General features: G+C 53.8%; 59 protein-coding genes (1 of these 59 running past the window's edge). 22 read left to right on the plus strand and 37 right to left on the minus strand.

Annotated features, from left to right (window positions below; genetic code table 11):
- The first annotated feature begins 323 nt into the window (after positions 1-323).
- From AN476_RS17445 to AN476_RS17510, 14 genes are all read left to right on the plus strand, one after another.
- Positions 324-656 carry a hypothetical protein gene (locus AN476_RS17445; RefSeq protein ID WP_216598390.1) on the plus strand — a complete coding sequence of 111 codons (333 nt, stop codon included), beginning with the start codon at positions 324-326 and terminating at the stop codon, positions 654-656.
- A 43-nt stretch (positions 657-699) separates the two neighbouring features.
- The gene (locus tag AN476_RS17450; protein ID WP_054463012.1) at positions 700-885 is read left to right on the plus strand and encodes a hypothetical protein; all 186 of its coding nucleotides are present in this window, start codon (positions 700-702) and stop codon (positions 883-885) included.
- Between the two features lie 447 nt (positions 886-1,332).
- A complete protein-coding gene (locus AN476_RS17455; protein WP_054463014.1) occupies positions 1,333-1,647 on the plus strand; it encodes a DUF736 domain-containing protein in 315 nt (104 codons plus the stop codon).
- A 263-nt stretch (positions 1,648-1,910) separates the two neighbouring features.
- A complete protein-coding gene (locus AN476_RS17460; protein ID WP_054463016.1) occupies positions 1,911-3,440 on the plus strand; it encodes a hypothetical protein in 1,530 nt (509 codons plus the stop codon).
- Between the two features lie 578 nt (positions 3,441-4,018).
- Complete coding sequence (locus AN476_RS17465; RefSeq protein ID WP_054463019.1) at positions 4,019-4,402, plus strand: DUF3768 domain-containing protein; 384 nt, start codon at positions 4,019-4,021, stop codon at positions 4,400-4,402.
- Positions 4,338-6,323 (plus strand): ParB N-terminal domain-containing protein, encoded by a 1,986-nt coding sequence (locus tag AN476_RS17470; protein WP_253279924.1) that lies wholly within the window; start codon positions 4,338-4,340, stop codon positions 6,321-6,323. The genes AN476_RS17465 and AN476_RS17470 overlap by 65 nt, the downstream gene beginning before the upstream one ends.
- Positions 6,324-6,839: 516 nt before the next feature.
- Positions 6,840-8,042 (plus strand): plasmid partitioning protein RepA, encoded by a 1,203-nt coding sequence (gene repA / locus AN476_RS17475; RefSeq protein ID WP_054463023.1) that lies wholly within the window; start codon positions 6,840-6,842, stop codon positions 8,040-8,042.
- The gene (gene repB, locus AN476_RS17480) at positions 8,042-9,019 is read left to right on the plus strand and encodes a plasmid partitioning protein RepB (RefSeq protein WP_054463025.1); all 978 of its coding nucleotides are present in this window, start codon (positions 8,042-8,044) and stop codon (positions 9,017-9,019) included. Before repA ends, repB begins: the two co-directional genes overlap by 1 nt.
- A 228-nt stretch (positions 9,020-9,247) precedes the next feature.
- Complete coding sequence (repC, locus tag AN476_RS17485) at positions 9,248-10,342, plus strand: plasmid replication protein RepC (protein WP_054463028.1); 1,095 nt, start codon at positions 9,248-9,250, stop codon at positions 10,340-10,342.
- A gap of 650 nt (positions 10,343-10,992) precedes the next feature.
- Positions 10,993-12,084 (plus strand): type IV toxin-antitoxin system AbiEi family antitoxin, encoded by a 1,092-nt coding sequence (locus AN476_RS17490; RefSeq protein WP_054463029.1) that lies wholly within the window; start codon positions 10,993-10,995, stop codon positions 12,082-12,084.
- Positions 12,081-12,968 carry a hypothetical protein gene (locus AN476_RS17495; protein ID WP_054463030.1) on the plus strand — a complete coding sequence of 296 codons (888 nt, stop codon included), beginning with the start codon at positions 12,081-12,083 and terminating at the stop codon, positions 12,966-12,968. The genes AN476_RS17490 and AN476_RS17495 overlap by 4 nt, the downstream gene beginning before the upstream one ends.
- Positions 12,969-13,300: 332 nt before the next feature.
- On the plus strand, positions 13,301-13,894 hold the full coding sequence (locus tag AN476_RS17500; RefSeq protein WP_054463033.1) for a helix-turn-helix domain-containing protein: 594 nt from the start codon (positions 13,301-13,303) through the stop codon (positions 13,892-13,894).
- Positions 13,881-16,112 carry a relaxase/mobilization nuclease domain-containing protein gene (locus AN476_RS17505; protein WP_054463035.1) on the plus strand — a complete coding sequence of 744 codons (2,232 nt, stop codon included), beginning with the start codon at positions 13,881-13,883 and terminating at the stop codon, positions 16,110-16,112. The genes AN476_RS17500 and AN476_RS17505 overlap by 14 nt, the downstream gene beginning before the upstream one ends.
- An 8-nt stretch (positions 16,113-16,120) precedes the next feature.
- Entirely contained in the window at positions 16,121-18,112 is a 1,992-nt protein-coding gene (locus tag AN476_RS17510; RefSeq protein ID WP_054463038.1) for a type IV secretory system conjugative DNA transfer family protein, read from the plus strand.
- A gap of 1,171 nt (positions 18,113-19,283) precedes the next feature.
- Here AN476_RS17510 and AN476_RS22915 read toward each other — a convergent pair.
- The 3 genes from AN476_RS22915 to AN476_RS17525 form a co-directional block, all read right to left on the minus strand.
- Positions 19,284-19,451 (minus strand): hypothetical protein, encoded by a 168-nt coding sequence (locus AN476_RS22915; protein WP_157063795.1) that lies wholly within the window; start codon positions 19,449-19,451, stop codon positions 19,284-19,286.
- Positions 19,452-19,685: 234 nt separating this feature from the next.
- Positions 19,686-19,937, minus strand: a complete 252-nt coding sequence (locus AN476_RS17520) for a ParB N-terminal domain-containing protein (protein ID WP_054463042.1) — start codon at positions 19,935-19,937, stop codon at positions 19,686-19,688.
- Between the two features lie 253 nt (positions 19,938-20,190).
- Complete coding sequence (locus tag AN476_RS17525; RefSeq protein WP_054463044.1) at positions 20,191-20,397, minus strand: cold-shock protein; 207 nt, start codon at positions 20,395-20,397, stop codon at positions 20,191-20,193.
- Between the two features lie 625 nt (positions 20,398-21,022).
- Between AN476_RS17525 and AN476_RS17530 the strand changes: the two genes are divergently transcribed.
- The 5 genes from AN476_RS17530 to AN476_RS22920 all read left to right on the plus strand — a co-directional run bounded on the left by AN476_RS17530 (position 21,023) and on the right by AN476_RS22920 (position 24,923).
- On the plus strand, positions 21,023-21,376 hold the full coding sequence (locus AN476_RS17530) for a hypothetical protein (RefSeq protein WP_054463046.1): 354 nt from the start codon (positions 21,023-21,025) through the stop codon (positions 21,374-21,376).
- Positions 21,366-22,205 carry a hypothetical protein gene (locus AN476_RS17535; protein ID WP_157063796.1) on the plus strand — a complete coding sequence of 280 codons (840 nt, stop codon included), beginning with the start codon at positions 21,366-21,368 and terminating at the stop codon, positions 22,203-22,205. Before AN476_RS17530 ends, AN476_RS17535 begins: the two co-directional genes overlap by 11 nt.
- Positions 22,206-22,296: 91 nt before the next feature.
- The gene (locus tag AN476_RS17540) at positions 22,297-23,484 is read left to right on the plus strand and encodes a DUF1611 domain-containing protein (RefSeq protein WP_083464379.1); all 1,188 of its coding nucleotides are present in this window, start codon (positions 22,297-22,299) and stop codon (positions 23,482-23,484) included.
- The gene (locus tag AN476_RS17545) at positions 23,481-24,602 is read left to right on the plus strand and encodes an alanine racemase (RefSeq protein WP_054463050.1); all 1,122 of its coding nucleotides are present in this window, start codon (positions 23,481-23,483) and stop codon (positions 24,600-24,602) included. The genes AN476_RS17540 and AN476_RS17545 overlap by 4 nt, the downstream gene beginning before the upstream one ends.
- Before the next feature lie 111 nt (positions 24,603-24,713).
- Positions 24,714-24,923, plus strand: coding sequence for a hypothetical protein (locus AN476_RS22920; protein ID WP_157063797.1), 210 nt, complete (start codon positions 24,714-24,716; stop codon positions 24,921-24,923).
- Positions 24,924-25,231: 308 nt separating this feature from the next.
- Here the strand turns inward: AN476_RS22920 and AN476_RS17550 are convergent, their stop codons facing one another.
- The 15 genes from AN476_RS17550 to AN476_RS17615 all read right to left on the minus strand — a co-directional run bounded on the left by AN476_RS17550 (position 25,232) and on the right by AN476_RS17615 (position 36,822).
- A complete protein-coding gene (locus tag AN476_RS17550) occupies positions 25,232-26,308 on the minus strand; it encodes a type IV secretion system protein (RefSeq protein ID WP_054463052.1) in 1,077 nt (358 codons plus the stop codon).
- A gap of 12 nt (positions 26,309-26,320) precedes the next feature.
- A complete protein-coding gene (locus tag AN476_RS17555) occupies positions 26,321-26,734 on the minus strand; it encodes a hypothetical protein (RefSeq protein ID WP_054463055.1) in 414 nt (137 codons plus the stop codon).
- Positions 26,731-26,934: a hypothetical protein gene (locus AN476_RS17560; protein ID WP_054463057.1), complete on the minus strand. Its 204-nt coding sequence runs from the start codon at positions 26,932-26,934 to the stop codon at positions 26,731-26,733. The genes AN476_RS17555 and AN476_RS17560 overlap by 4 nt, the downstream gene beginning before the upstream one ends.
- Positions 26,931-27,917 carry an ATPase, T2SS/T4P/T4SS family gene (locus AN476_RS17565; protein ID WP_054463059.1) on the minus strand — a complete coding sequence of 329 codons (987 nt, stop codon included), beginning with the start codon at positions 27,915-27,917 and terminating at the stop codon, positions 26,931-26,933. Before AN476_RS17565 ends, AN476_RS17560 begins: the two co-directional genes overlap by 4 nt.
- A gap of 4 nt (positions 27,918-27,921) precedes the next feature.
- Positions 27,922-29,316, minus strand: a complete 1,395-nt coding sequence (locus AN476_RS17570; RefSeq protein ID WP_054463061.1) for a TrbI/VirB10 family protein — start codon at positions 29,314-29,316, stop codon at positions 27,922-27,924.
- On the minus strand, positions 29,313-30,008 hold the full coding sequence (locus tag AN476_RS17575; RefSeq protein WP_054463128.1) for a TrbG/VirB9 family P-type conjugative transfer protein: 696 nt from the start codon (positions 30,006-30,008) through the stop codon (positions 29,313-29,315). The genes AN476_RS17570 and AN476_RS17575 overlap by 4 nt, the downstream gene beginning before the upstream one ends.
- A 101-nt stretch (positions 30,009-30,109) precedes the next feature.
- Positions 30,110-30,763 carry a virB8 family protein gene (locus AN476_RS17580; protein WP_054463062.1) on the minus strand — a complete coding sequence of 218 codons (654 nt, stop codon included), beginning with the start codon at positions 30,761-30,763 and terminating at the stop codon, positions 30,110-30,112.
- A gap of 10 nt (positions 30,764-30,773) precedes the next feature.
- Positions 30,774-31,589 (minus strand): type IV secretion system protein, encoded by an 816-nt coding sequence (locus AN476_RS17585; RefSeq protein WP_054463064.1) that lies wholly within the window; start codon positions 31,587-31,589, stop codon positions 30,774-30,776.
- Positions 31,589-32,713: a lytic transglycosylase domain-containing protein gene (locus AN476_RS17590; protein WP_172684848.1), complete on the minus strand. Its 1,125-nt coding sequence runs from the start codon at positions 32,711-32,713 to the stop codon at positions 31,589-31,591. The genes AN476_RS17585 and AN476_RS17590 overlap by 1 nt, the downstream gene beginning before the upstream one ends.
- 19 nt (positions 32,714-32,732) lie before the next feature.
- Complete coding sequence (locus AN476_RS23115; RefSeq protein WP_172684846.1) at positions 32,733-32,900, minus strand: hypothetical protein; 168 nt, start codon at positions 32,898-32,900, stop codon at positions 32,733-32,735.
- A complete protein-coding gene (locus tag AN476_RS17595; protein WP_054463066.1) occupies positions 32,897-35,260 on the minus strand; it encodes a type IV secretion system protein B4 in 2,364 nt (787 codons plus the stop codon). The genes AN476_RS23115 and AN476_RS17595 overlap by 4 nt, the downstream gene beginning before the upstream one ends.
- Complete coding sequence (locus tag AN476_RS17600; protein ID WP_054463130.1) at positions 35,250-35,528, minus strand: type IV secretion system protein VirB3; 279 nt, start codon at positions 35,526-35,528, stop codon at positions 35,250-35,252. The genes AN476_RS17595 and AN476_RS17600 overlap by 11 nt, the downstream gene beginning before the upstream one ends.
- Positions 35,521-35,814: a TrbC/VirB2 family protein gene (locus AN476_RS17605; RefSeq protein WP_054463068.1), complete on the minus strand. Its 294-nt coding sequence runs from the start codon at positions 35,812-35,814 to the stop codon at positions 35,521-35,523. The genes AN476_RS17600 and AN476_RS17605 overlap by 8 nt, the downstream gene beginning before the upstream one ends.
- Positions 35,811-36,431: a lytic transglycosylase domain-containing protein gene (locus tag AN476_RS17610; protein WP_054463071.1), complete on the minus strand. Its 621-nt coding sequence runs from the start codon at positions 36,429-36,431 to the stop codon at positions 35,811-35,813. Before AN476_RS17610 ends, AN476_RS17605 begins: the two co-directional genes overlap by 4 nt.
- 43 nt (positions 36,432-36,474) lie before the next feature.
- Positions 36,475-36,822: a hypothetical protein gene (locus AN476_RS17615; RefSeq protein ID WP_054463073.1), complete on the minus strand. Its 348-nt coding sequence runs from the start codon at positions 36,820-36,822 to the stop codon at positions 36,475-36,477.
- A 210-nt stretch (positions 36,823-37,032) separates the two neighbouring features.
- On the opposite strand from AN476_RS17615, the gene AN476_RS23415 reads away from it, so the two are divergent.
- Positions 37,033-37,284, plus strand: coding sequence for a hypothetical protein (locus tag AN476_RS23415; RefSeq protein WP_054463131.1), 252 nt, complete (start codon positions 37,033-37,035; stop codon positions 37,282-37,284).
- Positions 37,285-37,396: 112 nt separating this feature from the next.
- Complete coding sequence (locus tag AN476_RS17625; protein ID WP_054463075.1) at positions 37,397-37,654, plus strand: helix-turn-helix domain-containing protein; 258 nt, start codon at positions 37,397-37,399, stop codon at positions 37,652-37,654.
- Here the strand turns inward: AN476_RS17625 and AN476_RS17630 are convergent.
- The 19 genes from AN476_RS17630 to AN476_RS17720 form a co-directional block, all read right to left on the minus strand.
- On the minus strand, positions 37,651-37,854 hold the full coding sequence (locus AN476_RS17630; protein WP_054463077.1) for a hypothetical protein: 204 nt from the start codon (positions 37,852-37,854) through the stop codon (positions 37,651-37,653). The genes AN476_RS17625 and AN476_RS17630 overlap by 4 nt on opposite strands.
- A gap of 172 nt (positions 37,855-38,026) precedes the next feature.
- Entirely contained in the window at positions 38,027-38,254 is a 228-nt protein-coding gene (locus AN476_RS22510) for a VOC family protein (RefSeq protein WP_083464381.1), read from the minus strand.
- Between the two features lie 3 nt (positions 38,255-38,257).
- Complete coding sequence (locus AN476_RS17640) at positions 38,258-41,701, minus strand: pyruvate carboxylase (protein WP_054463079.1); 3,444 nt, start codon at positions 41,699-41,701, stop codon at positions 38,258-38,260.
- Positions 41,702-41,781: 80 nt separating this feature from the next.
- Positions 41,782-42,336, minus strand: coding sequence for a peroxiredoxin (locus tag AN476_RS17645; RefSeq protein ID WP_216598391.1), 555 nt, complete (start codon positions 42,334-42,336; stop codon positions 41,782-41,784).
- A gap of 15 nt (positions 42,337-42,351) precedes the next feature.
- Entirely contained in the window at positions 42,352-43,116 is a 765-nt protein-coding gene (locus AN476_RS17650; protein WP_054463081.1) for a 2-keto-4-pentenoate hydratase, read from the minus strand.
- On the minus strand, positions 43,113-44,138 hold the full coding sequence (gene dmpG, locus AN476_RS17655; RefSeq protein WP_054463083.1) for a 4-hydroxy-2-oxovalerate aldolase: 1,026 nt from the start codon (positions 44,136-44,138) through the stop codon (positions 43,113-43,115). Before dmpG ends, AN476_RS17650 begins: the two co-directional genes overlap by 4 nt.
- Position 44,139: 1 nt before the next feature.
- Positions 44,140-45,084 (minus strand): acetaldehyde dehydrogenase (acetylating), encoded by a 945-nt coding sequence (locus tag AN476_RS17660; RefSeq protein ID WP_305728570.1) that lies wholly within the window; start codon positions 45,082-45,084, stop codon positions 44,140-44,142.
- A 1-nt stretch (position 45,085) separates the two neighbouring features.
- Entirely contained in the window at positions 45,086-45,880 is a 795-nt protein-coding gene (locus AN476_RS17665; protein WP_054463087.1) for a 2-keto-4-pentenoate hydratase, read from the minus strand.
- A 9-nt stretch (positions 45,881-45,889) separates the two neighbouring features.
- Positions 45,890-47,440 carry a 2-hydroxymuconic semialdehyde dehydrogenase gene (locus AN476_RS17670; protein ID WP_253279927.1) on the minus strand — a complete coding sequence of 517 codons (1,551 nt, stop codon included), beginning with the start codon at positions 47,438-47,440 and terminating at the stop codon, positions 45,890-45,892.
- Positions 47,382-49,403, minus strand: coding sequence for a hypothetical protein (locus AN476_RS17675; RefSeq protein ID WP_054463090.1), 2,022 nt, complete (start codon positions 49,401-49,403; stop codon positions 47,382-47,384). The genes AN476_RS17670 and AN476_RS17675 overlap by 59 nt, the downstream gene beginning before the upstream one ends.
- On the minus strand, positions 49,400-50,323 hold the full coding sequence (locus AN476_RS17680; protein WP_054463093.1) for a branched-chain amino acid ABC transporter permease: 924 nt from the start codon (positions 50,321-50,323) through the stop codon (positions 49,400-49,402). The genes AN476_RS17675 and AN476_RS17680 overlap by 4 nt, the downstream gene beginning before the upstream one ends.
- Entirely contained in the window at positions 50,320-51,120 is an 801-nt protein-coding gene (locus AN476_RS17685; RefSeq protein WP_253279928.1) for an ABC transporter ATP-binding protein, read from the minus strand. Before AN476_RS17685 ends, AN476_RS17680 begins: the two co-directional genes overlap by 4 nt.
- On the minus strand, positions 51,101-51,823 hold the full coding sequence (locus tag AN476_RS17690) for an ABC transporter ATP-binding protein (RefSeq protein WP_054463095.1): 723 nt from the start codon (positions 51,821-51,823) through the stop codon (positions 51,101-51,103). Before AN476_RS17690 ends, AN476_RS17685 begins: the two co-directional genes overlap by 20 nt.
- Entirely contained in the window at positions 51,820-52,767 is a 948-nt protein-coding gene (locus tag AN476_RS17695) for an alpha/beta hydrolase (protein ID WP_083464382.1), read from the minus strand. The genes AN476_RS17690 and AN476_RS17695 overlap by 4 nt, the downstream gene beginning before the upstream one ends.
- A gap of 63 nt (positions 52,768-52,830) precedes the next feature.
- Positions 52,831-54,075 (minus strand): ABC transporter substrate-binding protein, encoded by a 1,245-nt coding sequence (locus AN476_RS17700; protein ID WP_054463098.1) that lies wholly within the window; start codon positions 54,073-54,075, stop codon positions 52,831-52,833.
- Positions 54,076-54,104: 29 nt separating this feature from the next.
- Positions 54,105-54,917: a tRNA U-34 5-methylaminomethyl-2-thiouridine biosynthesis protein gene (locus AN476_RS17705; RefSeq protein ID WP_054463100.1), complete on the minus strand. Its 813-nt coding sequence runs from the start codon at positions 54,915-54,917 to the stop codon at positions 54,105-54,107.
- Between the two features lie 17 nt (positions 54,918-54,934).
- The gene (locus tag AN476_RS17710) at positions 54,935-55,954 is read right to left on the minus strand and encodes a tRNA U-34 5-methylaminomethyl-2-thiouridine biosynthesis protein (protein WP_083464383.1); all 1,020 of its coding nucleotides are present in this window, start codon (positions 55,952-55,954) and stop codon (positions 54,935-54,937) included.
- Positions 55,947-56,432: a RidA family protein gene (locus AN476_RS17715; RefSeq protein WP_216598392.1), complete on the minus strand. Its 486-nt coding sequence runs from the start codon at positions 56,430-56,432 to the stop codon at positions 55,947-55,949. The genes AN476_RS17710 and AN476_RS17715 overlap by 8 nt, the downstream gene beginning before the upstream one ends.
- Complete coding sequence (locus tag AN476_RS17720) at positions 56,429-56,887, minus strand: RidA family protein (protein ID WP_054463104.1); 459 nt, start codon at positions 56,885-56,887, stop codon at positions 56,429-56,431. The genes AN476_RS17715 and AN476_RS17720 overlap by 4 nt, the downstream gene beginning before the upstream one ends.
- A 187-nt stretch (positions 56,888-57,074) precedes the next feature.
- Between AN476_RS17720 and AN476_RS17725 the strand changes: the two genes are divergently transcribed.
- Positions 57,075-57,671, plus strand: partial view of a flotillin family protein gene (locus AN476_RS17725; RefSeq protein WP_054463106.1) — the beginning only. The gene runs 1,479 nt beyond the window's last position; the window shows 597 of its 2,076 coding nt (coding positions 1-597); the start codon lies at positions 57,075-57,077; its stop codon lies off the right edge, out of view.

A 57,671-nucleotide genomic window follows, 5' to 3' on the forward strand; every position in this document is an offset into this window, starting at 1 on the left:
TTGCTTCTGATTGGCCTCGGCGTTCGACCAGGCCAAACACCAAAGGCGAAGTTGTTCACCCGCTACACGGTGACCGGTCAGCGGAATGGTATTGTCTTCACTGCGAAGGCAAAATCACGGGCGCTCAAATCGCTGACAATCTTTGGCACTGCCCCAGTTGTGGTGCGTCTCCTCTGAATATCTTCACTTCGCCGTGGTGGTTGGAAGAAAGCGATGAGGAGCCTCAGGCTGTAGAATGCTCCGCCGATTGGAAACGGCCAGAGCCCGAGGTCGACTTGGTGGATTCCAGGCCAACCCTGAAGCTGAATGAGGACAGTATTTCCTTGTTTCTACGGATTGCCCTTCTTGAAGATGCCACCAACCCGGGAGAGCGGCTCGGTGCTTTGCTGGCTGAGATCACTGTCGATGATGAGAACGATGCTTGGATCACCTTCGATGAAGACCTTTGGCCTGAAGGCAAGGACCCGGATGCGGCCATCGCGGTTGCCGACAAACTTGGTATCGAGCTCGAGCTTGCAATGACCTGTATGACGTCTCCGTTCACTTGGCCGGGTTTGGGACACGTAACTGCCAGCACCAGCGAGTATCTCGGGCATCTTCTGGACGCATACGAAGAACATGGGGTCATTGTTCGCAAAAGTGATGACCATGAGTGATTGAGCGCCACTTGGCTCCACCGGCAATTTCGGTGGAGCCTTGGTGAATCATCTCGGGTACGCTCAGTATCTGCGCACCGTCACGCGCTTCACTCAAAACCATCAGCTCACCGATCCGCTGTTGAAAGACGACATCCTCGACCACCATCGTCACTTGCGCGTGGATTTGGATGCCAAGTCCGTGACCATCAAGCGGCAGATAATTTCCCACAAGTCGTACTTTGCCTGACGCACAGATCGGAGCAGTGCCCTGCCCTCTCACTTTGCCGACGCCCACATTTCGGTTCTCATCCCTCGGCGCCTGCCCCGCCCGATTGACCCGGACACACTTAAAGTCGTCTTGCACGCAGAATCTGGGCTGACTAGCGTCGCAATGAGGCCAGTAAGCCTTGGTCCGACATGACAAAAAACCGAGCCTTAGGTCTATTTGTGGGCTTTTCAGATGAGGCAAGCAGCTCTGGTCATTCGGCAAGTCAGCCTATGAAGTATTCTTTTGCGCGTGAACCTTCGAATTGGGCGTCGCAATCACCCTTTTTGCCAACTTTCCTCACCACACTTACCTCAAACCGCCCTGAGCGGATCAACCCCGCAAGGGGGTTCCCCTATGCTGCGCTACGGTGATCCGCGGTCGCCATGAGACGTGCTCAATTCGTCACTTAGAAAAAGGAAAATTGACATGACACTCGAAGGTACAATCACCCGCACAAACGAAAACACTTTCACCGGCTGGATCGCCTCCCTGACATTCGATGTCGACATCGCAATCTCAGAAAACCCTCACAAGAAGACCGAAAAGCACCCAGACTTTGAAATCACGGCCAAATCCACGCGCAATCGCTCCATCCGCATCGGCAGTGCCTGGAACGCCACCAGCCAAGCTGGCAATGACTACCTCTCCGTGGCAATCAACTTTGGCGCCGGAGAAATTCGTGCCAATGCCGTCAAAACCGAGAACGACGGCGAATACCGCTTCATCCCCTACACAAATTGATCAGGTTAGGCGCGGACCAGGTCCGCGCCTTTCACACGATTTTGTCGCCACAAAAGCACGGGGACAGGACAGCTGTTTTGGCGCAACTATGAAATCGATGGGACAGCCGTTGCGTTCATTGTTTCAAATCGCCATTGTACGTAATTGGTTTTCAACATTTTTTTCTAAGAAATTAGAATGCTCAAACTTTAAGAGCCGCGTGTAGAGAAACTGCTATAAATAGAGCAGTGTGACGCTCCCTGCCCTGCTTGTGAATTGAACCGATGCCAAACGACATAAACGAAATACTTAGACAAATCGGCCCCGCTCTTACAACCAAATACATCGCCCGGCTCATCGAACAAGGCGTGCGTCCTGCAACCGCGCGCAAACAAGTACAACGGGCTACTGTTGGCTATCACAAACTCGCAGGCCTACGGTTCGAGAAAAACACTCGCTTCATTTTTCGCGCACAAGACTACGACACACCTGCCTTTTGGCGGAATTTGGAAGCGGCCTTCTATACGCATGGAAAAAGCTATTGGGGAGCAGTCGTAAACCTACGCGCCAGAGGCGGCATCTGTCGGAAAGAACGGTTTGCGCAGATTTCTGGGGCACCAATCCTGCGCAAAGGCCAGCTTTCGCCAGACGTCATCCTGGACCGTCTCAAGGCCGTGAATATCCTCGACGAAATTGTTGACGGTGAGCAGACCTTTATTCACTTCAAACCTCGATTTATGCGAACAGCACCCCTTGAAATGATCAGGGCCAACGAGCTCGTGGAGTTTGTTGCGCTTCACGGCATTCAGGTGTGGGCCAAACGGCTGGGTCTTGGCAGCTACAACCAGTTTAACATGCGCGACGAAGACACCCCGCCGATTGTCTCGGGCATGACATTTGATCTGAGCGCTCCGGCCTACTTCCGCCCCCTTCTCCAAATGATGGACGGCAAGCCAAAGCCTGGCTTCTTGGTATGCGATATCAACCTGCAAGACGTCATTACAGAACCGGAGGTCGAGGCCTTTGTGCGCAAATGCGACGGTGCCGCATTCTCTCCGAAAATCGGTCGGATCATGCCGATGCTCGTCGCGGATCTCTTCTCAACATCAGGACTGGCCTTGGCCAAGCGCAAGGGCATACTCGCAATAACGCTCGAAAACCTCTTCGGCATCGAACTTGCCAAGGCACTGCGAGATCTCGTCAAGTTGCTCACCAATGCCGGCGCGACGGCCTCTGTCAATCCTGAGCATCTCTCCCAAGTCATGCGCGTCCTTACAAAGGTCCAGGGAGCTTCGGCAAACTTGCGTGGTGCACTCTTTGAGCTCGTGATCGGAAGCTTGGTGAAAGACGTTGAAGGTGGATATCTGAAAACCGGGCAGAGAATCCGGGAAATGGACACTGGCCTCAAAGCTGAAATCGACGTTCAGCTCGACAAGGAGAACAATGCTGGCTTTCTAATCATCGAGACCAAAGCAAAGCTACCCGGAGCTCGCGTCAGCCAAAAGGACGTAGAGCGGTGGTATTCAAATCGTGTTCCACTCATCTACCGCATTCTCAATACAGGCTACAAGAAAGTCGAACGTCCTTTTCACTTTGAAATCTGGACCAATGGTACCTTTGCCGCGTCAGCTCTGACATGGTTAGAAGCTCAACCAAAGGCACGTGACGGCTATACCGTCGGCTGGAAAGACGGCGCAGCCCTAAAGACCTACGCAGATCGCGCATCGAATGTCTCTTTGCGTGAAATGCTAAACGAGCACTATTTCAGGAGCGCGTTAACGTCGGTGGTTAACTCGGACGTCGTTGACGATTGATGATTGATGATAGGCTTAGATAGCATATTCATATCTTAGGATGATAACTGCCTCTGCAAAAGCTATTCAGGGGCTCCTGCCCCGCCCTGAGGGCGTGCCAACGCCGCTCTAGGCTTCGTCCGACAGGCCGTCCTGCGCCCAGAACACCGCTCCCCTACCCCATTGATCCAATAGGCGCCCTCCAGTCTCAAAGATGAGCCAGGATGCCTTCTTTGTCTCATATGGGCTCTGAGGCGCTGTGATCTGCCCATTCGGGTCACGATCAGCTGGTGAAACGGATCTCGCCCGATCCTGTCTCAATGGTCCCTTGGGGTTCGCGCAAGCGCGATACGCCGCTGCGGGACAGACGCTTTAGAACCCGCTGGGTTCTCGCGCGCGCAACCCCAAAAGAGCAAAACCGTGTCCTCGGGCTACGCCTGCGGGCCGCACCACTTTCGCGCTTTTGGGGTGTGCGCTTGCTCACTCCGGCACTTCGCCAGTGGGTCAGGTTTTAGAGACGACGCCCTCAAGGGCTTTTCTCAAAACCAGACGACCAAAAGGGCAACGACCCCACCCACACCACAAAGGAGTAAGCCGATATGGCCCAAGCAAACGAAGATCGCAGCGAAGCTGAAACCAACGCAACCATTGCGGAACAAAACGACAGGTTTCGCACCACTTGGGGGGCAGATTTTACTGTTCCCGGTCAAATCATGTTGACGCGCGGCGTGGCCGATCTGTCGCCAGCCGCCAAAGCCATCATTATGCAGCGGGTGCAAACCTTCTCAGAGTTTACCGAAGACAACGATCCCTACGGCGATCACACCTTTGGGGCCTTTGAGTTCGAGATCGCGGGCAACAGCTACCACATATTCTGGAAAATCGACCTTTACGACAAGGACTACAGCATGGGCAGCGATGACCCAGCAAACGTGGCCGTCACACGGCGCGTACTCACCGTCTTACACGCCTCTGAATACTGAACGCGATGCACCCTTAGTTCGGGAGCATCCACTCAGTGCCAGCCCTTCAAATCAACAATCGACGGGCGAGGCACATTCAACCCATCACCTCAAAACAAGGATAAATTCCATGAATGATCAATCAAACATCCCCGTCACCTTTGAGGAAATCCCCTTCGCTGACTTGCATATCTCTGACCTCAATCCACGAAAGGTTGTCAACGAGGCCAGCATCATCACGCTTGCAGAAAACATCCGCGCTTACGGTCTTATTCAAAACCTCGCAGGCTTTCGCGAAGAAACAGGCGTTGGCGTGGTTGTGGGTGGACGTCGCTATCGTGCCCTCGCATTACTGCAAGATGATAAACGATTTCAAACGGTTACCGTCAATATGGCCCCAGATCAGGCGACGGCAGAGTATTGGGCAACGTCCGAGAATGCACAACGCGAAGCCTTGCACCCCGCCGATGAAATCCAAGACTTTGGCGCAATGGAGAAACGTGGAGCCACCGTCGCCGACATCGCTACGGCCTACGGCGCAACCGAGGCCCATGTCTATCGCCGCCTTGCACTGGCCACCCTCCCCTGCCCCGTCATTGACGCTCTGCGCAGTGGTGACATCAGCCTTTCAAATGCCGCTGCCTTCACCATCAGTGATGATGAAAAATTGACACTTGAGGTTTTGGAGAACGTGCGCGGCGTCGGTGAAAGCGATCACCGCATCAAAAAAATGCTCAAACCCGACGCCATCAAGGACAGTGATCGCAAAGCCGTCTATGTCGGCCTTGATGCCTACAAGGATGCCGGAGGCCGCACGAGCAGCGATCTCTTTGCAGACGAGGTCCTGATCGATGATCCCGCCATCTTAGATGACTTGTTTGGCAAAAAGCTGGCAGAAGCGTCGGAAGGCTTGATCGCCGAAGGCTGGAAATGGGCTGAACCCATCAATGACAGCTACATCGGATGGTATCAGATCGACGAGATGAAGCTGGTACGCATCTATGCGGAAAACGGCGATCTGACCGAAGAACAAGGCGAAGAATACGATGCCTTGGCCGAACTGGCCGAAAGCGATGTCTTGGACGACGAGGGCCAAGCCAAACTGGAAGCGCTGCAGTCGATCCTAGACGGGTCATTCACGGATGAGCAGAAAGCCCATGCGGGCGTCCTTGTCTATGTGGACAGTCGCGGCGAGGTGCAGTGTGAGACAGGCCTCATTCGCGGCACGGACAAGAAAGCAGCAATCGAGGCCGGCGTCTTGGCCAAATCCAACCACGCAGGCAGCAGTGGCACCAAGTCGTCCATTTCCAATAAGCTGCGTATCGATCTGGATCGTATTGCAACGGGATCGCGCCAACACGCGTCTTTACGCGATCCGGAGATGCTGCTGGCCCTTCTCGCGCTCCAGCTTTCTGGCAAGTCAGGCTACACAAACGTGCTGGGCTTGCGCGAAACCGAAGTGCCAAACGTACCCACGACCGAAATGGCGGGCTACGCGCTGGACGAGCGGCTCACCAAGGCGACCCGACCCGCCAAATTTGGCAGTGACATGGGACGCGTCTTCCGCGCCTACAAAGCAAAAGGCCCAGAATTCATCATGGAGGAAATCACCCGCCATCTCGCCTCCCTGCTGATGGTCGATGAAGACTTGGGCGAAACGATCGACAAAGCCGTCAAAACCGATATCCGTGAGAACTTCACGCCAACGGCAGCGAATTTCTTTGGTCGCGTCGGCGGGCCATACCTCGTCAATCTCTGGTGCAAGTTACTGGACCTCTCCGAGGATCATCCAACCGCAACCACCTTCGCCAAGCTGAAAAAGAGCGAAAAGGCCGAGAAGATGGAAGCGCTCTTTGGCGATCCCGAAATGCGCAACGCTCACAACATCACCGAAACCCAAGCCAAGCGCATCGACACGTGGCTCCCTGAAGGAATGGTTTGAAGAAAAGGCAGGGCGCTGACAAGCACCCTGCCCTAGCCTCTCCAATCCTTGTGGTGAGGATCAACTGGCTTCGCTGCGGCGGAGCCTTTTTTGCGTTCGAACGGCATCCGAACCAAACGCCCGCAGAATCCAATCTTGCAAGGGTGACCTGAACGGTCGGGGACAAACCCCCCTGCCCGTTCAGGCCCGGCGCTATTCGCGCGGAATCGCTAACGCGAAAGGAGAGCCGATTCGGGCCATAGAATTATCAACAACAATTTGGGCATGTCGTATTTCGACCTACCATATCTTGTCAAACGCCGCCGAAGAACTGATATTCTTATGATTATCAACCCTTTAGCCGCCAAACTTGGCCTCTAGATGCGACAACTGCCTCAGCTCCTCTTCAGTCAGAAAGCAAAAAAGTATTGTCTGTGTATAAGTTGCGTGCAACAAGACTACTTGTCGCAATGTGCCGCAAATCACGCATTTTAGCGACGAAACACTAATGACCCACTAAGAGGTCGTGAGGGCAGTATGGATTCGGATATAAAAACCGCACAAGCCAGCTCCATCGCAGCATCCATTGCCGCGAACGCTGCTCGTCTGTCAGAAGCGCTTAACAACCATATGCGCAATAGCTTCCAGCCCGATAGTAGAAAAGCACTGCGGAAATTCCATCCTGCTGAAGTTTCAGAGCTTACTGGCATCAGCATGTCAAACCTCAGAACACGCCATCAGGAAGGCGATTTCCCCGATGTAGAGTCTGATTCTAGGGGACGTAGACTCTATTCAGCCGAAGAAATCGACCAAATCCGCCATGTAATGGCTCGAACGGGCCGAAACGGGGAGGCTTATCTTCCTGGACGCCGTGAAAACGACGCCCTTCAGGTCATCTCCATCGTTAATTTCAAAGGTGGCTCAAGTAAAACGACGAGCGCTATCCATTTGGCTCAACGCTACGCATTACGAGGCTACAAAGTTCTTGCAATCGATATGGATCCGCAAGCCAGCTTAACCACAATGTTCGGTTACCGCCCAGAGATCGAATTCGCTGAAAGCGGCACGGTTTATGACGCTCTCAAATATGAAGACCCGGTTCCCTTGAGCCAAGTCATCCGAAAGACGTATTTTCACAACCTTGACCTCGCTCCAGCGGGTCTCTTGCTGTCCGAGTACGAGACCGAAACCGCCTATGCGCTTCAACACAAAGTTGACCCACCGTTTACTCAACGACTAGCGATAGCCCTTGATGAAGTTGAGGCCGAATATGACTTGGTGATCATAGATTGTCCGCCGCAGCTTGGCTTTACAACGATGACGGCTTTGTTGGCTTCTACTGGCCTTCTGATCACGGTTGTTCCCAGCATGTTGGATGTCGCATCTATGGCGCAATTCCTTGAAATGGCTGGAGAAACTGTCCAAACTCTTGAAGAGGCCGCAGGGCCAATCGATTGGAATTTCCTCAAATTCCTAGTTGCGCGATATGAGCCAACAGACGTGCCTCAATCACAAATGGCGGGTTTTCTGCGGTCCATTCTTCTCGATCAAGTCTTGACCACACCGATGCTCAAATCCACCGCGATCTCTGACGCTGGGATGACACAACAAACCATCTATGAACTGGACCCCTCACAGGTCGTAAAAAAGACACTAAACCGCATATTAGAGTCTGTTAATGGCGTTGCTGACGAGTTCGAAAAGACGATCCAGCAAGCTTGGGGAAGGGAAATTGACTAATGGCCCGTAGAAACCTGTTTCAGCCCCCTCCCCCGCCCGATGCGGACAACACTGTGGCACCGGCCGAGGAGCAAAAGGGACGCTTTCCCAATACCGGCGCGATGAGCGGCGTGAAATCCACCTTGAAGGATGTCGCGAGTAATGCCGTCAGAGAAATCTCCGTTGATGTAATTGAAGAGAATGGCCCCAAGGACCGTCTTTCATTTACCGATGCCGAGGTCGCGGCGCTTGCAGAAAGTATCAAGGCTCACGGCCAGCAAGTGCCGATTATGGTGCGCCCCATCGCAGACAAACCTGGGCACTACAAGATTGTCTATGGCCGACGCCGATTGCGGGCGTTGCGAACGCTCAGCATTCCCGTCAAGGCACTTGTCAGGTCATTGTCCGATGAAGAGGCTATACTTGCTCAGGGCCAAGAGAACACCCAGCGTTTAGACCCAAGCTTCATTGAAAAAGCGCTCTTTGCGGCTGAGTTGGCCAGTAGTGGCTACGAACAAGCGGTCATTCTCGATGCCCTTGCCGTGGACAAACCAATGCTATCACGCATGACCAAAGTCGCACGATCGGTTCCAAAGGCAATCATTGAGCAGATAGGCTCCGCTCATGGTGTTGGACGTAGACGTTGGGAAGAGCTCGCGGATCAAATCCGTGGTTCCGGTATCGACCTCAAGCAGATCGCCGCAAAGATTCGGTTTGATGCCGCCAAGAACTCCGACGATCGCTTCGGCCTCGTCTGTGACGCGATCTCTCAGGTGCTGAAACCTGAAGACGCACCGAAGCCGACACCTTCCTCAAACCTCTCCATCAAGCTTAGTGATGGGACGGCTTTGGCAGAGCTCAAGGAAACAGCGCAGGGCCTGACGTTCAAGCTGTCGAAGTCCGAGACACCAGAATTTGCTCAATGGATGCGTGACAATGCTGAAGCTGAGCTTACGCGCCTCTATGAGGCGTGGCAGTCAGAGCAAAAACCTGACTGAATATCGACCGAGCAGTAAAACTTAAAAAAGGAGCACGACCAACAACCCAAAAAAGAAAGAGCCCCCCAAGGTTTCCCTAGGAGAGCCCAATCTGTTCTTTGCACTTTCAGATTTACCAGCTTCTCCACGCCAGTCAACAACAACCGATTCGGTTGCCAGAGATTTGCGGCCTTTTTTCTGATTTTCAGTAATATCGGTGCCTTTCGCTACAGGTTGTCGTGAAAAAACATGGCATTTACACAAGCAACTGCACCCACTGGGCTGCGGACCAATGAACTATTGTCCGCGGACAATTCCCTTCCAGAGCGTCACATCGTCATAGCAACGCTCCGCAACGCAGCTCCGCGTCTCGGCCTTAGCGCGTCCGTAATTTCAACATTAGATGCGATGCTTTCGTGCCTCGCACCCAAACGCAATCACCACACAGTGTTTGCATCAAACTCGACGCTCATGTTTCGACGCAATGGCATTTCAGACAGAACGATCAGACGTCATGCTGCAACATTGCAGGAAACTGGGCTACTCGTTCGCCGTGACAGCCCAAACCGGAAGCGCTTCACTAAGCACAACCGCATTGAGGGTAAAGCTCTACGGTTTGGCTTCGACCTTTCACCGCTCTTTGACCGGCTTCACGAAATTGCAGCATTGGCAGCAGAGGTCCTGAGGGAGCGGGAACAGATCGATTACCTGCGCGCTAAAATCCGTGCTGCTGCGAATGCTAGCCTCGTCGATAACCCTAACGACGACAGGGCCCTCAACGTCTTCCGTATCCTTCGCCGCAAGTTATCGCTCCAGGACTGCGAGCAAATCCTCGCAAACCTGCCAGTTACTGAAGTTGAAGCTGAGGCACCAGACGATCAAACTCCTAGTTTAACGACAACTATGACCGACAGTGACGGTCAATTTGTCCGGCACCATCATAAGTCAAATAAAGAACATATTGATAAAGAAGGACCGAACATAAAAAAAGAAACACCCAGTACCAATGACGAAGCTCCCATCACGATCCCAGAATTGCTAGCTGCTTGTCCAGAAGCAGCTCAATTTTCGCTGAGAAGGATTGAAACAACTCATGATGCTGTTGCTCACGCCCGAACTCTTGCCCCGATGATGGGCATCACAAGTCAAAACTATGAAGCTGCTCATGAACGCCTCGGTCCTCTAAGAGCCGCAGCAACGGTATGGGCAATTATGCAGTTTCATGACAAAATCAAAGCTGTTGGTGCGTACTTTCGTTCAATTACTACTGGTTCAAAAAGTGATGGCTTTAGCCCAGAGAAGCTAGTCAGGCGACTTGCCAAGGGTCAGCCCTGTGCCGCTTGAACCAACTATTGTCCGCGGACAATTATTTTCAGCAGCCAATTGGTATCTGCAGCAATACCACTCCAAAACAATGTTACGGCAGTTAACGCCACATGGTCTCCTTCGTCAAAATGACCTCATTGTAACTGCGGTAGGGCAGGGGCCTCAATAAACCTCTCGTTGGTGAAAATGGGCTGTCATCTCGACTGTGACGCAAGGCGGGAACTCCCCGCCGAGCAGCAACGGATCACAGCCAGAACCAAAGACTGATAGCTTGGCAAGGAAGCAACATGCCAAGCTATGAAAAAAGGCTTTGAGGCCAGCGCTCAGTTTCATGATCTTAGGGTACCTCTTGAAGCGCACTGAGACGATCGGTAATCACCGCGGCTATGCCTTCAAGATAGCGCAGGATATTTCGAACAAGAGCCTCGATTGGCGTACATTGCTGAAGAAACCAAGGTTAAGTTAGGATCTCTTTGAAAACACACTAATGTCGGTGTTCTGAGCGCTGAAAATAGCGAACAGTTAAAGCGCGCACTCAATACCATTCTGAAACCCATCTGCGTGACACCGTCAGGAAGTTCGGAATAGTTCATTTATTTGCTGAGCAGTAAATATTGACATTTTGGTAAATATAAAGAATGTAGGCGTAAACCTATTGGACAGTAAATATGAGTGAACTAGCAAACATAGATCGAGAACTGATCGACAGCCTGAGCGACAGCTTGGCCGCGATCCCGGGCACTCATCTAGGTGAAATCTCGTTTGAACCCGAGATGTCTGGTCGTCTACGGCCTGATGTCATCTTCCAGCTCATGATTGGAGACCGGGAGGTTTCAATCGTTGCTGAGACGCGCGGCGATGTGTTTCCAAGGGACGCGCGCGAAGTTGTCTGGCAACTCAAGCAGTATCAACAGGACCTCGCGTCTTCTAACCAGCATTTCGTTCCGATGATCATTGCGATGTCTGTATCGGAAGGCGCAAGGTCATTTCTTCGGGATGAGCATGTTGCATATTACGACCTGAGCGGTTCCCTCTATATCGGTGTCGGCGACACCTTTGTGTTGATCGACAAGCCAAAGTCCAAGCGCGCTAAACGCAAGGATGTGAATATTTTCAAAGGATCCCGCGCTCAGGTTTTGCAGGCTTTGATTGCGCGAACCGATGAATGGGTGAGCGGGTCAGACATTGCCGATGAAGCTGCGGTATCGCCAGCAACTGTGTCGCAAACCCTCAAGGACCTTGAACGACGAGACTGGCTGCAGGCGAAAGGGGAGGGGCCTGCGAAACGCCGGAGATTGATCCGGCCTGACGATCTCTTGGACGCTTGGCGCGACAGCATCATTGCGGGGCCGGCAACAAAGCAAAGCCGCTACTATGCTCCCCGTATGAAACCCGAAGACATGGTTCACAAGATTCAGAGCGAACACGACCACAACGACTATAATCTGGAGTTCACCGGGCAGTTCGCTGCGCAATCCTATGCGCCTTTCCTCTCCAACGTCTCCAATCTTACGGTGCGGGTCACGGATAAGCGTTCACGTGAATGGCTTCTGTCAGTTCTTGGTGCACGTGAAGTCTCAGAAGGTGCGAACCTCACCGTGATTGATGCAAAGTCCAAACAGCTCAGCCGTGGGGTATCCAACAATCCCGAGAGACTTCTTGCATCTCCGCTCCAAGTCTATCTTGATCTGCTTGAGGATCATGGCCGCTCAAAAGAGATGGCTGAACATTTGAGAGCTCAAGAACTGGTGTGGCAATGAAGAAACCGACGGCCATTCAAGGCTACAACCAAACTGTGACAGAAGCGTGCGAACGCGTGCTGGTCACGCTTTACCGCCACCTAGGGCCGTGGCGCGAGTCCATCTTTCTGGTCGGCGGCCTTACGCCTCGATATCTCATTAAAGAACGCCCGCCAGCCGTGCCTGTGCATGCTGGGACCGGTGATGTTGATGTCGTCGTGGATATGAAACTGCTGGCGGACACTGAGGCTTATCGAACCCTCGAAGAAAATATCAGGGCAATCGGATTTACCCGGTCCGAAAACAACAAGGGCCAGAAATTGTCCTGGCGATGGCAACAGGAGCTTGTCGATGGGACCGTTCTCATCCTGGAGTTCCTAGCCGACGCAGGAGATGAGAAGGGTGGGGCACTTCGGGAACTGCCTTCTGAGGGGGCTGTTTCGGCAATCAATATCCCGCATTCCGCGATCGTGCTTGATCATCACGATACCGTTGAGATCACGGCGGAACTACTCGATGGCAGGGGTGTCACGACTGAAACCATCCGGCATGCCGACATCGTCAGTTTCACCTGCCTCAAAGCCTTTGCGTTTGATCATCGGGCTGAACCGAAAGACGCGCACGATCTTTGCTATTGTTTAGAGCACTTCAAAGGCGGAGCCGCGGCATTGCGATCAGCTTTTGAAGATGCACTGGCAGGCAACCATTCGGAGATCATTGAGCTGGCTATTGGGATCTTGAATCGGCGGTTCTGCGATGGTGAAGGCTTTGAAGGCTATCAGAAGGACGGTCCGGTCGCAGCAGCGCGATTTGAAGGTCCAGACGCTGGAGATGCGGATCGCCGGAAATTACGTCAACGTGATCTGAGCGCTGTTGTTCAGGATGCTCTCGCACCGTTCATCTGATCCTAGGTTACCATGATGGGTGATCTCACTCTTGCTTGTTCGGGACCGCTTAAGTTTTAGTGCCGTTGCGGGGCATGCATCATGTCATCAGTATTGAAAACGCGGCAAACTCGCTAATCGGATCGACCGCGAACTGGTCCGCTTCGATTCTTCCCATTCTCGTAGCATTCTGCAAGCTGCTGGCCTCGCACCTGAGGTGCTCGGCGTGAAACGGAATACAAGGCTGCAAAGAACCCAATCACCATAAGTATATTATTGACAAGTTAGTATAGTTTCGTATGGTGGGTGCAGCCTTGTATGAAGGTGGCAGGAAATAGGGGGTCTTTCTTCGCATGTCTCGCTCAAAACGTCTCACTAATGCGCAACGCATGGAGATCGTGCGCGAAGCCGCGGATGGTGTGACTGGCGCTGAGCTTGCCGCGCGCTTCGAAGTCACGCCACGGACGATCCAATACACGCTAAAGAGCGATGCTGAGCGGCAAACGGATACAGCTGTCCCGACTGCGGCGGTGAGCCTCAAGGTGACCCAGGACGAGCTAATAGCGCTCGATGAGGTCTTGGGTGCAGCAGGCATCAAGACGCGCTCAGAGGGGCTGAGAAGGCTCATACAGGCCGCTGGCGGGGTCTTCGTGCCCGATGCTCAGCTTGCTGCAGAGATGGCGCGCTACAGGGCTTCTCTGAACGAGGTCGGCAACGGTGTCGCCCAGATCGCCAAGCAGATGCGACGCGCCAATCAGGCGGGGCAGGGGATAGAGGCTGGTTCGCGTGCCGAATTCTCTGAGTTACGGCTTGCCCAGATGCGCGGGTTGGCGCGGTTCATCCTCGACAGTGCAGACGAGATTGATCTGCTTGTGCGGCGTCGTCGGGACGCGATGCAGATGACCGCAACAGCCGCGTTGAGGGAGTTTGCACATGCGGCTGAATGATGCCGTTGACGCTGTTACGGGCGAGGTGTTTCGGGATGGGTGGAGCCGGATCCGAGGCTCGACGCAGGGCCTGCATGTCTCCAAGCAAAAGCAGATGGTGCGCGCCGCTGCGGGGCATCGGGCAGCTGTGTTCAAAGCGATCCGGGGCGGTGGGACAAACAACAAATCCGAGCTCGCAAACCAGCTTGGATATCTCACCACGAAGTCGACCCATATTGTCGACAGCAGCGGGTTTTTGGATGGCAAATCCAAGCTTGATCGCGGCGAGATCAAAGACCTTACCGAGCGCTTTGCGAAGCGGTGGAGTGCGGGGTTCAAACCCAAGCTTGGGCAGACAACCCATCTGCTGATGTCCTTCCCGATTGGCACGCGCGGGGAGGATGTGCGCGATATCGCCACCGACGTGGCGGAGCGGTTCTTCCAGAATGATGAGGGCCACTTCGATTATATCATTGCGGTGCATGAAGACCGCGATCACCCCCATGCGCATCTTGTTCTGAACCGCCGCTCGCAAGAGGGCGAGTTCTTCTATTTAGCGCGCAATCACCGGTTCAACTATGACGACTTCCGCTTGGCCATGGTCGAAGAGGCCGAGACCTATGGCGTGCGGTTGGAAGCCACGCGGCGGGTAGATCGCGGCGAGGTGCATTACCCTCCTAAAACCCGTGAGGTCTATGCGGCCAAGGAAGAGGGCAGGGTGCCCAAAGAGCGGGAACGAGTTGGCAAGGATTTGACCCGGACGCTGGCGGAGATCGCCAATACCAAGATCGCATTTCACTCACTGGCGGCTGAGGCGTCGTCCGAGAACCGCGAAGATATTGCCGAAGTGCTGTTCCGAGCAGGCGAGGTCTTAGCCAAGGGCGGGCAGGTTGAAACTCTAGGAGGTGTCTACATGGCCGAGGATGAATCGTTCGAGGACCTGCGCAGCCGTTACGCGGAAAAGGTTTCCAACATCACAGACCTGATTGCCGCGAAGCCCGATGCGGAGCGGCCCGCGTTGGAGAAAACCCTCAACACAATTCAGGCCCGCGTGCAGGATATGCAGCCGCTGGGGCTAAGGTCCAATTCCCTCTCGGAGGTTCCGTCAGAGGGAGGGGTCTATTCCGAGGCCAACATTCAGGAAAGTCAGTTGGAGCGCTTGTCTGAACCACGGGTACGCGCCCGCGTCGAAGCAGCGCTGCGCGGCACGGGGATCAGTACATCCGAGGTCGTGGCCCGAATGGAGACAGGAGCGCAGAACGCTGCATTGGAGCATCAGTGGATTGCGGATGATCTGTCTAAGGTGGCCGTGGCCAAAGATCTGAACCTTGAGCGCCGTGCGGATCTGGAGCAGGCGCGGGATATTCTCAACGACGTGCATGTGCAGCTCGGGACCATGCTGGAGCGGGAAGGCGTGCTGCGCCACGACGGGGTGATTGAAGAGACCCGCGAAGTGCAGGCGCATGTCACGGACGCCCAGATTGAAACTGCTGCAAATGCCGTTCGCATAGAGACACGGATTGAGGTTCTTGACGAGGCGGTGATCGAAAGCCTTGCCGTGGAACGGTTGGAAGACGCACAGCGAGACTATCTGCGCGACCATCCAGAGCTGATCGCCCGCCCAACCGATGTCATCCGCATGAGCGAGGAGGGCAGGGCGGTGATCGTAGATCAGGCCGCAGCAGACCGGATCATCATCGAGGTTGAAGCGGCTAAGTTGGGTGCGCACAGCAGGACACCGATCTCAACTGCCGTCGCGCGTGATCTCCAGATGCGATATCCGGATATTCCCGAGCAGCTGGCGGAAGGTCTCGGCGACACCTACGCGCGCGTCTATGAAGCGCGCGGCGCAGAACGTGAGATACGCCCAACGGAGCGTGAGGCGGTTCAGAATGAGACGCCCGAACTGTCCCGAGTCCTTGCCCATGAACGGGCAGGGGACCTCGCATCACCCTTTGAAACTGAAACCGATCGCGACGCCTTCCGAACAGAGGTTGCGTGGGTTCTGGACACGGCGCAGCACGATCGCCTGAAGGATGGCGACAGCGATGCTTTGGAAAACGTCATCGAAGACCGTCTTGACCGGCTCTACGCCGCAAAGGTCTATCTCCAATCGGATGCGGCGATGGCAAACTCGGAGGCATTACGCAAAGTTGTCGATGAGCTGGCAGACGTTGAAGTCGAAAGACACCGCGCGGCGGATGTCGATGGCGAGACCGAACGAGGTCAGATCCATTGAGCGGGTCCATGGGAAAAGCGTGGATCGCCATCGGGGTGGTGTTGGTCACCGCAGTGGCAGGTGCCATGGGTTACACCATCGCCTCAGCCGTGCTGACGTTCAAGGCACTTGGGTTCAGCGCCGATATCGATTTTGGATATATTGCGCAGAACTACTTCTGGATCAGAGACAGACGGCCAGACGATTTTCAGCTGATCAACCTGATCATCGGTGGGGCTGCCGCGGCGGGGCTGATGCTGAGTCTTGCCATGTCCGGCTCCGCCCTCACGCGCTTTGGTCAAACCCACTGGCAAAAACGCGGTGAGATGAAAGCCAACGGATTCTTTGGCAAGCCGGGCACAGGGTTTATCCTCGGCAAACTGGGCGGCCCGAAATCCCGCGCCCACTACATCACCTCAAAGGTCTATCCCCATGCGCTGATTGTGGCACCGACTGGGCGCGGCAAAACCACCGGCTTTGTGATCCCGAACCTGCTGACGTGGCAGGGGTCAGCTGTGACGTTGGATGTGAAGGGTGAGTGTTTTGAGGCGACAGCGCGTCACCGCGCGGCCCAAGGCGACAAAGTTTACCGCTTTGCGCCCACGGATTGGGAAGGCAAGCGGACCCATCGCTACAATCCGCTTCTGCGCATCTATGAATTGGAAGACCCCGCGCAGCAGCAAATGGAGTTGCAGCTGCTCGCGACCTTGTTTCTGCAAAGCGACAATGATCGCGTTCAGGGGCTTTTGAAGGGCGGTATTGATCTCTTCGTGGCCGCAGGATTGCTGGCCTTCCAGCGCAAGAAACCGACCTTGGGAGAGATTTACCGGATCGCAGCGTCGGGCGGCAACAAGCAGAAAGAATACGTGGCGCGTGGGCATGAGATCGACAACAAAGCGGCGAAACTGATCTTCACGCGGCTGGCGTCCACCAACAACGACACGCTGACCTCTTATGTCTCGCTGCTGATGACGTCAGGTCTGGATCAATGGCAGAACCCCGCGATTGACGAGGCGACGCAGGTCTCGGATTTTGATTTCCGGACGATCCGCAAAAAGCCGTTCACGGTCTATCTGGTGGTCCAGCCCTTGATGGTGAAACCGCTGGCGCCGCTGATCAGATTGTTCTTCTCCGACCTTCTCTCGGCCATGCAAGAAAAGGAACCGGGCAAAGATGAGCCTTGGCCAGTGATGATCATGCTCGATGAGTTCAACCGTCTCGGTAAAATGCCTATTGTGGTCGAGAGCATTGAAACTTTGCGCACCTACCGCGGTCACCTCGCCGTGGTCACGCAAACCATTCCCGCCCTCGATGAAATCTATGGGGAAAACACCCGCCGCGCGCTGCAGGGCAACGCGGGCGTAAAACTTTACCTGACCCCCTCGGATGAAAAGACCATAGAGGAGTTGAGCAAGGCCGTTGGTAAAACAACGAAGATGGTGATTACGCGGTCCAGATCTATTGGCAAGAACCCGTTCGAGGGGCGGAGCCAGTCAACGCGGACAGAGGAGACGTCGCTGTTGCCCGAAGATGAAGCCCGCCGTTTGCCCCTTGATGAAATCATCATGGTCGTGGATGCGCAGATGCCAGTGCGGGCAAAGCGGATCCAGTATTTTGATGACCGGATGTTTGCGGCGATCCATGGGGCGCAGAGAGGGGAATTGCCGTTTCCGGTGATGGGCGGTGGTAGGGTTGCTGAAGGGGGATCAGGTTCTGCTGTTCCCAGCTCGAATGGGGCCAAGTCTCGACCTGAAGCCGGAACAACAGGCGTGCCGCGTGATGAAGAGATCGCGGGCAAAGAAGTGGATGTTGCTGTCGTGCCCCCGAGGCGTTCGGCGAAGACTGCACCTGTTGTCCAAGCGGTGGTTGCAGAGGAACGACGGCAAATGGAGATGGATCTTGCGGAGCAACGAGCGATGCCCGTTAAAGAACCGAATGATGCCGAAGCCGAACAATATGCTGGTGCTGTCGACCAACTTGGCGATTTTGAAGCCAGTCTTGAAAGAGGTGAGGCGCACTAGGATGTGCGAAAATAGTGCAAAGTGGCAGAAAGATGGGTGTAATCTGGATGTTGTCGTTAAAGCGGTCGCTCGTCTTGACTGCGGCGAAGGTCTTGAAGGAGCCCACAGGAGACGAAGGATTTTCACGCTGCGCGCGCTCACAGTACTAAAACCGCCCCAGATACTCAGAGCAGGACGCCGCACGGCGGCAGAGATCGCTGCCATTCGTTCTCGTTGCAGCGAAGAATTAGACCAAACTTTGCTTCCACTGAACAGTGTAGGCGCTATCGCGACGCGGACGAAGCCGATCTAGGTTTTTTCTCTTCGCTGGAACAGCTTTTCTATACTTTCATCAGATTTTTTAAGGTGATTGGATCCAGATGATGCGGACAAACTGATGTTGTCATGTCTCACAGATAGAGTGTTTCTAGCAATCCAGGTACATTATTGATGCGCTGAAAGACCCTATTTGTGAAAGCGAGCTTCATTCACAGTGAACGGGCATCAGACTTTCGCCGCCTCCAATGTTTGCAATAGCGGGACTAATGCAATTCACGTGCAAAAGAAAAGCTTTTCGCATAGGTCCAGACCCAGTTGACCGGAAAGCCTTCTGTTCATAAGTAACTTAGGCGCGCAATTACTTCTGTGCGCAGAATGATTTGGGGCGGAGGAACGCATCCGTTATTATCCTCTGCCCCCAGTTTCAAAGTACGAGAAGAGGAAATGCTTGTTGTATTGGATCTTGGGGATGGAAGAAGATTCGCGTGTGAAACTTTCGAATGTGCCAAGGAGGCTTGGCTAAAAAATTTCGCAGAATGTCTGGGAGCAATGATAGAAGTTTACCCTGAAGTCGGAAGCAAGGCAGGACCGGAAATTTACAGATATGATCACGCCAATCGGATTTGGGTCACGTCTAAGTAGGGAGAATACCTTGAGCGGTGGACCCAGGACACAGTACATTCATTGCGACATCGAGATTGAGTGCGCAGGACCGACGCAAAGAGTGCTATCTGGCTGGACGGCCAGAGCATTGCGCCAGATCCCAGACAAACTTGAGCGAGACGAATTTCAAGACGGCCACCATGATGTAACAGATAGTTACGGTAAGAAGCTGGGGTCAGTGTATTTTGATTTCTCGGAAGGTCATCAATATGATGACAACGAGTCCTAAAACGAAGCATTTCTCATTGAGCTAGGTTTCTTCCATTTCGCGCCAGCTCAGAGTTGTTACTTCCGGTAAATATTTTGCCGCCCGGTATCGATCTTCGGGGATTTCGAATTCAAGGCCGCTGTCTTTCACCCAGACGAGGTCTGGCTGTCCAATGGAAGTTTTTATTCGAAATAGACCCACGATTTTCATTTACGGCTTCCAATAAAAGTTTTCTGGAAGCCCCTTACACAAACACCAAAATCCGAAAAAAAGGTATCGAGCATAAAGGGCTTATTTGCTCTCACCCTAACGCGAAACCGGCGAGTTGAGGTTAACGCGAAGCTGAAGTAGTAACTTTCCGCGTTGCTCACTTGTGAGCTAACATCTCACCAGCCCAAATGAAAGCTATAAAAAGTTAGATACCTTTTGGCAGGAGTGGGTACATCAGTGCAATTGCGCGTGAACTAGATATCCTTCGACCTCAGATTCACCAATGGCACGCAGGGCTTCTAGTCGATGATATCCTTCGACAAGAATGAAACCGCCGCCTTTGTCGGTGCGTAGGCGTATGGGGGTGGTTTGGCCATTTTCTAGCATATCGTAGGCGATGTCTTCGACTTTGGCGGAGTCCAGAGTTTTCCTGCGTTTGAGAGGAATGCGAACGTCGGTAATGGCGAATTTTTCTTTTACTGGCATGCATCAACTTGCACCCAATTGCAGCACTTGAGCAAGGGTTTGCATGCGATCTCTACAAATCACCCAATTTGTCTCGTGGAACACGACCGCCAGCAATCAGTGTAGAATGGAAATGAGTTCGTAAACTCTGCGATTCAGTCAGATCGAAGTCACAGTTGAGAGCGACCTAGAGTATCCGCTCATTTTATTTGTCGTTTTTGTTAAACCAGAGGCTCCAAAAAAAGCCTCTGGTTCTGAGTTCAAATTCTAGAATTTACGCAAGCGCGAGATTGCTCGCAGATTCTCGACCGTTGCGATCAGCTTCAACGTCGTAGGTCACTGCTTGCCCGTCATCCAATTGCTGGATGCCAGCACGCTCCAGCGCGGAAATATGGACAAAAACGTCCTTTGAACCTTTTTCAGGTGCAATAAAACCGAAGCCTTTTTGAGTGTTGAACCATTTCACGGTGCCATTAGCCATCGTGTCGTCTCCTATTAAATGCCATTCACAGAATGCAATGGCCCGGCCCAGTGTCGTCATAAGAACTACTGGCCGAAAAGAAACAGGAGGTCGTAGGAAGATGCTATGCACTTGAAGACATGTATATTCGCTGATTGAATTACAAGGCTCTTAAAGCGCAAACCCAAATTTATAATTCACTGGTGATAATGCGGAAAGTCTGTTTGTCGGAGATCAGGACGGCTGTATCGCCGTTAAACCGAATTTGATTGCAAAATACCACCTTAGAGAGTAGGTAAGCTTACGACGAACGCAGCTCGGAACCATTCAGGCAAAGGACCTGAAGACAGAGTTTTGCCTTCTAAAATCAGAAAAAATCGACTGTCACACCGAGAAATTGGGCTGATGTTTGGAATGAGCGCCGAACCCTTCGTGCGCGACCATATCATTTGTGACGGCAGATCACTCATAAAATCCGGAAAACGGAACTTACCCGTTCATCAAGGTGAGTTTTAAATTGGAATATCCAAGCTCCCGCATGGAGTTTGTTTCGTTATGCGGATCAATTTTGAGCACGTGTAATGACCGCGATCCCGACAAGAGTCTCAAAAGGTGTGGCGGTGCTTTCTCCGTCGGAGGAAATAATATGAAATTACCCGAATGGACACTGACTGCCCTCTACGGAGCCTTGGTCGGCGCGGTCTTTGCTTCGATCATTGGCTTTACTTGGGGTGGCTGGACAACTGATCGAAGCGCGAAAAAAATGGCCGAACAATATGCGTCCGAGCAAGTCACTTTAGCGATGGTTCCTTTCTGTTTGGAAAAGTCAGATATCGATCCAAACAAGCTTTCTAAACTAACTCAAGTTCAGAAAGCCACGGGATTTACGCGCCGCAAACTTATGATGGATTCGGGCTGGGCGACACCTCCCGGTGCAAACGCCCCCAGCAGCGCGCTGGCTGATGCCTGTATAGCAGGGCTAAAAATCGATGAATCATGAAAACAATATACTGAGTGACGAAATTGGCACTTACGACCCATTTCTAGAAGGCTTTCGCTCCTTAGCAAAGCAAGTTGTTTGTGGGTTCTTGCTCGGCATGGCTTTGCTCTTGTTTGGAGCCAATATTGCCCAATCGAATCCCACCGATATCCCGAAAAACGCTAGCGCCAAAAGTTATGGGGACGGATGGGAATGTGATCTGGGATACCGGATTGCAGGCGAAATCTGCGTTGCCATCACTATGCCTGAGAATGCTTATGCGACGAACCGCCGGTTTGGATCGGGATGGGAATGTCTGCATGGGTTTTTGCAGGTTGAAAGGACATCGTGTGTACCGGTGATTGTACCTGAAGGTGGATATCTTGGTCCATCTGGATCGCGTTGGTTTTGCCACCGGGGTTTTCAGAAAATTGGAAACACCTGTGAGAAAATCAAGTTGCCGCCGCATGCCTACCTGACAAATTCAGGGGTTGGTGCCCCATGGAAATGCGACCGCGGTTTTGAAGAAATCGGAGACATATGCGTAGCAATCTCTGTGCCTGACAACGCCTTCTTAAACAACTCTGGATACGGCCAACCGTGGTCGTGTCATCGCGGGTTTTTTGAAGAAAACGGCGCCTGCGCGAAAGTTTTTGTACCTGAGAATGCCTATTTTGATGAGGCGACTTACGGAAACGGTTGGAAATGTGAACGCGGTTTTTCTGAAACAGGAAACAAATGCATCGCAATAGAGCTTCCGCCGAACGCTCACCTCGATAGGTCGGGCAACCAATGGGAATGCAACAAGAACTTTTATCGCTCTAAGTCGCAATGTGTGCTCCGTAATTAAAGACTTCAAAGCACTCTAGCACCAGTTGAATTGACCTCGGTGGTCCCTGGAACTCTTCGTCCGGGAAACATCCATCAAAAAGGAAGTATCTATGAGCCCCGATCCGAAAACCGCAACAACTGTTCTGCGAAACTCCGAGGATTTCCAAAGTTCACCAATCCATATGCGGGTTTCAATGTCTGAGACTACACACAACACCAAGACTGCAATTGTGTATTGTGAAGGTAACTTTGCTGAGGTGGACGGTAAAACCGCCAATGGTCTCGTGCGTCATTCAGAAACATACGAAGTATTGGCAGTCATCGATTCCAAGTACGAAGGTCAGGACAGCGGGCAAATACTTGATGGTGTTGCCAATCAAATTCCTGTTTTGGGGAATTTGCATCAGGTTAAAGAATGCCAAAAGACTTTGCCGCAAACGCTGATCTACGGAATGGCACCCTCAAGTGGCACGCTCTCCAAGGACGATCGTAAAGTGATTTTGGATGCGATATCACTGGGAATGAATATCGTCATTGGCCTGCATGAGTATCTCAGCGATGACTTTGAAATTGCGAATGCTGCCTCGGCAAATAACGTTACCATACGCGACATACGCAAACCAAAAGCGAGCAAAGATTTGCGGCTGTTTGATGGCACTGTGGCCTCGGTACCAGCCCTGCGCATAGCTTTGCTTGGCACAGATTGTGCTATTGGTAAGCGCACAACGGCGACACTTCTTACGAAGGCGCTCAATGATATCGGGATTAGAACCGTTCTCATTGGCACCGGCCAGACGGGTTTGATGCAGGGGGCTAGGTACGGCGTTGCGATGGACGCTGTTCCGCCTCAGTACTGCTGCGGAGAGCTTGAAGGGGCAATAATCGCAGCGTCAGAAAGCGAGAACCCCAAGGTCATTATTGTTGAGGGTCAGGGGGCTCTTAGCCATCCGGCATTTTGTACATCGGCTTTCATTTTACGTGGAAGCCAGCCAGATGCCGTTATTCTTCAGCATGCGCCAAAACGCGTTCATCGTTGTGATTTTCCCGATTTACCAATGCCAAGTCCAGAAAGCGAAATACAGTTGATCGAAGCTTTTTCAGATACAAAAGTTATCGGCCTGACCATAAACCACGAGGGTATGTCTGAGATCGAATTAGGTGCGTGCATAGCCGCCTACTCTCGTTCGTTAGACCTGCCTGTAACTGACCCACTCAGCCGACCAGTATCCCAGCTGCTCAATATGGTAATGAACGCTTTTTCCGGGTTGCGATACTCCGCCTCCACGGGCGCGGTATGAATTCTCCTCGAATAGAGGTGGACTTAGCCAAAATTCGCCAAAATACGAAGGTGTTAACTGGCCGATTGAAGGCGCGCGGTATCAGTGTTCTGGGGGTAACAAAGGCGGTATGTGGCAACCCCGTCATAGCTCAAGCGATGTTGGATGGGGGAGTGTCAGGGCTTGCAGATGCTCGGGTAAGCAATGTTCAACGCATGCGTGAAGCTGGCATATCAGCCCCAATTACCCTGATCCGAACGCCCTTGCTTAGCCAATTGACCGATGTCGTCGAGAGTTGCGGCTCCAGTTACAATACCGAGCGCAGAGTCATTTCCGCTCTCGCTGCAGCTTCAACCGATTTGGGCATCAATCACGGAATAATCCTAGTGATGGAAGCAGGTGATATGCGAGATGGTATTTTGCCCAAAGATATTATTTCTATCGCAAAATATGTGGCTGGCTTACAGGGTGTGACCCTAAAAGGAATAGCTGCGAACTTCGCATGCTTCAGCCGTGTCCCACCGGATCAGCAGAAGATGGTATTGATTTCGGAGATCGCTAAAGACGTCGAAGCTCAATGTGGCAGAGCGTTGGAAATCGTTTCTGGTGGAAACTCGTCAAATATTCCAATGGCACTCAGTCGTTCAAACTTGGCGAGAATTAATGAACTGCGGATAGGTGAGGCAATTCTGTTGGGCGTTGACCCGGTGAGTGGCGACAGAATTCCTCATCTACACACTGATGCTTTTGTTCTGATCGCTGAAGTTATCGAAATGAACGATAAATCAGATATTCCATTGCAGCCTCAGGAACTCCCAAAAGGGTCGAGACTCCAACTTGTACGACATTATGAAAGCGGCAATCGCGTAATTATTAGTGTTGGACAACAAGATACGGATTGTCTGGGCCTCACTTTACCATCTGGAATGACCCATTTGGGTTCGACGAGCGATCACTTGGTCCTAAGAATGAGTCATTCTGAGGTGGGCGTCGGCACAGAAATAAGGTTTGGCATGAACTACAGCGCATTGATGCGGGCAATGGCCACGCCAAATGTGCAGATCTCTTTTTTGCACCCGCCCCGATCATTGCGAACGCGCAAGTTGAAGCCAGCTCATTCCCATCTGAACTTGGTTTGATATCGCGCGCCACGCGCAACCGAGCTTTGGTGCCGAAAGAAAGCGCACCGAAACTTACAACTAGTCGCCATCGAGCAGTATTGAAACTGAAAAGGAAAAGGGAAAAATTGCATGACAAAGCGTTCAAAAGAGTCGGTCTTCAAAAAAAGTTCCATTCCAAAATCGGAAACGCCGCTCGAAAGAACCACGCGTGTCGCACGTGAAATGGTTAATAAAGAAGCTGAGCAGCGTCTTGATAAAATTAGTCGTTTACGACGAACTCGCCTCGAGCGAGAAGCAAACCAAGCAGCTCAGGTTAAAGATGGCAATAAGGGGAAGTAGGCGGTTTGGAAATTGCAGCCTTGATCGAGGTGCTTTAACGACCCAGCTTTGCTGCGTAGCAATTCTACTCAACCGATAGAAATTCCCGTTTGTTAGATGATCGGCACGCTGCGAAAGCACGGTCTCGGTTCCAGCCAAATCAGCACCCACGAATGACCGGATTGGCGACACGCGCTGCATTGCGCCAGCTAATGTGCCGCGTCCGCGAGAAAATGCTGCGTCAGCGAAGCACTAAAAGCGAACGGCGGGTACGTCCCGCATCATGCCAGTTCGAGTGAGCCGCAGCGAACGGCGGCTTTTTGTTGTTTCTACCGCCGCCCCAGTCTTCCCAGACGTGCAAGCTGAGCCATCATTTGCGATCCAGTTCCGGTGGATGAACTGCCCGCTGCAGGTTTTACATTTGCCATCCCTGGCCTCTGCGGCATTTGTTGCGCCCCAAAGAATTGCCGCGCGCGGAGTGCTGCGTATTCGGCGCCACTCGCACCGCCCACAAGATATCGATTGTAGACCTGCTGATTTCCCATTGCCGCGCGCGCAAATCCGTAGCTTCCGGCCAAACCCCCAGACAACGCTGGCATCATGATGTTCCCTGAGATCGCGCGAACGATGAACGGCGTTGCGATGATGAAGCCCTTTGCCATGAGGACCATCATAAAGAAGGGGATGAGAGCGCCTATGTTGGTCGCACCTTCGGGGTCGCCAAGCTCACCGATCAGCGCCGAAGACACCCCGGTAATCGTGGCAAATACCCCCGCGACAACGATCGGATAGATCGCAAAGGACACCAGTGCTGAGAGCCAACGGGCAAAATAATCCTTGGTGACATCAAACAGCGTCAGAAAGATCATCACAGGTGCGATGCCAATGAGCAGAGCAATCATCAAGCGCGACGCGACCAAGATGAACGCTGCCAACCCACCCAAGATCGACAGCATGAGCACTCCGACAATGTCGAGCATCGCTCCAGCCATCCAGTTCAGCTCAGATCCGGCCGCGTTCAGATATTCGCCAAGCTCGGCAATAAGGCGGTCAAATTCTTCTGCAAATGTGCCGGAGGGGCCGGGAACGCCACCACCGACGGATGCAACAAGCGCGCCGGCGATACTGTCGATGCCATTCAGGATGGCCGATGAAAGCGCGTTGAACTGCACCCAGTTGGTCGCAAATATCCCGATCAGCCCGATTTTCACCGCCAGCCAGAACGCCGTTCGCCCATCCATCGCTTTGTACTGATAAATCATGTTCAGGAAGACGAAGATTATGACGACCGTTGTTCCAAGAACGAGCAGCGTTCCCACTGTCGCAGCAACAGATCCGAACTGGGTCTCGGCGGCTGTGTTGAGATAGCCTTGGGAGGTTTCAACGAAGTAGGTGACAACGCTCATTTCAGGGTCTCTCTACCAATTACCCGCTGCATCACAGATCGCTTTAGCCTCTGGTCGAAGTTCATTGGCCTCGCGGTTGTAGCTGTCTGACGTTTGCAGCATTTCTGACCGTCCCGCATTGGCGTGGTTTTCTCGGAATGTGTCTTCTGCGTTATCCCACGCAGGGAAGCGGACAGCACAATCGCACGACCCTGTCTCGACGATCCGCTCCATGTTCTGTGCCCGATAGATGTCCTGGACCAAGACACGCTGGTAGGCGTCTCGCAGCGCGATGTTTTGCATCCAATCGGGCTCGCTCGGACGTTCGGGGCAAACATCGGGGACACTTTCGAGACTGGGGATGAGATTGCGCTCCGCTAAGAGAGGTGACGCAATCAGTCCCAAGCTGACTGCGATCAAAAGGAAATTTGCGGAAGTACGCTTCATTGCGTGCCTGGAGCATCGGCAGTTTCCGAGGTTTCACGTTTGAGAAACGCGGTATGCCCGATATTGGCAAACTCCGACGAGCTGATTGAGACAACCTCCCACCCAATCTGGCCCTTTGCATTCAACGCGGCCTGCATCTCGATCAGGCTGTTCTTACGGTCCATCGGAAAGGAGAGGATCTCGTATTCATAGGTTATCATGCGGTTTCTCCAGTCTGTTCCATCCCGGGGAGGTAGAATTCAGTGATGCCGCGCGCACCGTCGTGGCGTCCGGCCTGGATGATGACGTCGATAGAATTCTCGATGTAGCGAACCATGTCAGCATAGGTCATGGGGATTTCTGTTTTGAGAGCGGCGATTGCCAATCGCTGCACGGCAAGCTGCGGCGTCTCGGCGTGCAGCGTCGTCATCGAGCCGCCATGGCCCGTGTTGATCGCTTCCAGAAACGTCATGGCCTCCTTGCCGCGGACTTCGCCAAGGATGATCCGATCAGGCCTCATGCGCAGGGTTGCCGTGAGTAACACGTCTGCGGTCTGGAACTCAGCATCGCGATTTGCAATGAGCGTTACTGCATTCGGCTGGTCGGGCAGCAGCTCCGCGGCTTCTTCAATCGTGATGATCCGTTCTTCGGCAGGGACATGAGACAGGATTTTGCGCGCCGCAACCGTCTTGCCCGTCGAAGTGCCACCTGAGACGACCATGTTGAGCTTGTTCTCGACACAGAAGGCCAGAGCATCATCGATAACGCCTGATGCCACCACTTCGCGCAATTGTTTGGTTTTTTCCTGCCGAAGCTCTTCGAGTTTGCGTTCCTTGCCAAACAGAAACGATAGCTCGATGTTCTCGAGTGGAAGACTTGAGAAGAACCTTAAGCTGATCGACATGGCGGACAGGACCGCAGGTGGCGTGATGACCTGCGCGCGGATCGGGCGGTCTTTGTAGCCAATCGAAACAGACACGATGGGCCTGTCCTTGCTCATTGTGGTGTTGGCGCTGGAAGCGATCTGATTGCCGAGGTCTTTCACCTCAGTTTCAGTCAGCGACTGATCCAGCAGACGCATAAAATGATCACCTTGGAATTCACCCCAACAGGTTCCATCTGGATTGATACAAATCTCGATGACATCGTCGCGTGCGGCGGCATCAAGCTTATCCAGTGAGGTTTGAAGATAACTGAGCGACATGGGATCAAAAAATCTCCAGATCGCGGTCGACCATGACGGTGACACGCGCGCCTTGATCGACGTAGATAACAGGACCGATGGAGAGGTAATCGCTGATCACGCTGTCGGTCGCATCGGCCAGATCATCTCCAACGTCTTCGAGCACGTCAGCTGTCGACTCATCTTCCACCGAGGCTGCCGCCGCGCTCGGTGCTGCAGAGATCAACGAAATCAGAGCGGCGGAGCCAAAGCGCTCGGCGAACCGCGTATCTACAAAACCAGTCACGCCAGACCGACCCAACTCGTCGCCGCCAAAGGAGCTGATCTGGACGGTCTGGTTGTCCGGAAGGATGATGCGGTCCCAAGCAATGGTGACCCGTTGCTGGGCGATATCGACGCTAGAGCGATAGCGCCCAATGAGGCGCGAGCCACGCGGGATGAGAAGGCGCGATCCGTCAAAGCTAAACACGTCCTCAGACACAACGGCGCGGGTTTGACCGGGCAGGGAGCTATCGAGGGCGGTTTCCATAACGGCTTGGATCATTGTGCCTTGGATGATCGTATTGGATGGATTGGCGATGACTTGTGATTGTGTGACCGACGTTGGCAGCGCCCCATTCAGAACAAAGTCGGTGACGTCCCCAAAGGTCCTCTCGGTCAACGCCGTTTCATTCGCTCCGGACGTGCCGCCAAATGCAATTGTCGGGGATGTGATGCGGCGATCCTGGAACGCGCGCTCCTCTGCTGCGCGGCGTTCAAGTTCAGCCATCCGCCGCGCCTCTTCTTCACGCCGAAGCCGTTCTTCCTCTCGGGCACGTAGCTCATCGTCAGTGGGTCCTATTGGAATAGGTGCGGGTGTTGGTCGATTGGCTTCCAATTGCGCCAGTTCAAGATCCATACGGATTTGCTCAAGCTCTCGGTCGCGCGCGGCCAGCTCATCTTGGAACTGCTGTTGCGCGGCCTCAGAGGCGGTCTGTAACGCCGCAATCTGTGCAGTCAGCCCGTCAATGGCGTCCGCGGCCGCAGTATCTTCTCCGACAACAGGTTCTGGCGCGTTGCGTAATTCTTCGATCTGGGCCTGAAGAGCGGCCAGTTGTGCGAGGAGCTCAGCATTTGGCTCGGAGGGCGGCGCCGGAGCCACGACGATCTGGGTTTCAGGGGCAGGGGGCGGAGGTATGGCTTCAATTGCCCCAAAGCCGTCGCCTTCGTTCTGAAACTCATCTGGAGTGGCGGTCGGCAGGGCTTCTTCGACCTCTGAGCCAGACATCATGTAGAGCGCAGTACCGCCGGCACCGACCAGAAAAACCACTACAATAGCCAAGAGCGGCGATCGCCGAGGCTTTGCGGACGCGCTTCGATTGCCACCTTGTTCGAGGGCCGCAAGGCGCTTTTCAAGATCAACATTGCCTGTGTCGCTCATGACGACGCTCCCGCTGGGGGTGTCGCCTGAACACAAACCACTTCTTCACCAAGCCGCAGCACCCATTCTGCGTTGACCCCAGAAGCACGGATCACGCCGTTCTCAGTGGCTTGGGTGTTCACTGTCCTCTCGCGACCGTTTGAATATCGAAAGATCGCTGGAACGGGTGCGTTTCTAGAGAACTGGAAATAGGTGAATGTCCCATCATCCCATACGCGTGTCGGGGTGAATTCTTCTTGTGCGCTGGCTCCGTAATTATAGTTGGGTGCTTGCTGGGCGATAGCGCGTGTCGGTCGGGCTTCGTCATCAGGATAGCGGAATTGCACCACATAGAAGGTGGGACTCTGAACTTCCTGGACGTTGAAGTAGTAACTGCGGCGGTTGGTATAGACTGTGACATTGGTATGAACGCCGCGCGCAAGGGGTTTGATCGCAAAGGCCTGCCCGCCAGGAACGCCATCGATCTCAAACCCTTCGGTATCGCCTGCAATGATTGAACGGATGCTTTCGCCTTCGCCGAATTCTATCGTTGTGACATGTGTCAGAGAGAGGCTTAGCCGATAGACTTGAGCCTCTTGGTAGGTGGCAACGCGCACACGGCTGTCATTGGGCCCACGCCTTGGAATAGCCTCTGCAAGAACGAACGAGGGCAGCAGCGCCAAGACGAGTGCAATTTGAAAAACTCGGGACAAATATGCGTTGCCGGAATGAGTAGTGTCGCCAATACCCTGCCGCGCCGCGCGCTCTCGGGACATTGACGACGAGTTATTTTGTAATGAATTCCAGAAACGCATTAGTTCTCCAATCTGTCGGAGCGGATGGAGTATTCCAACACGGTGAAGCCGAAGGGATTTGTCCAAACCTGATCGATGGATCGGCTGGCTTCAGGGCGGAACTCGAACAGCAGCGTGGCTGTGAAGAGGCCTGTCTGAACGCCATTGATCGAGTTGAGGCGTTTGCGTAGCCGTACGGTGGCGCGATTGATGCCGATCCGGTTGATACTCAAGACCTCGACATCTAAGCGTCCACTCGTGCCATAAAGCGTAGGCGGGTAGTCGGCATTGGCACTGTTCCAGATCTGGCGCAATGACGCTTCGGCTGCGCCGTCTGATCGACGCAAGACGCTGCGCACACGCACATCATTGTCGAGTTGGTTGTAGACCTCGCGGTCACTAATGTAGCGGAAGACCTCTGCCTCGATGATGGCTTGGTTTTCCGTGACGGTGGTTGCACCGACGGACGCCTCAGGCAATGCGAAGCCCGTCGCGGGATCGTAGGGTACGACAACAGGTGGTGGATCGACATCGAGTATCGCCACCGCAGCCGCGCTCAAGCATCCAAGGATGCCGAAGATCAGACCGATCAGGCCAAGCCGTTGCCATGTCCGCTCACGACGCAGGGCCCCGTAGACCAGCTCTTCTTCGATAATCTCTTGTTCACTCGCCACGGATCAAACCTCAGTCTGCATTCAGATCAGGCAAGGTGAAATCCATGAAACGCTGTTCTTCGGCGATGGTGGCAGCGTCGATCACGCCGCCCGTGCCGTCGCCCACAGTTTGGATCGCTTCAAGCTGCCACATGGCCACGAGGGCAATGGCAAGTTCGGCGGTCACACGCGTGTTGAGATCGACGCTTTCCTTCAGCTCATCCATATCGTCGATCAGGCCGACCAGCCGATCCACGCGCTCAAGCGATTGACCCGCATCCTCATAGCTGTTCTGGGCCGCGGCTGAGACAAGTGCTCCTGTCGTGGCTTGTGTCGCAATCCGGTTGGCGCTTGCGTTCCCGCTGCTGGCCATTTCCGAGAGAGTGTCGTCGTCAAAGCCAAGATCTGCCAACACGCGATCCATTTGGGTTTCGATCTCACCTGCGCCCGACCCGGACAGGCCAGAAAAATCCCCGTTCTTAATGGCTTCGATGGTCGCGATAATGTCTCCGAACTCTTGGTCCAACAGGCCGTTGAGCTCATCCTCCATCTGTGTGCGGATGATTTCGGGCAATTCCGCGAGACGGGTGAGCGCTTCGTAGGTCCGTTGCAGCTCCGCGAGTTGGTCCGTGAGTGTGGCGAGCTGTTCGCGGAGCTGGGTCAGTTGTTCGTTTTGCAGAATTTCGTCTTCGATCATCTGCCGTAGCTGCTGGATATTTTGGGCAATGTTTTGGGTGTCGACGACGGGAACACCTTGGGCGAGGGCAGGGGCAGGGTGCGCGAATTGGAGCCCTGCGGCTAATGAGCCAACCAATGCAGTCTTTAATGCCCAATTTGATTTTCGCATTAGTCCAGCTCCTCGATTGTGAATTCCATAAAGTCCGCCGCAGCCATGCGCGCAGAAGCTTGGGCCAGTTCTTCCGCACTCAAGACGCGCGTTCTTGCTGCCTGCAATCGAACGCGAGCTGCGACCAAACGCACAAGCTCGGCACGCGCATAGGTGTTGAGCGCGACGCTTTCTTGCACATCCTCTGTCTCAGAGATGCGCTCGACAATATCGCGCACGCGCAAGGCGGCTTGATGGATCGCGGCAGGGGAGTTGTTTCCGTAAAACGCAGCGCCATGCCCGGTGATCGAAAGATTGGCATTGGCCAGAAAGGATGGATCGATTGTTCCCAAGGCTTCGATACCTCCAATTCGGCTGAGATAAAGATTGTAGCGTTCGGGGATGACAGTGACGTAGTGCTGCGTCTCTCGGAACGGCGGCACGCCGCTGTATTCAAATACGCGGCCCGGCCCTGCATTGTAGGCGGCCAGGGCGTTGATGACATTGCCGTCAAAAGTGTTGAGCTGCGTGGCCAAGTACCGCGCACCGCCATGCACCTGCAAATAGGGGCTGTCATAGTACTCTGGATTGATGCCAAGATCGCTCGCGGTGCCTGGCATAATTTGGGTCAGGCCAAATGCGCCAACGGGAGAACGCGCACCAATCGTGAAGCGGCTTTCCTGCCAAATCAGCGCTTGCAGAAGGGCGCGCCACTGGACGGGAGAGAGTCCGGCACGCCCTACGCCTGCAAAGCCGCTGGTTTCTTGAGCGACGCGGATAATTAGTTGTTCGATATTCTGGGCCGCATCGCCAAACATCTGTGTCCCAGCGGGATTGGGATCAATCTCGCTTGAGCCAAAGACCGCCTCTACCGACCGGGCAGTATCACCATTGCCAGATTCAAAATCGGACACCATCGCGAGCAGGCTATGGCCTCCAAAGCTTGATTGCGCATCAAGGATCCGTTGCAGCGTTTCCAATTGCTCGCGCTCGATCTCGGCAATGAATTCGCGCACGGATAGCTTGTCGGCTTGAGTTGCAAGGTCGACTTCACGATCACCGGTTTCCATGATGTCGCGTGCGGTCAGACCGTTATCGACCGTTGGCACGCCTTGAGCGAAGGCGAGGCCGGGCAGCAGCAACATCAATAGGATATGAGCGAGCCTAGACTTCAATGTCACTCTCCAAAGTTCCAAGAGGCGTGAAGGTGCAATCGGGCTCAACTGGTGCAACTGCTGCAAGGAATGTGAAGCAATTGGCTTGCTGCTCTTGGTATTGTGCACAGGAGGCGAGGACGCTGAGTGCGGTGAGAAGGATCAAAATGCGTTTCATAGCAGTCTCCAGAAATCAGATCGGTCGCGGTAATCAGCGCCAACAAGCGCTTCACCCTTCTCCATGCCGCCGAGAATAGTGAGGTTGGGACCGAGTGCGCTGAGATCGGCGTCGACAACGATGGATCCTTGATCGTCGCGAATAAGCGCCAGCCTTGAATTGCTGCCTGTGTTCAGCAGCACGTCGAGCTCTTTCTCGTCGAGATTGAGCATCGCGTAGTCAGACGCATGAGCACGGATGTTGGGCAGCAGAATTTGAGTAGGAACAGCTTCAACGATGGTCTTGCCAGTGCGGGTGCGCTCGAGCTGACTGGCATATTGCGTCATCATTACCGCGACGGTGTTTTGCTTGCGTGCCGTCACCAGCCAGTTGGACAGTCGTTCTGCGAAATACGCGTTGTCGAGGGCTTTCCAGGCTTCATCAATAACAATGATGGTGGGGCGGCGGTCTTCGATCTCACGCTCAACGCGGCGGAACAGATAGCTCAAGACTGCCATTCGTTCTTTCTCGGACTCGGAATCGAGAATGCCGGTTAAATCAAACCCTACGACATCACCTTCGAGAGAAAACGTGTCTTCCAAGGACTGGCCAAATATCCAGCCATAGCGACCATCGCTGGTCCACTCGAGCAGGCGCTGGTGCAATTCGCCACCATCATCAGTGGAGACAAAGAGCGAGGCAAAGTCTTTCCAATTACGCAACACTGGATCCGTGGCGTTCGCGTTCTGGCGCACGGCTTCTTGAAGGCGATTGGTTTGAACTGGCGTCAGCGGCTTGTCCGCGCGGTAGAGCAGGGTGGCCAGCCAGTCAGACAACCAAGCTGTGCCACGATCATCCACCTCGGTCCAAAGCGGATTAAGTCCAGTAGCCTGTCCAGCCTTCAATGCTGCATAGCTTCCCCCGTTGGCGCGGACCGCCATCTCCATACCAAGGCGGTAATCAAAGACGAAGATCCGCGCGCCTGCTCGACGGGCTTGGGTCATGAGAAAGGCCGAAAGCACGGATTTGCCCGATCCAGGCCGACCCATGATCAGAGTGTGGCCACTGGTAGGTTCTTTATCGGGATTACCCTGCTCGTGATAAGAGAACCGATAGGCACTTTGCTCGGGCGTTGGCAGCATGGTGATCACTTTGCCCCACGGGACCTCACTGGCGTTCTTGCCAAGCTGCGTCCGGTGAAACGCTGCGAAATCTGCAAAGTTGCGGTTGGTGATGGCGCTGGCACGAACGCGCTTTGGCTGATTGCCGGGATGCTGGCTGAGATAATGGGCTTTCGCGGCTACACGCTCGCCTATCATCTTCACACCTTCGGCAGCGGCAGCATTGACGATTTCTGCGCTCAGGGTCTGCAGTTCATCAAGCGTGTCGCAGAAGATCGTTACGACCATGTGGTGCTCGCCGAAACTCTGGCGTTTTGCTTCCAGATCATCGGCGGCGATGTCGAGCGCTTCCATCAGGGATAGAGCGGCATCTTGCGAGGCCTGCATCTGTCGTTTCTGGCGCTTGATGCGACCTGCCATCAGGTTGGAATTGATAGGGGTAAAAGAATGGGTGACGATCATGTCGACCGGCAGGTTGAGCATGTCGAACATCGTGCAGGATGTGGCCTCGGAGTATTCGCCGATGGCGAAGCTTTTGCCAAAGCGGTGACCTACGACGCCTTCTGAAAGCTCAAAATGATCCTCAAGGAATGTCACGCGGGTGTTGGCCACGTTGAACGACAGGAAACCGTAGGTGCTCGCTGGATAGAGTGGCAGCTCTTGGCCCGTATTCAACGCCCCAAGGAACCCAACTAGCTCGCCAGACTTCGCCGACAGCACGCGCGGTTCGAGATCAGCCAGTCCTGACGCGAAGACATTCACGGCCTCGTTCAGCCGTCGAAGGCGTTTTTGTGTTTCTTCTTTGAAGCGCTCAGGTGCGCTGCGATTGAGAAATGGAAGAAAGCTCTTGGACGGCGGACGGTGCATGACTGTAAGAGTCAGTGTTTTGTCGCGCAGCCCGCTAGTCGCTAGCTTCTCGCGCCACTGGCGATCCACTTCGCCTGCAAAGCTCTCGGCGCGCACGGGTTCAAGCTCCGGCGCAATCGCCTTTGAGACCTTGTGCACATAATAGCTGAATTCTGGACCTAGCTGCGCAACGATCCGAGCAAACAGGGCCGTGAACTTGTCGAGGTAGGCATCATCGGTTGTGTAACTGTTGACCCCATCGAGGCGGATGCATTGTAACATTTCGTTCACCCGCGTGCGCACCGATTGATCATCGACCAAACTGACATAGGGCAGCATATGCGCGAGGCGCGTTTCCCGGGCGTACCAGTCCGGCGTCAAAGTGCGAGGATCAAGCGTTTCATCACGGGGCATAGCTGTCCCCAACATGAACTTGCCGGTTTCGGGTGGGCGGTGTTTCTTGCAGCGCCGTCATCATCACGTCGATGAATCGCGGATCCCAATCGGCGGCTTTCCAAAGGACGGGATAGAGCACGATCGCAACCCCAAGGATCACGATGTGCTGGACCCAGACGAACAGCAGCACCGAGCCAAAGAGCCAGGCCATGGCATACATGATGGGCAGGCCCAGTAGCTTCGGCGGGCGCACAAGGCCGAGGAAGAGGGGCGAACGCTCAGCCACCGGCAAAGACCGCGGCAACGATGGTAGGAGCGGCGGCGACGCCGGCGATGCCGACGAGGACCCAGAGTGCTTGGCGCAGATCGATGATGTTGAAGAACCAGCTGAGGAACACACCTAAGACGGCCAGCGTGGCGATCACGACGCCAAGTGGGCCGGTCAGAGCATCGACGATGCCCTGTAGCAGACTTTGAATTGGGGAAAGGTCGATGCTTTGCGCAAGGGCAGGGTCTGCGATCAGTAAGAACAGCGCCAATGATGCCGTGAACAGGGATGTAAAATGTCTCATGGGTTTGTTCCTTCCAGTCGAGCGACCACCGCCATGACGCGGGCCACATGATTTTGGGTTTCTCGGTAAGGGGGTATGCCGCCATATTGGTGCACAGCGTCGGGGCCGGCGTTGTAGGCCGCCAAGGCAAGACGCGGATCGCCAAATAGCTCCAGCATCATTGCAAGATAGCGGGCGGAACCATCGAGGTTCTGCAGCGGATCACGCGGATCGACACCAAGATCGTGGGCTGTTGCTGGCATCAACTGCCCAAGGCCAATGGCCCCTGCACTAGAAACGGCACTTTGCCGATAGGCGCTTTCAATTTCGATGTTGGCGCGGAAGAGTACGAGCCAGTCTGAAACCGAAAGTCCCGCGCGGCGCAAACCGGGATGGCTACCGTAACGTTGCGCTGTGGCCTCAATCGCTGAAAGAACGTCCGCACGGGGCAGGGGAGCACGTGGCGCGATGGCGGCTATGCGGATTTCTTCTGTTGCTGCAACAACATCAGGCTCGTCAAATATCGCGAGCGCATCGGCCGCCGAGCCTTGGCCTACGCCGTCGTTGTAGTTCCGAGCAAAGCTGTTTTGGGAGTGTGTGGCGGTGAGCGAGCCATCGCTCTCCATGACCAGAACCATTTGGGCTGCCGCAGGTGGCGCAAGCAGCCAAATGAAGAGTAGGCTAGTCGCTGCTACCTTTGACGGGCGCTGCAAGCTTGTGCGAGGTGCGATGGCCTTCAAAAAGCGGCACATCGGCGTGAGGGAAACCGATCCCAATGAAGAAGGAGACGACGCCGGTGATCGTTTTGAATTCGCGGATCTTGATGTCGCTTGTTGTGTTCCGAGCGGTGACCAAGAGCTTTTCCATTCCATCATCCGAAACAGCCCGCATGATCCAGACCCCATAGTAGCTGGGGCCTTTCTTATGCGCGGACTCTTGGCAGAGGATTTCGGCGTTATAGCCGTCCTCCACGAGTTCGCGGAATCTCGCTTCCGTGACCACATTTGGTGCTTGTACTTTCCAGTTCATGGCCCGGCTCACGCTTTCTAAAAAGGCGTAACCCTAGGCATTCCTACTTGAAGCCCAGAGATACGATAGTATATTAACAACCACAAGATATATTTATGTGTTGCGGCTGTAGTTTAGTTGCGCACCCATTAGGCATGCGTAGTGAGTATATTCAAGAAAATATGCGGTTTGAGAAACCTCCGGTTGTGCGGTTCTACCTTCGCGTGGGTTTTGCTCTTGATTCTTGCATCTGTTGAGTGCGCAGAGGCCGAAACGTGCCTTGCGCCGGTACGGCCGTTTGTGCCGAACGATTCCCTGGCAATGAGGGAATACGCGGATATCATTCGGCAAGACTTCGAGGTCTATATTCAAGGCATTCAGGACTATTTCCGTTGTTTGGATAAGGAACGCGCGCGTGCGTTCCAAGAGGCGCGCGAAGTCAGCCAACAGTATCAACTCTTCTTGGACGATGCTTCGCACTGATTATTCTCCAAACATGGACACAGACACTAGTACTGAAGCCCAGGGCTCGAATTATCTGAATTTTAGATAATCTATATTCTAGATTAGCCACGCCACAAGAGGTTTGTGACGCGTGGCAAAAACTATCAGAAGCTCAGGACATGAAGCGTTGCGCGAAGCATTGATCGCAGCGAGGAAAGAGGCTGGCTTGACGCAGGCGGACTTGGCAAAAAGGCTAAAATGCCACCAATCTCTCATCGCTCGATTGGAAAGCGGTCAACGACGGATTGATGTAGTTGAAATGGTCGTGCTTGCGAGAGCAATCAATGTAGGAGCAAGCGATTTACTGGCCGTTGCAGAGATGGCTACCGACTCCAACCACAGGCTCTAGTATTCTTTCTCATCTGACTGCTTGGGCTCCGGTGATACCGACCGAAATTCAAAATCCTTTGGTTTGTCGGTGAGCCACAAGTTTGTTACATCACCGTTTTCCCATTCATAAACCCAGCCAACTGTGCGATTGGATTCTGTATTCACGATCTTCGAAATTGCTATCCCTTCCCCTCGGTGTTTGTTCGATTTATCGCCCATCAAATTTTTCCTCGTTAGTTTTAGGAGTGCAACTCTGCACGGGCTGGATATTGCGCCCCAAGTAGTCTTTGTGATCGTTCAGCGTCCCGGTTCTTAAAATTTAGGAAGTATCAAGCGCAGTCATTTGACGCTCAAGAAGCTCGTTTCCTAATACGACTTTACGCCGCTGTCTTCAGCGAAACCAACTCGACTTTAAATAGAAGCGATGGGGGTCATTGAGCTTGGTCTGGGCATTACTTACAAGGTCCGTCTGCGCACCCTTTGGCCCGACCCGCACCCAGCGTTTTCCGTGGCCCAAGTCGGTGTCTTCTAGCAAGTCAAAGCCCAGCTTACCCACATAGAATGCAATGCCCGCATCATAGTCGGGCACCACAATCGCCACGAGGGCAAGATGCTGCATGGCCTACTCCAGTTCGATCAACAGGTCCTTGGCATCGATCTGTCTGCCAGCGTTGATATGGACGGCTTTGATGACCGCGTCGCGCTCTGCATGGATGCCGGTCTCCATTTTCATCGCCTCGATGGTCAACAGCAAATCGCCCTCTTTGACCTCGTTGCCTGCAACGGCAGCAACAGTGGCCACAACGCCGGGCATCGGGGCGCCGATGTGATTGGCGTTGCCTGCTTCGGCCTTGGGGCGCGTGACTTTGTCAGCGGCGGCCAACCGGTTCATGACCCGCACGGTGCGCGGCTGACCGTTGAGCTCAAAGAAGACTTTGACCTCGCCGTCCTCGTTGAGCTCGCTGACGGCCTGCATCCGGATCTCGAGGGTCTTGCCGGGGTCGATTTCTGCTGTGATCTCTTGACCCGGTTCCATTCCATAAAAGAACGTGGAGGTCGGCAAGGTGCGCACAGGACCATAGTTGCGATGCCGCCCCATGTAATCGAGGAACACTTTGGGGTACATCAGATAACCGTTCAGGTCTTCGTCATCGACCTCCATCCCTTCTAGCTGGGCAGAAAGGTCCTTGCGTGCTGCATCCAGATCAACAGGGGGGAGCGAGGCGCCGGGGCGGTCGGTTGTGAATTTCTCGCCTTTGAGAACCTTTTTCTGGATCGCCTTGGGCCATCCACCGGGGGGCTGACCCAGGCTGCCTTTCATCATGTCCACAACACTGTCGGGGAAAACCACGTCTGTGTCAGGATTTTCAACATCTGCCCGCGTCAGGTTTTGGCTGACCATCATCAAGGCCATGTCGCCGACCACTTTGGACGAGGGGGTCACTTTGACGATATCGCCGAACATCTGGTTCACATCCGCATAGGTTTGCGCGACCTCGTGCCAGCGGTCCTCAAGCCCCAAACTGCGGGCTTGTGCCTTGAGGTTGGTGAACTGCCCGCCGGGCATTTCGTGCAAGTACACTTCGGAGGCAGGGGCCTGAAGGCCGCTCTCGAAGGCCGCATATTGCCCGCGCACCTGTTCCCAGTAGTTGCTAATCTCGCGAATAGCGGCCACGTCCAGCCCTGTGTCACGGTCGGTGCCGCGCAGAGCCTCAACAATGGATCCCAATGTCGGCTGCGACGTGTTGCCAGACAGCGCGTCCATCGCGGCATCGACGACATCAACGCCAGCGGCGGACGCAGCCAGCACGGTCGCAATCGCCGCGCCTGAGGTGTCATGGGTGTGGAAGTGGATCGGCAGATCCGTTTCTTCTTTCAGCGCTTTGACCAAAAGCGTGGCCGAGGCGGGTTTCAGCAGGCCAGCCATGTCCTTGAGGCCCAGCACATGTGCGCCTGCGGCCTCCAGCTCTTTGGCCATGCCGATATAGTATTTCAGGTCATATTTGCTGCGCGATGGATCCAGCAGGTCGCCTGTGTAGCAAATCGAGCCTTCGCAGACCTTGCCGCTGTCGATCACGGCATCCATCGCGACGCGCATGTTTTCCACCCAGTTAAGGCTGTCGAACACGCGGAATACGTCGACGCCTGTCTCGGCGGCTTGGCGCACGAACTCTTGGACGACGTTATCGGGGTAGTTGGTATAGCCGACACCGTTAGAGGCGCGCAGCAGCATTTGGGTCATAATATTCGGCATCACGGCGCGGATGTCGCGCAGGCGCTGCCAAGGACATTCTTGCAAGAACCTGTAGGCCACGTCAAAGGTCGCACCGCCCCAGCATTCGACGCTGAACAGCTGGTTCATTTTGGTGGCATAGGCGGGGGCCGCGTTGATCATGTCGATGGACCGCATACGGGTCGCCAGCAAGGACTGGTGCCCGTCACGCATGGTGGTGTCGGTGATAAGCAGGTTGGATTGATTGCGCATCCAGTCGACGATGGCCTCGGGTCCTTTGGCATCGAGTAGGGTGCGGGTGCCGTCGGGTACGTCTGTTGTGGGTTTCACAGGTGGTTTGGCTGGTTTGAGCTCTGCTGCCGGACGCACGCGACCTGCGGTTTCAGGATGGCCGTTGACGGTAATGTCGCCGATATAGCGAAGGATTTTCGTCGCGCGGTCGCGGCGCTTTTTGAAGTCGAACAGGCTTGGAGTCTCATCAATGAATTTGGTGTGATATTCATTGTTCAAGAACATCGGGTGTTTGAGCAGGTTTTCCACGAAGGCGATGTTGGTACTGACGCCGCGGACGCGGAATTCACGCAAGGCGCGGTCCATGCGGGCAATCGCCATCTCGGGCGTCGGGGCCTTGGCGGTCACTTTGGTCAGCAGGCTGTCGTAATAGCGGGTGATGACCGCACCGGAATAGGCCGTGCCGCCGTCCAGACGGATGCCGGGACCTGTGGCGCTGCGATAGGTCTGAATGCGGCCATAGTCGGGGATGAAGTTGTTCTGCGGGTCCTCAGTGGTGACACGGCATTGCAGCGCGTGACCATCAAGTGTTACGTCGTATTGCGACGCGCAGCCTGTGGCCTCGACCAGTGATTTGCCTTCCGCGATCAGGATTTGAGCGCGCACAATGTCGATGCCGGTGACTTCTTCTGTCACCGTGTGTTCCACTTGCACGCGGGGGTTTACTTCGATGAAGTAGAATTCGCCGCTGTCCATATCCATGAGGAATTCAACAGTGCCTGCACATTCGTAATTCACATGCTTACAGATTTTCTTGCCCAGATTGCACAGCTGTTCGCGTTGAGTGCCGGACAGGTAAGGGGCAGGGGCGCGTTCGACCACTTTTTGGTTGCGGCGCTGCACGGAACAATCACGTTCCCACAGATGGTAAATCTCGCCGTGGCTGTCGCCGAGGATTTGCACCTCGACGTGGCGGGCGCGCATGATCATCTTTTCCAGATAGCCTTCGCCATTGCCAAAGGCGGCCTCAGCCTCGCGGCGACCTTCGCGGACTTTTTCCTCTAGCTCGTCCTCGGACATGATCGGGCGCATCCCGCGACCGCCACCGCCCCATGACGCCTTGAGCATCAAGGGATAGCCGACCTCGGCCGCTTCCTTCTTGATCGCGTCCATGTCGTCGCCAAGCACCTCGGTCGCGGGGATCACGGGCACGTCCGCCTCCATCGCGACGCGGCGGGCGCTGGCTTTGTCGCCTAGCTTGCGCATGGTCGCCGCTTTGGGACCGATAAAGGTGATGCCGTTGTTTTCACAGGCATCAACGAAATCGGGGTTCTCGGACAAGAGGCCATAGCCGGGGTGGATGGCATCGGCGCCAGACATCTTGGCCACGCGGATAATTTCCTCGATCGACAGGTAGGCGGCGACAGGCCCCATGCCCTCGCCAATCCGGTAGGCCTCATCCGCTTTAAATCGGTGCAGGCCCAGCTTGTCCTCTTCTGCGAAAATCGCGACCGTCTTTTTGCCCATCTCATTGGCAGCTCGCATGATGCGGATGGCGATTTCACCGCGGTTTGCGATCAGGATTTTGGTAAACTCAGTCACTTTGTTCGTTGCCTTCTAATCGCACAGACACAGGGCCCCAAGAAACGCCTTGGGACCCTGTGCTTGGTTCTATGGTAAGTTTATGCGTTGGCCGAAAACGGGTTCGACTGCTTAAGATGCTCTAGAATATTCTCAGGGCTGCTTTCGCCGTAAGGGTCGCTTTCACAGTTGTCTTCAAAGCCAGGCTCTTCGAACCACGCAGCGATTACGCCGTCATCAACAAGAGCGGCGTAGCGCCAACTACGCAGGCCAAACCCTAAGTTGTCTTTCTGGACAAGCATACCGATCTTGCGGGTAAATTCTCCGGAACCGTCGGGAATAACCTTGACGTTAGCGACACCTTGCCCTGCGGCCCATTTATTCATGACAAATGCGTCGTTGACTGACAGGCAATATATATCTTGGACGCCTTGATCGGTGAACTGCTGGGCCAGTTCTTCGAAACCAGGGAGCTGGTAGGTCGAGCAAGTGGGAGTAAAGGCCCCAGGCAGTGAAAAGAGAATTGCACGCCTGCCTCCAAAATAGTCTTGCGTTGTTTTGTCTGCCCAAGTGTAGGGGTTTTCGCCTTCAATGTCTTCGTCACGAACGCGCGTGCGAAACGTTACATTGGGCAATGTCATACCGATGCGGGACATCAATGTTCTCCGTGCTTAGCTGGTAGTTTGAAAGGAAACGTGACCCAAATTTTGGACCATTGTCCGAAATGATTGGCCGGGTGAAAGGGGAAGCGCCTCAGTCGCGGCACCTGCCAAAAGGATGTCACCTTCCTTGAGGCTGTGGCCCCACTTTGCGAGCATACGGGAAGCTGCAATAAGGGAGCGAACTGGATTTCCCAAGATGGCAGCCGAGGATCCCACAGCACGCGTGCTGCCGTCGACTTCGACCACCATGCCAAGGTTCGAGATGTCTGTGTCAGGGTTGTACCGATTGCCCAAGACAAATTTTGAGGCAGAGGTGTTGTCGGCAATGACGTCGCTCAACGAAAACTTGAAATTGGCATAGCGGCTATCGATGATCTCAATGGCAGGGCAGATGTATTCAACTGCAGCCATCGCTTGCGCTGCACTAACATCACCCGAAAGCGTCTTTCCCATGATGAATGCAATTTCCGGTTCGGCACGAGGATGAACATTCCCAGCCAAGGCAAGCTCGTCTCCATCCGATATTTGCATTGCGTCGGTCAGGTGACCCCAGATCACCTCATCGACACCAACTTGTTTCATCTTTGCTTTGCTGGTCAGACCCATTTTGAAACCAACGGGCTGTTCGCCACGCGACCGGCGCAACGCCATCGAGAGGCTTTGAACGGCATAGGCTTCTTCTACGGACATTTCCTGCTCGTTAGAGAATTGGGGGATTGCTTTTCCGGTCGTCGCCGCTTGGTCGAGTTTTTGTGCAATTTTCTCGAGGCTCATTGGCTCAATTCCTTTTCTTTTTCTTTGACGAGATCGAGCGCGACATCGACAATCATGTCCTCTTGGCCCCCAACCATTCTGCGGCGGCCTAGCTCAACCAGAATTTCGCGCGTATCAATGCCGTAGGTTTCTGATGCACGTTCTGCGTGGCGCAGGAAGCTGGAATAGACACCGGCATAGCCAAGCGTCATCGTTTCGCGGTCTACGCGCACAGGGCGGTCTTGAAGTGGGCGCACCAGTTCTTCGGCGGCGTCTTGTAGTTTGAATAGATCGCAGCTGTGTTCCCAGCCATATAGGTCGGCAACGGCGATAAAGGCTTCAAGTGGGCAATTGCCAGCACCTGCGCCCATCCCTGCAAGCGAGGCATCAACGCGCGTCGCCCCGTTTTCGACAGCAACAACCGAGTTGGCCACGCCAAGAGACAGGTTCTCATGCATGTGAGCTCCAAACTGTGTCCTGGGCTTTAGGGCAGATTTGTAAGCTTCAAAACGGTCTTTGACGCCGGTCATGGTTAGCCCGCCACCGGAATCCGTGACATAGATACAATCCGCGCCGTAGTCTTCCATTTTGACGGCTTCAGTTGCCAGCACATCAGGTGCGGTCATATGGGCCATCATCAGGAAGCCCGAGACATCCAAACCCATCTCTTTGGCTGCGGATATATGCTGGGCTGAAACGTCGGCTTCGGTCGAGTGCGTAGCAATGCGCACGGATTGCACACCATTGTCGCGCGCGCGTTTCAGGTCTTCAATCGTGCCAATACCGGGCAGAAGAAGGGTTGTGAGCTTCGCGCGCTTACAGACCTTTGCAGCGGCAAGAATCCACGCCTCATCCGTATGCGCGCCAAAGCCGTAGTTGAACGTGGACCCGGTAAGCCCGTCTCCATGCGCTACTTCGATGGCGTCGACGCCTGCTTCGTCTAAAGCTTCTGCAATCGCGCGCACATGACCCAGATCATATTGGTGCCGAACGGCATGCATACCATCGCGCAACGTAACATCTTGAATATATAACTTTTTCATTTCAAGCGGCCTCCACCCAGTTGCGTTTTACGACAATACGTTCGGCTGTTTTCATCGCAGCCGAAGTCATAATGTCGAGGTTTCCCGCATAGGCGGGCAGGTAATGTGCAGCCCCTTCGACCTCTAGAAAGATTGAGACTTTCAAGCCGGTGAAGGCTTCGTCCATTTCAGGAATGCGAAGCGGGGAATTGTCGCCGATACGTTCAAACTGTACGTCCTGCTTGAGGCGATAACCTGGAACATAGCTTTGAACCGCCTCGACCATATCTAGGACCGATTTGCGGATCGCGTCTTGGTCTGCGTCATCACACAGGCAAAAGACGGTATCGCGCATGATCAGGGGTGGTTCGGCTGGATTGAGGACAATAATGGCCTTGCCCCGACGCGCGCCACCGATTTTTTCGATCGCTTCGGCCGTGGTCTCGGTAAACTCATCGATATTTGCCCGCGTTCCGGGGCCAGCCGATTTGGAGGAGATCGAAGCAACAATCTCACCGTAGTGGACAGGGCTGACGCGGTTGACGGCAGCCACCATAGGGATAGTCGCTTGCCCACCACAGGTCACCATATTCACGTTGGGCGCGTCGAGGTTGTCGTCAATATTTACGGGCGGAATTGTATAGGGTCCGATGGCTGCAGGAGTCAGGTCAATCACCTGCTTGCCATCCGCAATCAGCGCCTCGGTGTGTTTCAGGTGAGCGCCCGCAGATGTGGCGTCAAACACGACCCGAATACCGGTGTAGCCGGGGAGGGCCCTTAACCCTTCAAGTCCTTCGTGGGTGGTGGCGACACCCATACGCTCTGCGCGGGCGAGCCCATCGCTTTTGGGATCGATCCCAACCATTGCGCCCATCTCAAGGACATCTGACGTGCGCAGTATCTTAATCATCAAATCGGTTCCGATATTTCCCGACCCAATGATCGCGCATTTTATCTTGCTCATGATCTTACTCCGCTGCGAATGCGGCCCTGACGGACCCCAGACCATTAATTTTTGCTTCGAAAACGTCACCCGGATTGGCGGGGACCATCGGCCCCAGCGCGCCAGAAAGCACCAAGTCCCCTTTGCGCAGCGGCGTGCCGACGCGGGCCATTGTTTGGGCCAGCCAAAGCGTGGCGTTTATCGGGCTTCCAAGACAGGCGGTGCCGGCTCCGGTTGAAACGGGTTCACTGCGGCATTCCATCACCATGCCGCACAAACGAGGGTCAAATTCCCCAATCTGTTTGGGTTCATGCCCGATGACATAAAGGCCAGAGGACGCGTTGTCGGCGATGGTATCGACGATAGAGATATCCCAGTTAGCAACGCGACTTCCGACAACTTCGATTGCGGCGACGGCGTACTCAACGCTGCTTAGGATATCTGCGACTGTTAGGAATTCGGTCTCAAGGTCTTGATTAAGACGAAAGGCAATTTCTGCCTCAACTTTTGGCTGTAGAACTTTGCCAACCGGAATGGCTACATCGTCGGGAACATCCATGTCGGAGAACAATGCGCCGTAGTCTGGTTGATCAACACCAAGCTGCGTTTGCACAACTTTCGAGGTCAAACCAATCTTGCGACCTGACAGAACACGGCCTTGTTTTAGCCAGCGCTCGGTATTGTGCTGCTGGGTGGCGTAGGCGGCGTCTATGTTGCCTATGCCTAGAGTTTCGCGCACAGGAGAACAGGGTTTTCCAGATGTGTGGGCATCAAACAGTGCGTGAGCAGCGCTTTTGATATCTTTGTCGTCGTCAGCCATGGCTGTCTCCTAAATCTTTATGCAGATATTCTTGATTTCAGTGTAGAATTCGAGCGAGTAGGCCCCGCCTTCCCGACCAATGCCGGAGGCTTTGGACCCACCAAAGGGTGTTCTAAGATCACGCAGGTTCCAGGTGTTTACCCAGGTGATCCCAGTCTCCAGCAAGGGGGCAACCCGGTGCGCGCGGGATAGGTTTTCGGTCCAGATGACGCTTGCCAGCCCATAAGGCGTGTCATTTGCCATGTGGATAGCTTCGTCTTCAGCATCGAACGGTTGGATGTGACAGCAGGGGCCAAAAATCTCTTCGCGGATTACGCGACTGGTTTCGGGCAGACCTGTCCAGATTGTGGGTTCGATCCAGGCGCCGCCCTGCAATTCTTTGGGCATATCCGGAATACCGCCACCGGTATGGATTGTCGCCCCGTCCGTGTGCGCTATTTCAAAATACTGTAAAACTTTGTCGCGGTGTTTTGAGCTTACCAACGGGCCAAAATCGGTTCCTTCACCCTTGGGCGTGCCGATGCGCAGCTGGCGCGTTTCCTCCACCACTCTACGCACAAACTCGTCAAAGATAGACCGCTCGACATAGACCCGTTCCGTGCACAGGCAAACCTGACCACAGTTGGTAAAGGAGGAACGAACCGCCCCGCTGACCGCTTTGTCCAGGTCGCAATCTGCAAACACGATGGCGGCGTTTTTGCCACCAAGCTCGGACGAAATGTCCCGAACACCTACGGCAGCGGCTTTCATAATCGCCTCGCCGGTGCGCGTTTCGCCTGTAAAAGTGATCGCATCGACATTAGGGTGGTTGGTCAGAAACTCACCCGCCGAGTTGGGGCCAAATCCGTGCACGACATTGAACACCCCGGCAGGGATGCCGACCTCATTCATAACATCACCAAGCAAGGCCGCCGTTGCGGGCGTGTCCTCGGATGGTTTTGCAACGATCGTGTTGCCGCAGGCTAAAGCGGGCGCAACTTTCCATGTCATCAGCAACATCGGAAGGTTCCATGGGCTGATGACGGCTATGACGCCTTTGGGCTTGCGAACTGTATAATTTAGCGCGCCCATTCCATCAGGAGTTTCCTGCTGAAATACGTGATCAGGCTCGTTCCGGATCAAATCTGCAAAGATGCGAAAGTTGGCCGCGCCGCGTGGGATGTCGACGGTACTTGCAAGCGCGCGAGGCTTACCGGTGTCGGCCATTTCCGCTTCTAGGAATTCTTCGAATCGTTCGTCGATGCGGTCCGCGACAGCGTGAAGCAATCGGCTGCGTTCGCTGACAGACATTTGTCCCCACGGGCCTGTCAGCGCCTTTTTTGCGGCAGTGACCGCCTGATCGACATCAGATTTGCTTGCTTCGCTGACAACAGCAACCAATGACCCATCGACAGGTGAGATGTCGTCAAATGATTTGCCTTCGGATCCAGAAACATAGTGCCCATCAATGAAATTGTGGATCTTTTTTGCTGAGTGATTGCTCATGACGTGCTCCAATGCTTTATTTTCGGTTGATGTGGAATTGGACGACGGCAGACCCCGCGCCCCACGCTGGGCCATAGCCCAAAATCTCAGCACCACTCCATTCAGAGCCCATTGCGCCCTGAAGCCACGCAAAATGCTTAAAATTGTTATCTGCGCGGGCGTTCTTCACGAAGGTTTCGCGGAATTGATCAATTCCGTTACGATCCCCAGCTTTCATCAGGTCAAGCATTTTGCGGTTTAGCGCGTCGTCTTCGGGCGATTTGATGCGGTCGTTTTCAGGATCAATGTCTTGTCGGAAAATCGATCCTGATAACCCACCGATGCCGATCACCGCGACACGGCGACCTAGTTTAATCGCCTCGCGGGTCGCCATTTCGCCAAGCTTTCTTGTGGTTTCATAGTCGTGATAGATATTCGCCGAGGCAATGATCAACGGTGCCTGTAGCCCTTGGTTTAGAAAACCATTCGCCACGATTGTTCCTGTGTCGATCGGGAATCCGTCATAATCGACGGGCTTCGCGCGAACACCAATACCCTCGCACCCTGCAATGCAGGCAAGTGCACCCTCACGATCGATCCGGAAGTCATAGTCAAGCGCACCAAATTCATGCCAGTTCTCATCGACATGCGTCCCATGCAGATGCGGACTGGTCTGCCAAGGTTGGTCAAGGACGGCCATCCATTGGCCTGAATAGACCAAAATCACATCTGGATTAGCTGCTTCCAATGCCGCGCGGGCAGTCCCAAACGCATCAACGATGTCGCGCCAGGTTGGGTTTGTTGACTGAAGTGTGGGTAGCGGGCTTCCTGGGACCATAAGGGCTGCGACCAGACCAGGACCATCGGGGATCATGGTTGAGATTGCGACTTTGGTTTTGGAACTGGAAAGCAACGATGTTTTTCGAGCTACTCGCGGTTCTGACACTGCTTTTGCCCGCAATTCTTGCACAAGTCCCATGATGCCGCGGGGCAATAGAAGGATCAGTAGAACTGAGGCGAGCCCAAGCGTCAATTCTCCGCCACCCCATAGGCCCGCGAGAAACCTCTGAATAATCACAAATGCTATCGCACCGACGATTGGCCCGCTCAATGTACCCATTCCGCCAGCAACAACGATGAACACAACATAGGCTGACCATCTGATGTGAAAGGCATCCGGGGGCGTGATGGTGACGCTGTCGACGTAGAACAAACCTGCAGCAAGGGCGGCAATTGGTGCCGAAATAACGAAGACCATTGATTTGATGCGCCGAACGTCAATTCCGATGGCCGTTGCCGCCTCCTCGTCATCACGAACAGCAGTGAGGGCGTCACCATATCGGCTGTTTAAAAGCTTCCAGACAACGGCGGTCGAGGCAATTAGTATGAGCAAACCAACATAGTACCGTTCTATTGTGGTCGTGTCTGAAACGATGGTCATGCCACCGCCTGCACCAGTAACGCGCCACTCACTAAAGACGGATGTAACGGCGGCAGCAATCAGCCAAGTAGCGACAGCAAAATATGCACCTTGCAGCTTAAGCAAAGGCAGCATTCCCAGAAAGATTGTGAGCAGGATAATCACTCGACGTATGTAGGCTCCACCGAAGATGTCGGCCCCCGGTACAAACGCGATCCAGATCTCATAAATGACCCAAAGAACAATCGCGATTGCGAGGCCCGCAAACATCTGTTTGCGCCCAGATTGGTCGGATATTGGTGCGGCCAGCAACCAAGCAAATAGGGCCGCAACGCCAGCGCCGCAAATCACACCAAACCAAACTGGGACTTGAAAGTAGTAATTTAGGATCGCAACAGTGAAGCCAGAAAGTCCGATGTAGACCTGAAGTCCGAAGGAGAGAAGGCCGCAGAATCCCGCCAGTAGATTCCACGCATGCCCAAGAGTCGCGAAGAGAAACACTGTCATCAACAAAGACGTGTAGTATCGGCCACCTTCACCTGCGACCCAGGGGAACAGCAATAAAACGATAAGTGCGAGTAAAAGTATGATGGTGGCATTTCGGCGTTCGGCCACTGAATTGAGAAAATTTCCGATCATTTTGAGAAAAGCCCTTCACGCCAGAATGAGAGAACGAAAAGGACCAGCATGTAGCCACCAATAAGTTGGGCTGATGGTCCGAAGTAAGTACCGGCAAGAACTTGAACGATCCCGAGTATGATGCCGCCGAACAAACTTCCTTTGATTGAGTTCATCCCACCAATGATGACTACACCGAAGGCAATCAAAATAAACTGTGGACCATCAAAAGGTTGGAATGTTCGTGTCATGCCGATCATGAATCCCGCGACGCCACTGATCGCGAGCGAAATGCCTAAGGCAACGGCAAAAATATGATCTGTTTTGATCCCCATCAGCGATGAGAACGTGGGATTGTCGGATGCCGCTCGAATGGCACGCCCGGTCACTGTACGTCTTAAGAAGATCTGCAATCCTATCAAAAGGGCGACTGCAACAACGAAGAACAAGAACCGGAGCAGCGAAATGCTGAGATCCTGAGACAATCGGATGGCCGAGAATGCGAGGTTGTTCTTTATCGACACCGCATCCGATGCGAATAGCGCCAGGAGCAGGTGCGAGATAGAAATGCTAAGGCCGAAGGTCACCAAGATTGGTGCCATAAGGCCAAAGTTAGCTGACATCCCGCGTCGTTCCATCGCCTGAACCGAGACGTGGTTGAGCAAGAACCGCTGCAGCGCGTAGCCTATCCCAAACATAATTGGCACGACGATGATCAGCACCAAAACAGGCGGCACCGATACGACCGTGAGGATCATCGCCGATAGGTAGGCGCCAACAATCAAAAAGTCGCCATGAGCAAGATTGACGAGCTTCATCACACCAAAAGAAAGCGCTAACCCAATGCTTAGCATCGCATAATACCCGCCGATGAATGTACCAGTCAGCAGCGCATTGGCGATGTCGATCATCGTCCAATAGAGGTTTTCTTCAAACGTCATTGAGTTCCTCCATCGGAATGTGAGCCGAAATAGGCATTTGTGATGTCATCTTTTGAAAGCGTGTCAGGTGCGCCCTCGAGAACGATCCGACCCTCGAGCATCACAAGAACATGGTCTGAAACGGCCAGCGCGCGGTGCATATCCTGTTCCACGACAACGCAAGTGACGCCGCTTTTGTTGATCTGCGTGACCTTGTCGTAAATATCTTCGACGATGATCGGAGCGAGGCCCAATGACAGCTCGTCAAACAAAACAAGCGTCGGTTCAGACATCAGCGCTCGGGCGATTGCCACCATTTGCTGCTCGCCGCCTGACATTTGACTTACAATCTGATTGCGCCGTTCTGCCAATCTCGGGAAGAAAGTGAACATTTCGTCGAGTTTTTGATTGGCCTTAACGCGAGCTTTGGGAAGATGGGCCCCAACGAGCAAGTTTTCCGCGACGCTCATCCGCGGGAACAGCATTCGGCCTTCAGGTACCATTGTTGTTCCGGCATCGACAATTTGTTCCGTACTGAGGCGATCAAGCCGCCGTCCGCCAAACGAAATAGCCCCGTCAATATGCGCCGTTTTACCGCGGTTCATCATGCCGGTGATCGACCGCAGCAATGTTGATTTTCCAGCCCCGTTCGCACCAATAATGGCCAGAACTTCGGACGGGTTCACATCAAAACTGACGTCGAACAAGGCTTGCAACTCACCGTAATAGGCGGACAGCCCGTTAACGCTGAGGATCGATTGTTTGCCATCTCGTCCCGGTTGGGAAAACAGACTGCCTTTACGCACCAAGGTAGACACGGCGAACCTCCTTCGTTTCTATGACGTCTTGAGGTTTGCCGGAGGCAATGATTTTGCCTCCGGCGATTGCCAGCAACCGGTCCGTTGCGGACAGCATTGTTTTCATAACGTGCTCGATCCAGACAACGGTGATCCCTGAATCGCGGACCTTTCGGATCAACGCGATGAATTCGTCGACCTCGGCATCAGTCAGCCCGGCGGCAACCTCATCAACCAGCAAAAGGCTGGGACGTGTGGCCAATGCGCGGGCCAACTCGTGCCGTTTACGTCCCAGCAGTGACAGCTTGCCAGCAAGCATATCCTTTTGAGAGGTAAGGCCCGTGAACTCGAGCACTTGCTTTACCCAGTCACCGCATTCGGCAGGCTCTAATCCCCCTGCGAACATAGATGCGACCCGCATATTGTCAGCGACGGTCATGTGGGTGAAGGGGCGCGGGATTTGATAGGTTCGCCCCATGCCCATCTGTGCGCGAACATAGGTGGGCGTGGACGAGATGTTTGATCCGCCGAATTTTATTGTGCCTGAATCAGCGCCGACCGTGCCGGCGAGCATCCCGAACAATGTTGTTTTACCTGCGCCGTTTGGCCCGATGATGCCAACAACTTCTCCTTCGTAGATGTCAAACGAGATATCATCGGCGATCGTCACGGCACCAAACGACTTATTTAGATTTGAAACGCTAAGAAGTGTTGCGGACATCATTTAGCCCTGCCTGTCTTTGCGAAATCCCAAGTCGGGCGCGTCGATGATCCGGCTGAACTAAACGTTCTTTTCGAAGCCGAGGTGTGTTGCATGAAGCCAAGCAAGGCAGCCATAAGTTCGCTTTTGGGATCCATTAGATCGGTGATGGCATTAAAATGATTGCGGCCTTCTTGAGGGAAGAACTTTGCTGCGTTTCCTTGCGTTTGCCATGCTTTCAGGAACTCCGTTGACTGCCTGAGGAATTCGTCCGGTTCATCCATCCCAAAGGACAGCAACATCGGGACAGTAATTGAACGGAGGATGCGCTGCGGGCTTTGTGTTTCAATCAGGTCGTCTGTTAAGTTCAAATCAGGTTGAAGGAAGGTGAGCGCCAAGGGCTCTAAGTCAAAAAGCCCACTGATTGGCACGATCCCTTTTATGATGCGATCACTTAGCCCATAGTCTGCTTTCCAGTTTGTAAGCGCGCACATGGCTGTCAGATGTGCGCCAGCAGAATGACCCATGACATACATGCGTTCGGGGTCGCCATTGTAGGCGCTGACGTGGCGATAGGTCCATGCGATCAGCGACCGCATTTGGCGGGTGATCTCGGCAATGGTAACCTTTGGGCAAAGTGAATAATTGGCCACCACGACAGTGACCCCTGACTTGGCAAGACCTTCTGCGGCAAAGCTATGGTCGCCCGACGTCAGCATTTTCCAATAGCCACCGTGAATAAAAATCATGACAGGCGCATTGCGGTCTTTTGCTGGGAATATGTCGCAGTATTCGTCCACCGTTGGTCCAAATGGCACGCGGAGATGGCATTGCAATTGCTGACGTGTCGCGGCGCTGGAGCCAACATACTGACGCGCGTAGACAGTGAAGTCAGGTACCGAACCTTCCACGTCATAAGCCGTGTTTAGTTCGGCTTTCGTCTCAAAATTTCGATAAATGCTAGTCATCACGGCACCAGTATTTGGGGGGAAGGGAGTTGGCCGGTCCAAAGACCGGCCAACCAGCGCGTGTTATTCTTGGAAAACACGCATGGGAGCTGTGATCGCCACTTCTGGATAAACGTCGTTGAAGACGTTTTCCTTGACCAATTCTCCGGTTTCCTCATCACGGCGCCATTGCGCGCCGCCAAGGGGCGAAACCGAGTAGTTTTGATCGTTGAAGTTGATCCGACCTACGACGGTATCCAAATCTGTGTCGTGGATCGCTTGCAGCAAGGCAGAACGTTCAGTCGTACCGGCTCTTTGAAGTGCATCAAACAGAACATCCCACGTTGCATCGCTCCAGGCGAGGGGTGGAGAATACAACTGACCTGGGTTTTGTTCTTGGTAACGGTCTACCAATTCTTGGCCATCGTAGTTGCCATATTGCGAGACACCTGGAAATGCAGGTGACCAAAAATTGACACTCAAAATATCGATTCCAAAATCACCAAGCAGGCGCATAGGTTCCGGATAACCGGTTCCTTTATCAATGATGTACATCAGTGGTTTGAAACCGAGCTGTGCAGCCTGCTGCATGTAGTTTTGAAGATCCGGTGGAGCCAAAACTCCAGTTACAACTTCGACTCTGTTACGTTTAAATTGGTTAATGATTGCAGAGAAGTCTGGCAGTCCTTGCTCAAAACGCCCTGGATCTACTGCGGTCCATCCCTCAGCTTCAAATGCTGGATCGAAGATAGACGCAAAAACAGTTCCGTCAGGATCATTTGGATAAAGGTACCCAATGTTCCCGTTGAAACCACCTGGTAGTGCTTGAATCATACCAACGTGGTTCGCGACCAGATCAGGCACACCAAAGAAGAAATGATGCGTGTACTCATATTCTTTAGCAACACCGTCTGGACCATAGAGCCACGCTTCAATCGGCGTATCTGATGTTATGCAAGGAATTTGATAACGTTCACATAAATCTGAGGGTGGGTTCGTGGTGTCAGGTGTTCCTTGAGCCATCACAACATCAACATTGTCCTCAAGGATAGCACGAGTTGCCGCCTCAGCAGCACCCGTTGCTGTTCCTTTTGAGTCGTAGATTTCATACTCAATTCGGCACATTTGGTCGCCGACTTGCAAGCCGCCAGCTTCATTGATTGGGTCCACTTTGTTCTTGTCGAGCCAGGGTGTTTCCCGCCCCATATCCAACAGTGGCCCGGTAATAGGCACGACGCGCCCTACTTTGATAACGCACTCTTGCGCTTGTGCCGTTCCGGCAGCCGCCATCAGGGCGCAGAAAACTGCACCAACTTTTAACGTATTCATCTTTTCCTCCCGATTGGATTTTTGAGCGTTTACACTTTGAATTCGACCACGGCCGCTCCTGATCCGTATGTCGCTCCGTATTCATGAACCCGAGCGCCTGAGAACTTTCGTCCTAAGGCCCCATAAATCCACGCACAGTGTTTGAACCCCATGTCCGCTTTTGCGCCTTTGGCAAATTCATCACAAACCTCGGGGAAAGACGCATCACCACCGGCTTCCAGTGAAGAGAGCATTTGTCGGTTCCATGCGTCATCCTCGGCGGAAACTATACCGTCGCTGCGGATGTCGATCTCATGTCGAAAAATTGAGCCGGACAAACCACCAACGCCAACAATAGCGACGCGACGTCCAAGATCAGTGGCTTTCTGTACAGCCATTTCACCAAGTCGAATGGTGTCGTCAAAGGAGTGGTAGAGATTGTTAGCTGCAATCGTCAAAGGATAGCGGCTGCTTGGGTTCAAAAACTTGTCAGCAACGATCGTTCCGGTATCAATTGGGAACTTGTCGTAATCGATAGCCTTTGAGGAAATTCCGATCTCTTTAGAGCCAGCAACACAGGCTTGGGCAAGTTCGACGTCAATGTTGAGATCATATTCAAGGTCCCCGTACTCATACCAATTTTCATCAACATGAGTGTCCGCAAGGTGAGGGCGCGCTTGCCACAACTCGTCCAGCACCGCCATCCATTGCGTCGAGTACAGCAGAATTGTGTCTGGGCGGGATGCTGCCAATGCCCGTCCCGCTGTTCGGTAGGCTGATGCAATCCCGCTCCAAGGTGGGTTTTCCGACCGAAGCAACGGAAGCGGAGAGCCGGGTACTAAAAAGGCTGATACTACTGTCATTGGCTTCCTGCCTTCTGCTATCGCGCTGTTGCGCCGATTGATGGACCAGCGCCGCCAAAGCTGCCGCCGCCAAGTGGAGACGACGGAGCAGAAGGGCGGCCAGCATTAAAGGGCCGACTGTGCTTCCACTCACTTGCAGGTGTGGCAAGCCCAAATTTAGTAAGGTCCCATTCAAAGACAGCGTTTCCCGTGCCAATGACATTGCCAAACCCCAAGAGTTCGCCTGGCAATTCCGGATACCCCATTGCTGAGCACATCCATGTAAACGATCCGGCCTTAAATTCAGCAAAGGCGATCTCTACAAATTGCGGCAGTAGGTCATGCACTTTTTGCATTTCACCGCGGCGCATTAGATCAATAAGCTTCATATCCCATTGGTACATCTCCATGCTGTAAGGGTGTTCCTGGGACATATCTTCTGGAACATCTGGCTCTTCCTGAAAGTGCCGATGGCTCATTGTAGCAGAGCACAGCACAACGGCCCGCCGCCCAAGATCCTCGATGGCTTTACGAGTCGCTTTGCCCAAGCGATCCATCTCTTCAAAACCTTCTTCAGTAGTGAGGTAGTAGGGAGAGTTGTTAGCCGAAAGACCGACAACAGGGATATCCCACTGCGGACGGGCAAGATGCAAAGACGTGATCGTTCCATAGTCGACCCGAAATTTTGGGTTTCGCATCATCTTGGAGACCAGCCCCAAATCTTTGGCATTTTGACACGCCGCTTCTGCCAGCTCGACGTCCACATTCATATCGTAGGTGTATCGGAAGAGGTTTGGGAAAATCGGGTCAACTGATTTTCCGGCAAGATGCTCAATGCCGAGGAAATGGTGCCCAAGTTGGGTAATCCAATGAGGTGAATGAACCAAAATCACATCAGGTTGCAGTTCATCGATTTTTGCGCGTACCTTTTCATAGGCCCAACGAAGCTGCTCCCAGCCACCTTGTGACTTTGGCTCGTTCTGGGGCGGGTTTTCGCCATAAACCAAATGTGGCGGATGGGGCGCAATGAACCCGGCGACGATTTCTCCCTTAGGCATTCTCTTCCTCCGTTAGTTTTGGATCAGCACTGTGCGGTGCGATGTAGGCGACGCCGCGAATTTCGATAACCAGATGCGGATGCGGCAATTGATGGACCGCAACTGTCGTGCGCGCGGGTCCGTCGTGGGTAAAATACTCACCATATACCTCGTTGTAGCCGCCAAAGTCATTCATGTTCACGAGAAAGCACGTAACTTCGATCAAGTTATCAAGATCGCCGCCGGCCGCCTTTAGAATGTCACGCATGTTCTCGATGCAGGCACGTGTTTGCGCCGCGATATCCAAATTCATTGTGCCAAAAGCATCAGAGTCCGCACCAGTGATTGAATTGTCCGGCTCCCGCGAACTCGTCCCCGACACAAACACAAATGGGCCAGCTGAGCGAAAGTGCGGGTAGCGCCCACGCGGGGTCGCTTTGCCTTCTATGACGCCTAGGTCATTCACTTTGGATCCATCTTTCAAATCACGCTCCATCATTTATCCTTTTGTCCGCATCCATTGCTGCAACCTTCGCAAGCCCCATGCTTCGAGGCCTCCTTAAAAAATGAGAATTCAGCCTCGATTGCTGCACCTAAGGGCAGCGCTGACACGCCAACCGTCGTGCGAGCAGGTAGATTTCCTCTGGACGTTTCCTGAAAAAAATCATCCCAAACTGCATTGAAGTTATGAAAGGACGAAAAGTCAGCGAGGTAAACCCTGGCTTCAACCATGTCCTCATTGTTCAAGCCAATCTCATCCATCATTGCTCTAAGATTACTGAATATACACTTTGCCTCACTCGCCATCCCGCCTGAAACAAGCTCTCCGGCGTCTTTGTCCAGCCCAACCATTCCAGCAGTTTGCAAGTAGCCGCCGTACGCAACGAGTGGGCTGTAGCTGAATTTTGGATTCGGCATCGCCTTCGTTGGGATTGCTCGCTTGGAGACACGCATGGACATCTTTCTCCTAGAATTTCGCCGTCTGTTATCGAATCTATAAACTCAATAAATGAGATTGTAAATCATTTATTGAGTTTTGATATGAGGTGCGCTAAGTAGATTCTCATATCGTGCCCACGCTGCGTGGGCTGTCAGTCACATCATGGCTGTGACGGAAAATGAGAAAACTAGGGAGGCCATCATGAATGCGCTCGCAATCGGAATTCTAAGCATCGTTGTTGCGATCATCGTGATCGTTATTCTTTGGGTCCTCTTTTGGTGGCTCTATAAGCGGGCGACCAAAGAAGTGGCTTTCGTCAGAACAGGCTTTGGTGGGCAAAAGGTCGTCCAGAATGGTGGGGCGTTTGTGGTGCCGGTGCTTCATGACACGATCCCAGTTTCGATGGGGACCGTCCGGATGGAGATTGCGCGCACCGAAGCGAAATCGATCATTACCAAGGACCGCATGCGGGTCGACACCACTGCAGAATTTTATGTCAGGGTAGGGGGCAGCGAAGAATCAATCGCGCTCGCGGCTCAGTCCTTAGGTAGCAAGACCGCGAGACCTGACGCGTTAAGAGAGTTGATGGAGGGTCGCTTTGTTGATGCACTGCGTTCCGTAGCGGCCGAAATGACGATGGAAGAACTCCATGAACAGCGCGGCGAATACATTGCGCGAGTAAAAGCTTTGGTCACCCCCGAGATTGCCCAAACTGGTCTCGAGTTAGAGTCTGCTTCTTTGACTGCACTGGAGCAAACCAAGAAAGAGTTTTTCAATCCGAATAATGCCTTTGATGCG

Origin of the sequence: Phaeobacter sp. 11ANDIMAR09 (assembly GCF_001294455.1) — a bacterium.
Classification (GTDB): Bacteria; Pseudomonadota; Alphaproteobacteria; order Rhodobacterales; family Rhodobacteraceae; genus Pseudophaeobacter.

Bases quoted from the DNA above. Each gene is read 5' to 3' on its own strand.
- AN476_RS17530 (WP_054463046.1), top strand. From the start codon at position 21,023: ATGAAATTACCCGAATGGACACTGACTGCCCTCTACGGAGCCTTGGTC.
- AN476_RS17495 (WP_054463030.1), top strand. From the start codon at position 12,081: ATGAAGAAACCGACGGCCATTCAAGGCTACAACCAAACTGTGACAGAA.
- AN476_RS17465 (WP_054463019.1), top strand. From the start codon at position 4,019: ATGGCCCAAGCAAACGAAGATCGCAGCGAAGCTGAAACCAACGCAACC.
- AN476_RS17605 (WP_054463068.1), bottom strand. From the start codon at position 35,814: ATGAGACATTTTACATCCCTGTTCACGGCATCATTGGCGCTGTTCTTA.
- dmpG (WP_054463083.1), bottom strand. From the start codon at position 44,138: ATGAAAAAGTTATATATTCAAGATGTTACGTTGCGCGATGGTATGCAT.
- AN476_RS23115 (WP_172684846.1), bottom strand. From the start codon at position 32,900: ATGAAACGCATTTTGATCCTTCTCACCGCACTCAGCGTCCTCGCCTCC.
- AN476_RS17680 (WP_054463093.1), bottom strand. From the start codon at position 50,323: ATGACGTTTGAAGAAAACCTCTATTGGACGATGATCGACATCGCCAAT.
- AN476_RS17720 (WP_054463104.1), bottom strand. From the start codon at position 56,887: ATGCGTGTCTCCAAGCGAGCAATCCCAACGAAGGCGATGCCGAATCCA.
- AN476_RS17650 (WP_054463081.1), bottom strand. From the start codon at position 43,116: ATGAGCCTCGAGAAAATTGCACAAAAACTCGACCAAGCGGCGACGACC.
- AN476_RS17540 (WP_083464379.1), top strand. From the start codon at position 22,297: ATGAGCCCCGATCCGAAAACCGCAACAACTGTTCTGCGAAACTCCGAG.
- AN476_RS22510 (WP_083464381.1), bottom strand. From the start codon at position 38,254: ATGCAGCATCTTGCCCTCGTGGCGATTGTGGTGCCCGACTATGATGCG.
- AN476_RS17560 (WP_054463057.1), bottom strand. From the start codon at position 26,934: ATGATAACCTATGAATACGAGATCCTCTCCTTTCCGATGGACCGTAAG.
- AN476_RS17610 (WP_054463071.1), bottom strand. From the start codon at position 36,431: ATGGTTCTGGTCATGGAGAGCGATGGCTCGCTCACCGCCACACACTCC.
- AN476_RS17615 (WP_054463073.1), bottom strand. From the start codon at position 36,822: ATGAACTGGAAAGTACAAGCACCAAATGTGGTCACGGAAGCGAGATTC.
- AN476_RS17675 (WP_054463090.1), bottom strand. From the start codon at position 49,403: ATGATCGGAAATTTTCTCAATTCAGTGGCCGAACGCCGAAATGCCACC.
- AN476_RS22915 (WP_157063795.1), bottom strand. From the start codon at position 19,451: ATGAAAATCGTGGGTCTATTTCGAATAAAAACTTCCATTGGACAGCCA.
- AN476_RS17555 (WP_054463055.1), bottom strand. From the start codon at position 26,734: ATGAAGCGTACTTCCGCAAATTTCCTTTTGATCGCAGTCAGCTTGGGA.
- AN476_RS17490 (WP_054463029.1), top strand. From the start codon at position 10,993: ATGAGTGAACTAGCAAACATAGATCGAGAACTGATCGACAGCCTGAGC.
- AN476_RS17525 (WP_054463044.1), bottom strand. From the start codon at position 20,397: ATGGCTAATGGCACCGTGAAATGGTTCAACACTCAAAAAGGCTTCGGT.
- AN476_RS17565 (WP_054463059.1), bottom strand. From the start codon at position 27,917: ATGTCGCTCAGTTATCTTCAAACCTCACTGGATAAGCTTGATGCCGCC.
- repC (WP_054463028.1), top strand. From the start codon at position 9,248: ATGGCATTTACACAAGCAACTGCACCCACTGGGCTGCGGACCAATGAA.
- AN476_RS17700 (WP_054463098.1), bottom strand. From the start codon at position 54,075: ATGAATACGTTAAAAGTTGGTGCAGTTTTCTGCGCCCTGATGGCGGCT.
- AN476_RS17455 (WP_054463014.1), top strand. From the start codon at position 1,333: ATGACACTCGAAGGTACAATCACCCGCACAAACGAAAACACTTTCACC.
- AN476_RS17535 (WP_157063796.1), top strand. From the start codon at position 21,366: ATGAATCATGAAAACAATATACTGAGTGACGAAATTGGCACTTACGAC.
- AN476_RS17590 (WP_172684848.1), bottom strand. From the start codon at position 32,713: ATGTTGCTGCTGCCCGGCCTCGCCTTCGCTCAAGGCGTGCCAACGGTC.
- AN476_RS17500 (WP_054463033.1), top strand. From the start codon at position 13,301: ATGTCTCGCTCAAAACGTCTCACTAATGCGCAACGCATGGAGATCGTG.
- AN476_RS17570 (WP_054463061.1), bottom strand. From the start codon at position 29,316: ATGAGCGACACAGGCAATGTTGATCTTGAAAAGCGCCTTGCGGCCCTC.
- AN476_RS17595 (WP_054463066.1), bottom strand. From the start codon at position 35,260: ATGCCCCGTGATGAAACGCTTGATCCTCGCACTTTGACGCCGGACTGG.
- AN476_RS17470 (WP_253279924.1), top strand. From the start codon at position 4,338: ATGACCCAGCAAACGTGGCCGTCACACGGCGCGTACTCACCGTCTTAC.
- AN476_RS17710 (WP_083464383.1), bottom strand. From the start codon at position 55,954: ATGCCTAAGGGAGAAATCGTCGCCGGGTTCATTGCGCCCCATCCGCCA.
- AN476_RS22920 (WP_157063797.1), top strand. From the start codon at position 24,714: ATGACAAAGCGTTCAAAAGAGTCGGTCTTCAAAAAAAGTTCCATTCCA.
- AN476_RS17520 (WP_054463042.1), bottom strand. From the start codon at position 19,937: ATGCCAGTAAAAGAAAAATTCGCCATTACCGACGTTCGCATTCCTCTC.
- AN476_RS17645 (WP_216598391.1), bottom strand. From the start codon at position 42,336: ATGTCCCGCATCGGTATGACATTGCCCAATGTAACGTTTCGCACGCGC.
- AN476_RS17545 (WP_054463050.1), top strand. From the start codon at position 23,481: ATGAATTCTCCTCGAATAGAGGTGGACTTAGCCAAAATTCGCCAAAAT.
- AN476_RS17715 (WP_216598392.1), bottom strand. From the start codon at position 56,432: ATGATGGAGCGTGATTTGAAAGATGGATCCAAAGTGAATGACCTAGGC.
- repA (WP_054463023.1), top strand. From the start codon at position 6,840: ATGGATTCGGATATAAAAACCGCACAAGCCAGCTCCATCGCAGCATCC.
- AN476_RS17695 (WP_083464382.1), bottom strand. From the start codon at position 52,767: ATGACTAGCATTTATCGAAATTTTGAGACGAAAGCCGAACTAAACACG.
- AN476_RS17665 (WP_054463087.1), bottom strand. From the start codon at position 45,880: ATGGCTGACGACGACAAAGATATCAAAAGCGCTGCTCACGCACTGTTT.
- AN476_RS17670 (WP_253279927.1), bottom strand. From the start codon at position 47,440: ATGGCCCAGCGTGGGGCGCGGGGTCTGCCGTCGTCCAATTCCACATCA.
- AN476_RS17510 (WP_054463038.1), top strand. From the start codon at position 16,121: ATGGGAAAAGCGTGGATCGCCATCGGGGTGGTGTTGGTCACCGCAGTG.
- AN476_RS17460 (WP_054463016.1), top strand. From the start codon at position 1,911: ATGCCAAACGACATAAACGAAATACTTAGACAAATCGGCCCCGCTCTT.
- AN476_RS17550 (WP_054463052.1), bottom strand. From the start codon at position 26,308: ATGAGCGTTGTCACCTACTTCGTTGAAACCTCCCAAGGCTATCTCAAC.
- AN476_RS17505 (WP_054463035.1), top strand. From the start codon at position 13,881: ATGCGGCTGAATGATGCCGTTGACGCTGTTACGGGCGAGGTGTTTCGG.
- AN476_RS17705 (WP_054463100.1), bottom strand. From the start codon at position 54,917: ATGACAGTAGTATCAGCCTTTTTAGTACCCGGCTCTCCGCTTCCGTTG.
- repB (WP_054463025.1), top strand. From the start codon at position 8,042: ATGGCCCGTAGAAACCTGTTTCAGCCCCCTCCCCCGCCCGATGCGGAC.
- AN476_RS17585 (WP_054463064.1), bottom strand. From the start codon at position 31,589: ATGCGAAAATCAAATTGGGCATTAAAGACTGCATTGGTTGGCTCATTA.
- AN476_RS17630 (WP_054463077.1), bottom strand. From the start codon at position 37,854: ATGGGCGATAAATCGAACAAACACCGAGGGGAAGGGATAGCAATTTCG.
- AN476_RS17690 (WP_054463095.1), bottom strand. From the start codon at position 51,823: ATGATGTCCGCAACACTTCTTAGCGTTTCAAATCTAAATAAGTCGTTT.